This window comes from Caballeronia sp. A2-2 (assembly GCF_057612605.2).
The window spans coordinates 1,936,764-1,992,619 of the sequence record NZ_CM172587.1 but is presented as its reverse complement, the minus strand read 5'-3'; the positions used below and the strand labels follow the sequence as shown (position 1 = coordinate 1,992,619).

The window sequence follows — 55,856 nt, the reverse complement described above, 5'->3', positions numbered from 1 at the left end:
TGTCCCGCATGCGCGCATTCGTCAGCGCCGAGGTGCGCGCGGCAATGAGCGAACCCAGCGTGATATCCAGCTTTTCGTTCTCGATCGCGCTCAGCAGCGCCACACGATCGACCTGCGCGATATCCAGCCCCAACTGATAGTCGAGTTCGTCGCGGTCGAGCACGAACTGGTCGAACAGCATCGTCATCGTGATCTGATTCGGATTGGCGATCAGCACATAGCGCGGCATGCGCGAATCTTCCAGACGGCCGATCCAGCCGAGCGCATCGAGCCGCGCAATCAGCCGCGTGGACGTTTCCAGATCGCAGCGCGCCATCTTCGAGAGTTCGAGCGCGGTATAGCCTGGGCGGCCGAGTTCGCGCGATTCCACCAGACGCGCGAGGATTTCGAGCGCGTCGAGCAAGTCGCTGCCCGCGAACGCACGCCGATGAAATTGCCCGATGCGGATGGCCGGCAGCGCGGAGGTGACCATCGCACCGACGAGCGCGATCATCCAGCAGAGATAGACCCACAGGAGGAACACCGGCAGCGCCGCGAACGCGCCGTAGACCGCTGTGTACGTAGGGATGCGCCGCACGTAATAACCGAAACCGCGCTTGCCGAGTTCGAACGCGACCGCCGCGATGAAACCGCCGATCACGGCATCGCGCCATTCGACCTTGCAATTCGGCATGTAGACGTAAATGATCGAAAAGCCGAACACGGTAATGGGCAACGACACGCCGGTCAGCAACCATTCGACGACCGGCGGCAACAGGTTGTGCGAACCCGCGAACGCGACCGAATGCGCGAAGACATACGACGAGATCGAGAGACTGAAGCCGAACAAAGTCGGCCCGAGCGTGATGATCGCCCAGTAGACGAGCACGCGCTGCGCGAGCGGACGCGCCTTGCGCACGCGCCAGATCACGTTGAACGCGGACTCGACGGTGATCATGGTCATCACCGCCGTGACGAACAGGATGATTAGGCCGACCGTCGTCAAGCCCTTCGCCTTTGATGCAAACTCGTTGAGGTATTTGAAAATCTGGTCGTTGATCTGCGGCGGCATGAGGTGCGCCGCGAGAAAGTCCTGCAACGACGACTGAAACGAGCCGAAGATCGGAAACGCCGTGAACAGCGCGAACGCGACGGTCGCGAGCGGCACGATGGACAGCACGCTCGTGAAGGTGAGACTGCCCGCCACCTGCGCCACGCGGTCCTCGCCGAAACGCTGTCCGACGAAACCGGCAAGCCGCCTGATGGCCGCGAGATCGATGGAAATGTGCTGCAAAACGATTCTCCTTCCTGGCCGTTTCCCCTTCGCGCAACGTTCGCGCCGCGCCGGAAAATCGGCTCGAAACCTATAATAGCCGTTCACTCAAAGAGCCTATGAACGACATCCTCGTGCTTTACTACAGCCGCCACGGCGCGACCCGCGAACTCGCACTGGCGATTGCTCAGGGCATCGACAGCGTGGCCGGCATGCAGGCGCGCGTGCGCACCGTGCCGCCCGTGTCCACCGTTTGCGAAGCCACTCAGCCCGATATTCCCGCCGACGGCCCGCCCTACTGCGAGCTGCGTGACCTCGAAGAATGCGTGGGCCTCGCGCTCGGCTCGCCCACGCGCTTCGGGAACATGGCGGCATCGCTCAAATACTTTCTCGACGGCACCACGCCGCAATGGCTGTCCGGCGCGCTCGTGGGCAAGCCCGCGTGCGTGTTCACCTCGACCGGCAGCCTGCACGGCGGACAGGAAAGCACCCTCCTTTCGATGATGCTTCCGCTGCTCCATCACGGCATGCTGATCCTCGGCATTCCGTACACCGAATCGCTGCTGACCAGCACGCAAAGCGGCGGCACGCCGTACGGCGCGTCCCATCACGCACGCACTGGCGACGCGACGCGCCACGGCATCAGCGCGGATGAAAAGGCGCTCGCCATCGCGCAGGGCGCGCGGCTCGCACGGACCGCGCTCGATCTCGTGCGCGGCGCGCAAGCTGCATGACCGTTCAGCGCAATTCCTTGCTGGCGCACGGCGCGTTTGTCAGCCTCGTTGCGCTGATCGCGCTGACGCTGCTTTGGGAGCTTTGGCTCGCGCCGCTGCGTCCCGGTGCGTGGGCGCTGGCGTTGAAGGCGCTGCCGCTCGCCTGCGCGCTGCCCGGCGTCGCGCGCCGCAGTCTCTATACGCTGCAATGGGCGTCCATGCTGGTGCTGCTTTACTTCGCGGAAGGTATCGTGCGCGGCATGACGGATGCGGGTTTGTCCGCTCGTCTTGCCTGGCTCGAAACGCTTCTTGCGCTTGTGTTCTTCGTTTGCGCGCTAGGTTATGTCGCGCCGTTCAAGCGCGCAGCCCGTGCGAAAAAAAGCTGAAGCGTTCGCTTTTCCGGCGCTTCGTTCGCGCCATTGCCAAAGCTTTGTATCACGATCCCGCCCATTCCGCGCGCGCCTATGCCATTCGGACGAGGTTCGCATAACGCCTTCCTGCGCGATACTTCCGACTGTGCCCGATATCTCTTCATCGCCTGAACGCTCATGACTGCATCTCAAGCCTTCGTCGACGCCTGCATCGAACTGCTCGGCGTGACGCACGTTCTCATCGAAGCACACGACACCGAACCGTATCTCGTCGACTGGCGCGGACGCTATCGCGGTCAGGCGTGCGCGGTGCTTTTGCCTGCCGATACGCAGCAAGTGGCGGGCATCGTGCGGCTGGCGCGTGAGCACCGCATCGCCATCGTGCCGCAGGGTGGCAATACCGGGCTCGCGGGCGGCGCGACGCCGGATGCGAGCGGCATGCAAGCGGTCATCGGCTTGAAACGGCTCAATCGCATCCGCGAAATCGATCCACACAACAACACGATCACCGTTGAAGCAGGTGTCGTGCTCGCCGAGATTCAGGCGCGCGCCGAAGCGCAAGCGCGTCTGTTTCCCTTGAGCCTCGCCGCCGAAGGAAGCTGCACGATCGGCGGTAATCTCTCGACCAATGCGGGCGGCACGGGCGTCTTGCGTTACGGCAATACGCGCGAACTGTGTCTCGGCCTCGAAGTGGTCACGCCGCAAGGTGAAATCTGGGACGGCCTGCGTGGACTGCGCAAGGACAATACCGGCTACGATCTGCGCGATCTGTTCATCGGCGCGGAGGGGACGCTTGGCATCATCACCGCTGCCGTGATGAAGCTGCATCCCGCGCCCGTGGCGAAAGTGACCGCGCTTGCGGCGCTTGCTTCGCCGCATGCCGCGCTCGATTTTCTCGCGATGACGCAGCATCACGCCGGCCCGCTTCTGACCGGCTTCGAACTGATGTCCGATTTCTGCCTGCGGCTCGTCAACCGGCACTTCCCGCAACTGCGCTATCCCTTCGGCGAGCCGCATGGTCAGACCGTGCTGCTCGAACTCTCCGACAGCGAGAGCGAAGAACACGCCCGCACGCTCTTCGAACGGCTGATGGAACAGGCGATCGAACGCGGCGTGGTGGAAGATGCGGTGGTCGCCGAAAGCCTCGCGCAATCGCAGGCGTTCTGGAATCTGCGCGAGCATATCCCGCTGGCGCAGGCGGAGGAAGGGTTGAACATCAAACATGACATTGCGGTGCCGATTTCGAGCATCGGACGCTTCATCGACGAAACCGATGCGATCATCGCGCGCGCGGTGCCGGGCGTGCGCATGGTCACCTTCGGGCATCTCGGCGATGGCAACTTGCACTACAACGTGCAGGCGCCCGAAGGTATCGACGCGAAGGAATTCCTGCGTGAACACCAGAAGCGGATCAACACGCTTGTCTATGAGCAAGTGCATGCGCATCGTGGCAGCATCAGCGCGGAACATGGTCTCGGACAACTGAAGATCGACGAAGCCATGCGCTACAAATCGCCTGTCGAAGTGCGCCTCATGCAGACCATCAAGGCCGCGCTCGATCCCGACAATTTGATGAATCCCGGCAAGCTGGTGCGCTTCAGGGAGTCCACATGAAAATCCGTGTGCTGTCCGACCTTCATCTGGAGTGCGACGAACCGCTCGCCATTCCGTATGCAGAAGCCGATCTCGTCGTGCTGGCGGGCGATATCCACAACCACGCGGAAGGCGCGCGCTGGGCGGCGGAGAATTTCGATTCCGATGTGCCGATCGTCTACGTGCCCGGCAATCACGAGTATTACGATGCCGAATTCGGCGCGATGGAAGCCGCCATGCACGACGCCGCGCGCAGCGTGGGCAACGTGCATTTCCTGAACAACAGCGCGCTGGTGGACCGGCGCGGCCAATGGCGCGTGCTTGGCACCACGCTGTGGACGGACTTTGCGCTGTTCGGCGGGAATGCGGCGCAACTCGATACCGCGAAGCAGGCGTGCATGAAAGTCATGCTCGATTATCGCGGGCTGATTCAGCTTTCATGGCCCGAGCCAGATGGTGAACCGCGCGCTTTCATGCCCGACGATTCACTCGCGTTGCACATTCAATCGCGCGCGTGGCTGGAAAGCGAACTCGCGAAGCCGTTTGCGGGCAAGACGATTGTCGTCACGCATCATGCGCCGCTGCGGGAGAGTCTTGCGCCGCGTTACGCGCAGGATTTGGCATCGGCGGGATTCGTCAATGATTTGCCGGAGTTGGCGCGCGAGCCGGTTGCGTTGTGGATTCATGGGCACACGCATACCTCGTTCGATTACGTTTCGAACGGCGCGCGCGTGGTGTGCAACCCGCGCGGCTACTTCGACAAGCGCACTAACCAGTGGGAAAATCCGGACTTCGCGTGGGATAAGGTAGTTGAAATCTGAAGTTCTGAAGCACGGCGAACTTTGCGGAGGAATGCCCATGTGCGGCCGAATCAGCCAGTACCGACTGCCGATCCATTACGCGCAGCGTGTGCATCTGAAGAATCCATTCGTGCTGGTGGATGCCGCCGACCGGCGCCCTGGCTATAACCTCTCGCCCGGCACGCATCCGCTGGCGGTTTATCCGGATGAGACCATCCGCGCGGTGCATTGGGGATATTGCCCGCCGTGGGCCATTCAGAAGAAGCTGCCGCAGACCATCAACGCGCGCGTCGAGACCGCATCGACGAGTGCGTATTTTCGGAATCTCTGGAAAAAAGCGCGCATTCTCGTGCCCGCGGACGGCTGGTTCGAATGGCGCATCGAACCGCGTCCCGGTGACCCGGGCGGGAAGCCCTTCAAGCAGCCCTACTACATTCAGCGCGCCGATGGCGAGCCGATGTTCCTCGCCGCCCTCACCAGCATCATGCGCGAGGAAGACGCGGCGATTCCCGGCGCGGGCTTCGTCATCGTGACATCGAAGGCGGATGAAGGGCTGGTCGATGTCCACGACCGCCGCCCGCTCGTGTTTTCACCTGCGGCCGCGCGGCGTTGGCTCGATCCGGAAACGTCGATGGAAGACCTCGCGCGCCTCGCATCGAGCGACGGCGTGCCGGCTTCGCATTTCGTCTGGCATCGCGTATCCACGGATGTGAATCGCGCGACGAACGACGAGCCACGGCTCATCGAGCCGCTGGAAACGTCGCTTTGAGAACCCAACCAGCGCTTAATCGCGCGGACGGCGCTCGTCGATACGAATCGGCACGAGGCGCGTTTTTGCATTGCGCTCGTTGCGCTCACGCAAGGTTCTGAACAAGTCGCGCGATGCCGGAATGGTGATCAAGACCAGAAGTGCGGCGAGAGCGGGTAAAAGAGGCGTGCCCATGAGAAATCCCGGTAATGCTGCGATTGAACGTATCCAGACACTAACAAGCTAAGACCGATTTGGAAGTAAGCAAGTGTTGCGCCGCACCTTTTTTCGTTACGAGTGTCATCCAGCGTGCGGCGGACCACATTCACGCCTGCTCGCTTCGACGCTTTTAGCTCGCCACGAACTCTTTGAGGGATTCGGCATCGGCGGCGAGGGTTTGCGGCATCGTCTCACGTAGAAATTCAATCCACGTACGTATTTTGGCGTCCAGATATTGGCGCGATGGATACAGCGCGTAGACGTTGAGCTCCTGCATCGTGTGTTGCGGCAGCACGCGTACGAGCGAGCCATCGCGCAGCGCGGGGAGCGCGGACGATGTCGGCAGCACGCCAATTCCCATGTTCTCGCGGATGGCGGCAACCATCGCGTCGGCGACATTCACGGTGAAAATGGATTGCCCGAGGCTCGCGGTTTCCTCGCCGTTGGGGCCATTGAAAATCCAGCGGTCGGGCGGACCGACCGGCGTCATCAATTGTAGGCAGGTGTGGCGCACGAGATCGGACAAAACGTGCGGCGCGCCATGCTGTTCGATATACGCCGGCGATGCGCACGCGATGCTGTAAATCACGCCAAGCCGCGCGGACACCAGCCCCGAATCCGGCAGATCGGACGCGAGCACGATCGACACGTCATAACCCTCGTCGAGCAAATCGGGCACGCGCTGCGCCAGCGTCAAATCCACCTGCACCGAAGGATGCCGCTGCTGATAGCGCGAAATCATCGGTACGACGTAATGCTGGCCGAAGCTCGTCATCGAATGCACCTTGAGCTTGCCAGCGGGACGCGCGTGGGCATCACCCGCTTCGGCTTCGGCCTGATCGACATAAGCCAGAATCTGCTCGCAGCGCTGCAGATAACGCTCGCCCGCTTCCGTCAGCGCGATGCGTCGCGTCGTGCGGTTCAGCAAGCGCGCCCGCAAATGCGCTTCGAGGTCCGACACCGCGCGCGAGGCGTACGCCGTCGTCGTATTCAGATGATGCGCCGCCGCCGTGAAGCTGCCCGCCTCGACGACGCGCATGAAGACGCGCATGTTTTGGAGCGTATCCATGATGGCTTGGGGGACATTAGTTCGATGACGCGATTGTTACACGCATCGTAAGGACCATTATCACAATCTCCGTAAGAATGCTTTGCACTCTTACCGGTTATTCGACAATACCCGCAAAAATATAATCCATTCATAAAATCTAATTCGGTTTTGGGGGTGAATGGTGTCGAGCACTGGGTCCAGAAGGGTTTTCGTCACGGCGTTTCTTGCGGCAATGTTGACAATCGCCGGTTGCGCGAGCACCGGCAAGATCGCGCCGCAGGATTCGATGAAAGACGCGTCCACGCTCGATGCAGGCAGCGCCATCCGCGCCGCGAACGCCGACGCCGCGTGGCCCGACGAAGACTGGTGGCGCGCTTACCGCGACCCGCAACTGGATGCCTGGATCGCGCGCGCCACGAAAGACAATCCGACGCTCGCGATGGCCGCAGCCCGCGTGCGCGAAGCGAACGAAGATGCGCGCGTCGCGCATTCGGCGCTATTGCCGCACGTCGACGCCGACATGGCCATGACGCGCCACAACTGGCCGAACAACGATTTCTACGGTCCCGGCCCCTACGCCGATACCACGACGTGGGACAACACCGCCGCCCTTTCGCTCTCCTACAACCTCGATCTCTTTGGCCGCGATGCGCATTCGACCGAACGCGCTTTGGATGTGGCCCACATGCGCGCCGCCGATGCCCGCGCCGCGCAAGTCGATCTGGAAACGAACATCGTGCGGGCGTATATCGGCTTGTCGCAGTCGTACGCGCTGCTCGATATCGCGCAGCAGACCTACGATCAGCAACGGCATATCGCGGATCTGGCGCGTCGGCGCCTGGGCGGCGGGCTCGGCACGCAACTCGAACTGAGTCAGGCCGAAGCGCCCTTGCCCGAGTACGAACGTCAGATCGATATTCAGAAGGAAGAAATCGCGCTCGCACGCAATCAGTTGGCCGCACTCGCGGGCGATGGTCCCGGCGCGGGCGAATCCCTCACGCGTCCGGCGCTTTCGCTCGCGACGCCGCTGCCCTTGCCGTCCGCGCTGCCGGCCGAACTGGTCGGGCATCGGCCGGATATCGTTGCCGCGCGCTGGATGGTGGCGGCGCAGGCGCGTGGCATCGACGTGGCGAAGGCGGGGTTCTATCCGAACATCAATCTGGCGGCTTCGCTCACGCAGGCTTTCGCGGGCGGCGCGCTGCTGAGTTTTCTGACGAGCAAGGCATCCGGCTATTCCTTCGGTCCGGCGATTTCGCTGCCGATCTTCGAAGGCGGACGCCTGCGCGCGGAACTGGGCGCGGCATCCGCTCAATACGATGAAGCCGTCGATCACTACAACGCGACGTTGGTCGGCGCGTTGAAGGACATCTCCGATCAGGTCGTGCGCGTGCATTCGCTCGATACGCAAATGGATGCTTCCGCCCGTTCGGTCGCCGCCGCGCGTAAAAGCTACGACCTCGCCAACGAAGGCTACCGGCGCGGTCTCACCGATTATCTGAACGTGCTGGTCGCGCAGGCGCAACTGCTGCGCGCGCAGGATGGCGAAGCGCGCGTGCGGGCTCAACGGCTCGCGTCGTACGCGACGTTGACGGCGGCGCTGGGCGGCGGCATCGACGAACCGGCGAATGGACCGCAGGACGCGACGCTTGCGCCATCGAAGCATATCGGGCCGTTCAGCCGTCTGAACGACACGCACGAGCAGGTGCAGTGATGTCGACAACCGCTTCCATCTTCGACAAACCCGCAGAAGCCCTCGCCGACTGGGCGCGCACCGATGGCCTCGCGTGGGTCTACATCTTCAAGGCGGTGATCGCCGTGCTGCTCGCGCTGTGGATCGCCATGCGGCTCGACATGCAGCAGCCGCGCACCGCGATGACCACCGTCTTCATCGTGATGCAGCCGCAAAGCGGCATGGTGCTCGCCAAGAGCTTCTACCGGTTTTGCGGCACGGTGGTTGGATTGGTGGTGATGCTCGTGTTCATCGCGCTGTTCGCGCAGGAGCCGGTGCTGTTTTTGAGCGCGACGGCGCTGTGGGTCGGCATTTGCACGGCGGGCGCGGCGCGCAATCGCAACTTCCGTTCGTATGGCTTCGTGCTGGCGGGCTACACGGCGGCGCTGATCGGGATTCCGGCGGCGCAGCATCCCGAAGCGGCGTATATCTCGGCGCTCACACGCGTGGGCGAAGTGTCGCTCGGCATCGTGTGTGCGGGGTTCGTCAGCGCGCTCGTGTTTCCGCAGCACGCGGGCGAGCAGATTCGCACCACGGTGCGCCGCCGTTTCAGCGATTTCGTCGATTACGTGTGCCGCACGCTGTCGGGCACGCTCGAACGCGCGCAAATCGAGAAGACGAATCTGCGCTTCGTGGCGGATATCGTCGGCTTCGAGGCCGCGCGCAGTGTCGCCGTGTTCGAGACGCCTGAAGCCCGCATGCGCGGCGGGCGGCTCGCGCGGCTCAACAGCGAATTCATGAGCGCGTCGACGCGCTTTCACGCGCTGCATCAGTTGATGAACCGGCTGCGCGCGAATGCTTCGACGGCGACCATCGCCGCGCTGGAACCGTTCTTTCATGAAGTGCCGCCGCTGCTGCTCAACGATGGCGAGCCGGTGCGCAATGCCGCCGAAGCTGCGCACGCCGCCGCGCGTTTGCGTGACTACAAGGCTGAGTTGCCGCGTCGCGTGCATGAACAACGTGCCCTTTTGCTCAAAGCCAATTCCGCATTCGACCCGCTCGAATTCGATACGGCATCCGAACTGCTCTTTCGTTTCGTCGATGACATGCTGGCCTACGCCGACACCTATGCCTCGCTCGCGGCGCCGTCGCACGAGCGCGAACACTGGGTCGCGCGCTATGTGCCGAAGACCAATCCGATCGCGACTGGCGTGGCCGGCGTGCGCGGCGCGATCGTCATGTTCGTGCTGTCCGCGTTCTGGATCTACAGCGCGTGGCCGAGCGGCGGCACGCTGGTGCTCAACGCCGCCGCCGTGTGCGCGCTGGCTTCGTCCTCACCGCGCCCGACGCTCATGGCCATGCAGATGGCCTGCGGCACCTTGCTCGCCGCCTTCGCCGGCATGCTCGTCGTGTTCGGCGTGTTTCCGCATATCGAAGGATTCGTGCTGATGGCCGCCGCCCTCACGCCCGCGATGATGCTCGGCGCGTTCCTCAGCACACGGCGCGCGGTGGCGGGCATAGGCGTCGGCTATCTGATTTTCTTCTCGTTTCTCGCGGGCCCGGACAACCTCGTTCACTACGATCCGACCGGCTACATGAACGATGCCATCGCGCTCGTCGGGTCGATGGTCGTCGTCGCCATCGCCTTCGCCGTGCTGCTGCCGACCGATGCGCCGTGGCTGCGTCGCCTGCTGCTGGCGGACTTGCGGCGCGAAGTGGTGCAGGCGCGGCGCGGACGTCTTGCGCGCGTCAAGACGCACATGGAAAGCCGCACGCGCGATTTGCTTTCGCAGATCAACGCGCTCGTCGCCGACAAGCCCGAGTTGCAACGCGAGGCGCTGCAATGGTTGTTTGCCGTGCTCGAATTCGGCAATGCGACGATCGATTTGCGCGTCGAGATCGAAGCGCTGGAGAAGTCGGTGCGCCATTCGGTCGATTTGACGCTTGATGCCGTCGCGCGGCTGTTCGATCGCCCGGACGCGAAGCGTTTCGACGCGGCGCTGGTTGCGGTCGAGCGCGCCATCGTGGACATGCAAACGCTCGATGCGGCGCGTGTGCAACGCATCGTGAGTCATCTGCATTTCATTCGCACGGCGCTGATCGATCCCGAATCGCCGTTCGCCGCCATCGCCGACGATCAACCGCAAGGAGCGCCCCATGCCGCGTGATATTTCGATCTTCGAGGCCTATGTGCCGGCCATTCTGCTGCTGTTCGTGCTGGGCGGCATGGCGAGCTGGATCATCGATCGCGTGATCGCGCTGACGGGGTTGTATCGCGTCGTGTGGCATCCGTCGTTGTTTCGTGCGTGTCTGCTCGTGTGCGTGTGTTGCGCGCTGGGGCTGGCGGTTTATCGCTGAATTCTTTTGTAGAGAGTCGTCATCATGTTGCTTCGAAAACTGCTCGGCATCGTTCTGACGATGGCCATTTTCGCGGCGGCGCTCATCGCCGGCCGCTTGCTGTGGGTGCATTACATGGATGCGCCGTGGACGCGCGATGGCCGCGTGCGCGCCGATGTCGTCAATGTCGCGCCGGATGTGTCGGGCGCGGTCGTGCAGATGCCACTGCACGATAACCAGTTCGTGAAGAAAGGCGAATTGCTGATGGAGATCGATCCTTCGCACTATCAGATCGCCGTCGAGCAGGCCGAGGCGAACGTCGCCGCGCGCGCCGCCGAACTGCGCATGCGACGCGCCGATGCTTCGCGCCGTGCCGATTTGGACAGCATGGTCGTATCGAAGGAACAACGCGACAACGCCACGCAGACCGCCGCGACCGCCGCCGCGCAATTGCAGCAGGCGCAGGCCGCGCTCGATGCCGCGAAACTCAATCTCGAACGCACGAAGGTTTTTTCGCCGGTCGATGGGTACGTGACGAATTTGAACGTGTATCGCGGCGACTATGCGACTTCGGGCGCGGCGAAACTCGCCATCGTCGATAGTCATTCGTTCTGGGTGTATGGGTATTTTGAAGAGACGAAACTGCCGCATGTGCGTGTCGGTGATCGCGCGCAGATTCGGCTGATGAGCGGCGGTGAGTTGAAGGGGCACGTCGAGAGTATTTCGCGGGGGATCTATGACCGTGATAATCCCGAAAGCCGTGAATTGCTGGCGGATGTGAACCCGACGTTCAATTGGGTGCGGTTGGCGCAGCGCGTGCCGGTAAGGGTGAGGATCGATGAGGTGCCGGAGGGGGTGTTGTTGTCGGCGGGGACGACGGCGACGGTGGTGATTGCGGCGTCGATGTAAACATCGCTCAAATCCTTAAATTAGGGATTTATATCCTTATATTGAGGATTTACACGTTAATCCTTAAAATAGGGATGATCATCCCCATATCGAGGATTTTGCATGAGCGTCGCCGACTTTCTCTTCACCCCGGGGTTACAGCGCGTGCTAGGTGCTACCTTGCTTCACCCGGACCGAAGCTTCGCGCTCGAGGAGTTGCTTCGACTCGCTGACAGCGGGCGTGGGAGCGCTCAGAAACAGATTGATCGCCTGGTCGAAGCCGGCGTGCTTCGGGAAGATGAACGGCGAGGCCGGCAGCGGAGCATCCGCGCCAACACCGGCTTCGTGCTTTATCCAGAACTGCTGAGCATTGCGCGCAAGTCATTCGGCGTGGTCGAGCCGTTGAGAGAAGCGCTGACGCCCTTTGCCAACCAAATCGAGACAGCGTTCGTCTTTGGTTCCGTGGCCAAGGGCACCGATGGCGAGCGAAGTGACATCGATCTGATCATCATCGGGAGTGCTCCGCTTCTCGAACTATCGGAGGCCCTTCACATTGCCGAACAAGGGCTGATGCGGCCCGTGAATTTCTCGCTGTACGAGCCTGCTGAATGGCTTGCCTTGATAGAATCCGATCCGGTCATGGCCCAGATCGCTCAGGGCCCCAGTCTCAGGATACTGTGATGCAACGCCCGGTCGAATACGAGAACCTCATCAAGACGAGAGCCTTCGAAGCGGTGGCACCGACACCCGGTGCGATTGAAGGATTCCTGCGCAACGCAACCGATTACAAGGCCACGGCCGACGAGTTGAGTGCCGCGCGGCATCTGCAGATATTTACGTTGGCCTACGAAGGATATTTCCAGTTGGTTCAGGCTGTGCTGGAGTTCTACGAAGTCCGAACCAAGGATGCTGGCCGCAACATGGCCATTCAGCGCGTGTCGACGTCGCTGGGCGTGAATGCGCAGGAATTCGCCTTCATCACGAAGGCACATGAGCGGCGCAACGGGACCTCTTACGTTTCACCGTTTCCGCCGGTTTCGAAGGCCGAGGCGGCCGCCATGTTGAGCATTCTGACGAAGTATTTGCCGGTGGCGCATGCGTTGATACGTTCGGCATAAGGTAATGTGTATTAGCCGAGATTTGACCTATCGGACAGTGTCAGGTGATGTGTTGCGTTTTTCGGCTGAAGCCTCATTTTTCGGGGTGATTCAATGCTCGGGTTTGAGCTGTTGGAATACTGGCTTGCGGGTGCTGCTGTCTTTTTGTCGTGCAAGGGGCTTCTGTTGTTGGGCTTTTATTGCAGTAGCCGCCTCCCCGGCGGGGGGGTAACTTTCTTTGCTGCTGCAAAGAAAGTCACCAAAGAAAGCAGCTTTTTACACCATGCACGATGGCTGGAGAGTGTGGTCTGGATTAACGATGCAGTGGCCGCAATAGGACTTGCCACGCATAACGAGCCGCTTAGGCAACCTCGCGATTACGCGCGCGAAGTCTCAACGCTTAGTGGACCGCATTCATTCCTTCGGCCATGCGCTTCGCGCGCCGAGAACTTTAGAACGGAATCCCGCAGTCTATAAGCGCCCAGCCACCCCAGGCTTCTCCGCAAGATTGCTATTCGGTCCTACCTTGGTTAGTGCTCCGACTAAAAGGTGACTTGCGTGGGTGTGTGCGCTTTGCCCAGAAGTACTTACCAAGGTAGGGCCGAATAACGACATAACGGTGACGTGTGAGGTGGCTGGACGCTGATACGCTGCGGGATTCCGTTCTTAGGTTCTCGGCGCGCGCAGCGCATGGCCGAAACAATGAATGCGGGCCACTAAGCCAAAGGATTCGAGCTCGAAATCGCCAGGTTGCCTAAGCGACACGTGATGCGTGGAAAGTCCTATTGCGGCCACTGCATCGTTAATCCAGACCAACCCTCTCCAGCCATCGTGCATGGTGTAAAAAGCTGCTTTCTTTGGTGACTTTCTTTGCAGCAGCAAAGAAAGTTACCCCCCCGCCGGGGAGGCGGCTACTGAATAAACAGCACAAACAACAGCAGCCCCTTGCACGAAAGAGGCCCCCGTCATAACGCGTGCGTTACTTCACTCCCACCTTCACATCAAAATACTTCGCCGCCATCCGATCAATAGACCCATCATCCTTCAACTCTTTGAGCGCACGATTCAACGCATCCCGCAAAGCCCGATCATTCTTGCGCACACCAAACCCCACACCCGCGCCAAGCAATTTTTCATCGCTAACCGCCGGCCCGGCAAACGCAAACCCCGCACCCTGCGGCAACTTCAGAAAACCCTTCGACGCCGCCTCGCCATCCTGAAACGCAGCATCCAGCCGGCCCGAGGCGAGATCGGCATACACCTGATCCTGCGCCTGATACGACTGCACATCGATGCCCGCCGGCGCCCACTTCGCCTTCGCGTAGGTTTCCTGAATCGACCCCTGCAACACGCCCACGCGCTTGCCCTTCAAACCCTCCACCGTCGGCAACACCGCACTGCCTTTCTTCGCGATGAGCTGATTCGGAATGCTATAAATAGGATCGGTGAATTCGATCACCGCGCGGCGCTTGTCCGTGATGCTCATGTCCGAATCAATCGCATCGAACTTGCGCGCCTGCAAGGCGGGAATCAGGCCGTCGAACGCGTTCTCGACCCACACGCACTTGACCTTCAGCTTTGCGCAAACCGCATTGCCGATATCGATATCGAACCCGACCAGTTGCCCTTGAGGCGTCTTCGATTCGAACGGCGCATAGGACGCCTCGACGCCGAAGCGCAACTCCTTCGTGATATCGGCGGCGTGCGCGACGCCTGCCATGAGACTCGTGCCCAGTACAGCGTATGCCGTCAGCGTGCGAACGGCGCAATGCAACTTCATCAACTCCTCTCTCCTTCGATACGGTCGTGACTTTTTGTCCGATGCGCTTCGTTCAACTCGTTCGACGCATCGGCATGCCGGGCCGCGATTGTATCGCGAGGGAGAAAACCGTCAGACGAGCGAGGCGAGCGTCGCGTCCGTGGTATCGACGACCATCAGGCCAGCGCGCAAACCCGGCTTCACACGCGGATTCGGAAACACGATGCGCTCCTCGTCGTGCGACACGCGATAGCGATACTCGCCGTCATGCGCGAGTTCGGTGCCAACGGGAAACGCGGTGAAGTTCGGCACATCGCTCGCGACGTTCAGCACGAAGCGCTCGCTCTGCTTGTCGATCTGCGCGACCACGGTGAACACACGCAACGGCGCGTGATCCTCCACCGCCGCTGTTTCGCCCGCGATCAGCCGACGCAGCGCCGCATCCGCTGCCGCGAAGCGAGACAGATCGTTCTGACCGAAAGGCCGCACCTTGCCGAGTTCCAGCGTGCACGACAACGCGCCCGCGTGTTGCGCCGTGAAGTGCACGAAGGTATGGCTCTTCTCCTTGTGCAGCAGCACGGCCTGCAATTGCGCATCGCGGAGCCAGTCGAACATGGCGCGGGCCAGCGGCGCGCCGGTGTGCGGCAACAGCGCGAACTGCTCGAAGACCGAGCCGCGTATCGCCGTGTGCATGTCGATGTGCCATTTCGGCTGGGTGTCGTTATCGAAGAACGCCAGAGCGGCGGCTTCGAGTTCGAGCGCGCGCGGCGCTTCGTGGCTTGCGCTCAACGTGGCGTGACGGCCGCTGAACAGGCGGTTGAGGTCGTCATCGACATAGCGTGTGGATGCGCGCATCGCGGCGGGATTGCCGAGGATCACGAGCATGCGCGCGGCGAGCGGCGCGCGCCCGTGCGCGATATCCGCGACCAGCCGCGAAAGCATTTCAATCGGCGCGGTTTCATCGCCATGAATGCCCGCCGATGCCAGCACGCTCGCGCACGGCGAATTCTGCGGTTCCAGCAACAACACGCCTTCGCTCTGCCACGTCCAGCGCACGCCCGACGGCGCGATGCCGCTTTCAACCGAGGGCCGCGCACCCGCAAGCGAGAACGCCAGAAAGTCCTCAAGCAAGCCCGATTCAGCGTTGGAAGTCATAGACGGAGCCGAGTTTCAAAAGCGTGGTCAGTTCATCGAGCGCCGTGCGTGATTCGTTCAGCAGCGACGGATCGGCCAGATCGTCGCTTGCCAGACGGTCGCGGTAATGGCGGTCGATCCAACCATCGAGTTGAGAAAACAACGCGTCGTTCATCCAGACCTGCGCGTTGACCGCTGCGCGCTCGGCTTCGTTCAGCACCACGCGCAAACGCAGACAAGCCGGACCGCCGCCATTCTTCATGCTCTCGCGAAGATCGAAAACCAGCACTTCGTCGATAGGCGTGGTCCGCCCTTCGAGGGAATCCAGATACGCCGCCACGCGCGCATTCTCGCGGCATTCCTGCGGCACGACGAGCACTTGCTTGCCGTCCGCGCGCGACAACAACTGACTGTTGAACAGATACGACGACACTGCATCTTCCACGCTGACTTCGCGTTCGGGCACTTCGAGCGCGCTGAAAACCGCACCGTGCGCGCGCAGCTTCGCGCTCAGTTCGTCGTAGACCTTTTGCTGATCGACGAACGCGCGTTGATGACAGAACAGCGTCGTGCGATTGCCGACCGCAATCACATCGTTATGAAACACGCCTGCATCGATCACATCGGGGGATTGCTGCGCGAACACCACGGCATCGTCGGAAAGCTCGTGAAGACGCGCCACGGCGCGGCTCGCTTCGAGCGTCTGCCGCGCGGGAAAGCGCTGCGGCTGCGGACCTTTGCCGTATTCGCTGCGTCCGTAGACAAAGAACTCGACGCCCTTCTCGCCATATTCGCCCGCGAAACGCGTGTGATTGGCCGCGCCTTCATCGCCGAGCGCGGGCGTGCCGGGCAGCGCGTGATGAATCTGAAAGCGCGCTTCATCCGCGAAAATCGCGCCGAGCGTGCGGCGCGTTTCACCATGCTCGATCGCGCGATGCAGCTTCGCCGCGAGATTGGCCGGCGTGAAATGCACACGCCCATCGCGCGTATCGGCGGACGGGCTGACGGTCGCGGCGTTCGCGGTCCACATCGCCGAGGCGGAACTCGCCGCCGCCAGCAGTTCGGGCGCTTCGCGCGCGGCGCGGGCGATTACGTCGATATCGCGTCCGCTGAAGCCGACCGCCCGCAACAGGCGAATGGAAGGACGCTCCAGCGGCGGCAACACGCCTTGCTGAAAGCCCATGTCGGCCAGCCGCTTCATCTTGCGCAAGCCCTGTTTCGCGGCCGCTTTCGGGTTCGCGACCGACTTCTCGTTGTTGCGCGAGGCCACGTTGCCGAACGAGAGTCCCGCGTAGTTGTGCGTCGGGCCGACCAGCCCGTCGAAATTTGCTTCGGATGCCTGCATGTCGTGTCCCATGCTCAGAAAGTGAGGCCCGGCGAAACGCTCGCGGGCATCTGCAATTGCGCGCTTTCGACGGATGCCATCGCGTACGAGCAGTAATCGGCTGCGTAATACGCGCTCGGCCGCTGATTGCCCGAGCGCCCGATGCCACCGAACGGCGCCGCCGACGACGCCCCGTTCGTCGGCCGGTTCCAGTTGACGATGCCCGCGCGAATGGTGCGCTGGAAGTGCGTCCATGTCGCTTCGTCGTCGGCGAGGAGGCCGGCGGAGAGGCCGTACGCGGTGTCGTTGGCGCGCTCGATGGCGTCGTCTAACGTGTTGTAGCGCGTGACTTGCAGCAGCGGGCCGAAATGTTCCTCGTCGGGCACGTCGAGCGCGTCGGTGATGTCGAGGATCGCGGGCGTGACGTAGCCTAGGGTAGGCGCGCGCTGCGTCATTTCGAGCAAAGACCGCGCGCCGGAATCGATCAGGCGCGATTGTGCATCGACGAGACGCTTCGCCGCGCGTGACGAAATCACCGCGCCCATGAAAGGCTGCGGTTCCTCATCGAACGCGCCTGTGCGGATGTTCGCGCTCACTTCGGTCAGGCGTTGCAGGAAGCGCTGACCGAAGGCATCGCCGGGAACGAGCAGACGCCGCGCACACGTGCAACGCTGTCCCGCCGAGAGAAACGCGGATTGAATCGTGTGATGCACGGCGGCGTCGATATCTTCGACCTGCGCCACGACCAGCGGATTGTTCCCGCCCATTTCCAGCGCCAGCACGATCTCGGGCCGTCCGCCGAATTGCTTGTGCAGCAGCGTTCCGGTGTCCGAACTACCCGTGAAAAACAACCCATCGATCTGCCGATGATTCGCCAGCGCGATGCCCGCATCCTTCTCGCCCTGCACGAGATTGAGCACGCCCGCAGGCAGCCCCGCTTCGATCCACAGCGCGACGGTCGCCGCCGCCACGCCCGGCGCGAGTTCCGAAGGCTTGAACACGACCGCATTGCCCGCGATCAGCGCCGGCACGATATGCCCGTTCGGCAGATGCCCCGGAAAGTTGTACGGCCCGAACACCGCCACCACGCCGTGCGGACGATGCCGCAGCACCGCGATGCCATCGGCCATCGGCGCGCGCTTTTCTCCGGTGCGTTCGTGATACGCCTGCACGGAAATATCGACCTTCGCGGCCATCGATGCCACTTCGGTGCGGGCTTCCCACAGCGGCTTGCCGGTTTCGCGGCCGATTGCGTGAGCGAGCGATTCCTTGTTCTCGTTGAGCAACGCGGCGAAGCGTTTGGCCACGGCGACGCGCTCATCGAAAGGCGTCGCGGACCATGCGGCGAAGGCACGGCGCGCGGCGAGCACGGCGCGGTTCACATCATCGGCGGATGCGCTCTTGCCTTGCCACACGATTTCATCCGTGCCCGGATTGCGCGACGCGAACGCCGCGCCCGCGCCTTCCTGCCATTCGCCGCCGATATACAGTTGGTTCGAAGAAGTCATGTCGTCTCTCATCCGTTGGTGCGCGGCGCCGATGTCAACACGCGCACTTCGTCGCCCTCTTTCACATGCAGCGCAGCGGCTTCTTCCGCCGTGAGCAGGAACGTGCCGTCGTCCACCGCGCCGGTGGTTGCGCCGCAGCGGAAGTCTTCGAGCAGCGTGTTCGATACGAGGCTCTTGAAATCGCTTGCCGCGCGCTCGCCGATCTTCACGCGCGCCAGCACGCTCTCGCGTACCGTGCGCAAATCGGCGATGTGGCATTCGAGCACCGGACCGGCATCGAAGATATCGACGTGGTTTTCATAGCGCAGACCCTCGGCTTCGAGCATCTTGCGCGCAGGCGCGGTATCGCGATGCGTGCGGCCCACGGCATCGCGTGCGGCATCGGGCAAAAGATCGAGATACACCGGATAACGCGGCATGAGTTCGGCGACGAAGGACTTCTTGCCGTGCGAACTCAGATAATCCGCCTCGTTGAAATCGATCTGATAAAAATGCGAGCCGACCGCGTTCCAGAACGGCGACTCGCCTTCGTCATCGAAATGGCCGCGCAATTCCGCGCACAAACGCTGCGGAAAGCGCTCCCGAAACTGCGCGATGAACATGAAGCGCGAACGCGACAGCAAGCCGCCCACGCCCGCCGTGCGATAACGCGGGCTCAGGAACAGCGAACACACTTCCGCGTAACCGGTCAGATCGTGCGAGATATTGAGCAGCGACATGCGCGTCCACACGCCCATGTCCTGACTCGCATGCACCGCCGTCGAGACGCGATAGTTATAGAACGGCTGCTCAAGACCCACTTCCGTTTCGATGCCGCACACGCCCGCGACATCGCCGCTCGCGGTGTCTTCCATGACGAAGAAATAGCCCGCTTCGAACGCGGCGGCGGAACCGGCGAGCGTGCGGCGCACCCGCTCCACGCGATTGGCGAGCGCGGCGCGGTCCGGTTTGAACGTGGTGAGCCCGGGCCCGGTTTCCTGAGCGAGTGCGACGAGCGCATCGACATCGCCCGGTTGCGTGCAGCGCACGACGATCATTGCAGTTCTCCCGATGCCTGATGCAACGGCACGCAGCGCACCGTGTCCTTTTCCTGAATGCCCAGGGCATCGCGGGCGGCGGCATCGAGCGAAGCGCCTTGCGCGCGCGTCGCGGCCAGCTTCGTCACGATGCAACGGAACGCGTGCGCCCCGCCCGCCGCGACGAGATACGACGCGCCGTCATCGACCGCGCCGTCCTGCACCGCGCGCAGTTCGCCGGAACCGGCCGATGCGCTTCGATCGACATCGATGGTGAGCACCGGGCCTGCATCGAAAATATCGACGTAACGGTCCGGCTCGAAACCTTCTTCGAGATGAATTTCGTAGGCGAGCAGCGTGCTCTTGTTCGGTTCGCCGAGCACGCGTTGCGCTTCGCCCGGCAACAGCGGCACGTAGAGCGGATAACTCGGCATGACTTCCGCGATAAAGGTGCGGCTGCGTCCGCCCGAGGCCATTTCGACTTGTTCGAAATCGCGGCCGAAGAACTTGCGGCCCACGGCTTCCCAGAACGGCGAGATGCCGGATTCATCGGTGACGCCGAGCATCAGCGAAAACACTTCGTCGGAGAAGCGCTTGCGGTTCGCGGCGATGTACAACATGCGCGCGCGCGACAGCAGATGCGCCGCCGCTTCGCCCGGCCGCGTGCGCAGCGAAGGATCGATATAAAAGCCAGTCAGACGGCTCTTGCCCGTGAGTTCGTGCGACATGGTGAGCGCGTGAATGCGGCGGTTCACCTTGAGTTCGCGCGATGCGTGGATCAACGCATCGTTGCGAAACGCGTAGAACGGTTCCGAATACCCCGCCGACGCCACGATGCTCGATGTGCCGAGCAATGTGCCGCTCGCCGAATCTTCGAGCACGAACAGATAGAACTCCTCGCCGGGAAAATCCACTTCGGCGCGGAACGAATCCTCGGAAAGCGCGACGCGCGTGGTCAGCGCCTGACGGTCGCGCGGCAGCGAATGCAGCACGGGGTTCGCTGCGCGCGCCATGCGTTCGAGTTCGTCGAGGTCGGAAAGTCTCGCGGGGCGGACGAAGAGCATCGTCGCGTTCCGCTCAGCGTGCGGCAGCGGTTGCGCCCGCCACCGCTTCGACAGCCTTCTCGATGCGCGCGAAACCTTCGTCGAGATCGGCCATCGGCATGACGAGCGACGGCGCGAAACGCAGCACGTTCGGCCCCGCGATCAACATGATCACGCCGTTCGCCGCCGCCGCGTTGAGCACATCTTTCGCGCGGTCCTTGTAGGCATCGTTCAGTTCCGCGCCAATCAGCAGACCGCGTCCGCGAATCTCGCTGAACACGCCAAAGCGTTCGTTGATGCGCGCCAGATGCGCCTTGATCGCCTCGCTGCGCGCGTTCACGCCTTCGAGCACCTTCGGGTCGCTGATCAGTTCGACGACCTTCTCCGCGATCGCCGCGCCCAGCGGATTGCCGCCGTAAGTCGTGCCATGCACGCCCACCTTGAAGTGCGCGGCGAGCGCTTCGGTCGTGAGCATCACGCCGATGGGAAAGCCGTTGCCCAGCGCCTTCGCGCTCGTGAGAATGTCGGGCGTCACGCCGTATTGCATATACGCGTAGAAGGTGCCGGTGCGGCCCACGCCGGTTTGCACTTCATCGAGGATGAGCAGCGCGTCGTGTTTGTCGCAGGCTTCGCGCAAGCCTTTGAGGAACGCGGGATCGGCGGGAATCACGCCGCCTTCGCCCTGCACCGGCTCGACGATCACCGCGCAGGTTTGCGGACCGATGGCATCGAGCGCGGCAGGCAGGTCGTTGTACGGCAGATGACGAATGCCCTGCGGCTGCGGGCCGAAGCCTTCCGCGTACTTCGGCTGGCCGCCCACGCTAACGGTAAAGAACGTGCGGCCATGAAAGGACTGCGTGAACGACAGAATCTCGATCTTGTCCGGCCCATGACGGTCGATAGCCACACGCCGCGAGAGCTTGAGCGCGGCTTCGTTGGCTTCCGCGCCGGAATTGGCGAAGAACGCGCGATCCGCGAACGTAAGGTCGGTCAGGCGTTTCGCGAGGCGCAACACCGGCTCGTTCGTGTAGCCGTTGCCGATGTGCCAGAGCTTCTCGCCCTGTTCGTGCAAGACCTTGAGCAGTTCGGGATGCGCATGCCCCAGCGCCGTCACCGCAATGCCGCCCGCGAAGTCCACGTAATCCCGGCCTTCGGTGTCCCATACGCGCGAGCCGCGTCCACGGTCGGGCACGAAACTCGCCGGCGAGAATACCGGCACCATCACTTCGTCGAACGTCGCGCGATTCACCTCGATGCCGCTCATGAGCCACTCCTCGTCTGGTATTGCAGTGAGTTCGATATTAGGCAATCGTGCGCGTTCCGTCTTGCGCGCGTGCGACATGGAGCGTGGGAATTCTTGCGGATTCGGCGCGCGCGTGCTCAGGCGCTGCCCGCGCGCTGCTGTTCGATCCAGTTGCGCCGTTCCTCGCGCGGCGTCACGCCGAAGCGCTCGCGGTACGCATTGGAGAAATGCGCCGCCGATGAAAACCCGCACGCGAGGCTAATCTGCACGACGGACTGGCTCGTGCGCTGCAACTGACTGCGCGCTTCGAGAAGACGGAGATTGAGGTAATACTTCGATGGCATGGCATCGAGATGCTGGCGGAACAGGCGTTCCAGTTGCCGCCGCGAAATGCCGACGAGGCTGGCGATTTCATCGGTCGCGAGCGGTTCTTCGAGATTCGCCGCCATGAGTTGCAGCGCGTCGTTCAGGCGCGGATGGCGTTCCTCCTGCGCGGCGACGAACGGCATGCGTTGACGTTCCGTTTGCGTGCGCAAAACGCCGAGACCGAGCGCATCCGCGATGCGTTCTGCAAGCTCCTGTCCGTGCTCGCGGCCGATCATCGCCAGCATGAAGTCGATGGTGGCTTGGCCGCCCGAGCATGTCGCGCGGTCGCGGTCGATTTCGAAAATCTGCTGGCTGGCGATGATGTCATCGAACTGCGTCGCGAGCTGAGCGTATGCGTCCTGATTCACCGAAACGCGGTAATGCGCGAGTGCGCCCGCAAGCGCGAGCCACCCGACACCGTGATGCACGCCCGACACGAGCGGCGTGCGCGCGGCGACGTGCGCGAGCATCTTAATGAAGCGCCGCTGATCCGCGAACGGCTGATGTCGCTCCGATAAAACGATCAGCCAGTCGCACGCGATGTTGTCATCGAACGCCTGATGTGCGGGCAAGTGCGCGCCGCCCGAAAGCGGCACGGCGCGGCCATCGGGCGACATCACGCGGCACTCGTAGAGCAGACGTCCGTCGATCTCGTTGGCAAGCGCGAGCGTGTCAACGATCGCGCCGATTCCGCTCATCGAAACGGGCGCAAGCGCGACGATCGCAACCGTTCGCGTCACGTTATTTCAGGCTGCCCGACAGGAATTGCCGCAGACGTTCGCTTTTCGGCACGCTCAACACGTCGGCGGGCTTGCCTTCTTCTTCCGTGCGCCCCTGATGCAGAAACATGACGTGATTCGACACGTTGCGCGCGAAGCTCATTTCGTGCGTGACGACGATCATCGTGCGGCCTTCCTCGGCCAGACGCTGCATGACCTTGAGCACTTCGCCGACGAGTTCGGGATCGAGCGCGGACGTAGGTTCGTCGAACAGCATGACATCGGGATGCATGGCGAGCGCGCGCGCAATAGCCACGCGCTGCTGCATGCCGCCCGACAGATGCGACGGATACTGCTTCTCCACGCGCGGCGGCAAACCCACTTTCTCCAGATATTCGCGCGCGCGTTCCTCGGCTTCTTTCTTAGATAAGCCGAGCACGTGAATGGGCGCTTCCATCACGTTCTCGATGGCCGTCATGTGCGACCACAGGTTGAAGTGCTGGAAAACCATCGCGAGCTTGGTGCGCACGCGCTGCAACTGCTTGTGATCCGCGACTTCGAGATTGCCCGCCTTGTCGGCTTTCGTGCGCACGGCCTCGCCATCCACGACGATGCGCCCCGCGTTCGGCCGCTCCAGAAAGTTGATGCAGCGCAGGAACGTGCTCTTGCCCGAGCCGCTCGCGCCGATGATGCTGATGACATCGCCCGCCTTCGCGGACAACGAAACGCCCTTGAGCACTTCGTTGTCGCCGTAGCGCTTGTGGATGTCCTCGGCGACGAGCTTGGTCGCAGTGTCTTTGGCGGTAGGCTCCAACGCGTGTCTCCTTGATTCGGTCTTGGCGGATTGGCGTGAATTCTACTCGCTCGTGGAAGACTGCCCGAACGTGTATGTCCGGGCAGCGAGCGTGTTTCAGTCCTTGGCAGCGGCGCGCGCAAGTTGCGACACCTGGCCGTTCAGCACGGCGACATCGACGCTTTCTTGCAGCAACGGCAGATAGCGCTCCGCAAAGGCCGGATCGCGCGCTTCGGCATCGAACATGGCGATGACCGCGCGTGCATGCGCGATGCGTGCGTCGGCGGTGGCATCGGGATCGTCGAGCACGTCATCGAGCGTGGCGATGAGCGTCGAGAGCGGCGAAAGCCAGCGGTAGTCCGAACCATTGATGACGATCTGCAAAAATTCGCCGGGCGATGCCGGTCCGAACTCGGCCTCGTGCCGCGCCCGCAGATGCGCCAGCACGCCGCGATGAAGCGCGAGCAGCGGATGGCGTACATCGCGCAGAAAAGTGGTGGCTCCTTGGTCGTTCATGATGTCGCTCCGCGTTGGAAACAAGCACGTCAGATGCGGACGTTCGTCGCAAAATCAACTGCGCCGCATCTTGCCCGCGTGCTTCCCCGCATAACGGATGAAGTCCGACGCCGTGAGCGGCGGCGAGAACAGCCAGCCTTGCCCGAAGCGTGCGCCGCGCGCGTGCAGATACGCCGCCTGCTCCTCGCGCTCGATGCCTTCCGCGATCACCTGCACATCGAGCGTTTCCGCCATCTCGATGATGTGCGACGCCACGCTGCTGGACGCCGCATCCTGCCCGATGGTATCGACGAAAGACTTGTCGATCTTGAGCCCGTCCACGCGGAAGTTCTGCAGATGCGACAGGCTCGAATAGCCGGTGCCGAAGTCGTCGAGATAGACCGCGTGGCCCGCCTGACGGAACGCGCTGATGACGTCCTTGGCGGCGTCGGCATCGAGGAAACTGCGCTCGGTCGCTTCGATCCGGATTTGCGGCGCGCGCACGCCTTGTTGCGCGATGGCCGGACCGAGCACATCGAAGAAACGGCGCGTGGTGAGATCGGACGCGGACAGATTGACCGAGACGTAATAGTCCTCGTAGCGGCGCAAAAACTCGCCCAGTTCGAGCAGCACGGTGTCGAGCACCTGATCGGTGATCGCCTGAATCAGCCCGCCATGTTCGGCAAGCGGTATGAAATGATCCGGCCGCACAATGCGGTCGTGATGCTTCCAGCGCACCAGCGCCTCGGCGCCGACGCAGCAGCGCGTGTGCAGATCGACGATCGGCTGATACGCGACGATGAACTGATGCCGCCGCACCGCGTCGCTTAGTTGCCCGCGTGGCGACAGCCGCCGCACGATAAACACCGCCGCCCAGCCCGCGCACGCCAGCCCCGCCGCCATGCCGCCGAGCAGCCAGCCCCACGGCAGCGTCGTGAGATGGTCGCGCCAGGTCTGATGCGGCGCGCTCACGACCACGGCCAGCGGCATCGATACCGAACGGCGCACGGCGTACGCGGAACAATCGAGACCATGCGGATTCGCGCGATACACGGCGAGCACGGCGGCGGCGCTCGTCGCGGGCGTGCGCGCGATCACGCGGCTCGCTTCCGTGTTGATGACCGCCAGACCGCTGACCGGCTCGGCGAGTTCGTCGCGTCCGTCCAGATATTGCGACGGGTCCGCGGCGATGTAGAAACCGTCGCGGCCCATCACCAGCGCGCCCTCGCCGCCGGGCAGATGCGCTACGCCATACCAGGCCACGACGCCATCGCGCGAGCGCCAGTCGGGCGGCGGCATCCGCACTTCGTCGAGCGAATCGGCCGTCACGGCGCCGAGCAGCGAGGAACATTGCCAGTGGCCGTCGCGGTCGTAGGCGCCGGCATCGCGTACTTGTGCATGATGCAGCGCGATGCGTCGCAACGCCTTCAGATACGACGCCGAGCACGGCAGCGCGTCCACCTTGCCGACTTCCCCGAGCGCGCCTGAAAGCCGGCGCGTCACGTCTTCGGCGTGCAAAAGCGCGGCTTCCGCGAGCGTGTTCAGACGCGCGGCTTCTTCATGAAATTGCATGCGCCGCGCCAGCAGATAGCCGATCGAAACCGGAGCGAGCGCCGCAACCAGCACGATGACGATCAGAAGCGCGGCCAGCGCCCCACGTTGGAAGTTGTTCATTGCGTGTTATGGTCCGCGCCGCCGGCGGTAAAGATGCCGCGTGCGTGCGCGTTTTTTTGTCCCGACTCGTTGCGACCCCCGCCGCCATGCATCCGCGCGCGCGCCATCGAAGCGGGTTCGACGCGTCCGTGCACGGTGCCGGACAAACGACTTAGTGTAGGGGGCGGCGATTGCCCGATTCAATGTTTCTTTGCTTTATAACTCTCGTCTTTGGTGGGTTGCCGAACGGCCCGTTCGTTCTTTTTTTGTCTGAAGGTGGCGTGAGAAAATCGGCCTTATCGTTTTGCTCCCGGACTAATCCCATGATTTGCGAGCAGTCTGCCGTTCCGCTCGTGCGCGAAGCCGCGCCGGGCGATTTCGATGCCATCGCGCGCATCTATGCGCATTACGTGCTCAACGCGCTCGCCACGTTCGAGGAAACGCCGCCTTCCGTCGATGAGATGCGCGCGCGGCATGCGGGCATCGTTGGCGCGGGGCTGCCGTATCTCGTCGCGGAGATAGCAGGCGAGGTGGTGGGATATGCGTATGCGTCGGCTTATCGCGCGCGTTCGGCGTATCGGCATACGATTGAAGACTCGGTGTATGTCGCCGATGGGCAAGGCGGACGCGGCATCGGTCTCGCGCTGCTCACAACGCTCATCGACCGATGCGAGCGCGGACCGTGGCGGCAGATGATCGCGGTGATCGGCAACAGCGGCAACGCGGGGTCGATCGCGCTGCATGCGCGGTTGGGCTTTGAACACGTCGGCGTGCTGCGCGAAGTCGGCTTCAAGCATGACCGATGGGTCGATACCGTGCTGATGCAACGCGCGCTCGGTGCTTCGGCCGGGTGAACCGGCGCTCAGGCTAACATTCGCTTCTTGCTTCCTGCTTTCTGCCACACCCCGAGCCTTGCCCACCTATACCCTCGCCTCCTCCGTCAGCGCGGAAATCGATATCCGCAAGAGCCGCTTCATCGCGTGGGCCATTCCTGTGGCCGACCGCGATGCCGCCATGCGTGAACTTGATCGCCTACGCGGCGAGCATGCGAGTGCCACGCACGTCTGCTGGGCGCTGCTCGCAGGCGGCCAGTCGGGCATGTCGGATGACGGCGAGCCATCGGGCACGGCGGGGCGGCCGATTCTCGAAGTGCTGCGGCATCACGAAGTCGATGGCGTGCTCGCGGCCGTCGTGCGCTATTACGGCGGCATCAAGCTGGGCGCGGGCGGACTCGTGCGCGCTTACACCGATGCCATCGCCAGCGCCATGCAGCTCGCCGAGCGGATCGAGCGCATCGAGCGCGGGGAGATCGGCATCGAAATGGACTATGCGGATGAAGCGCGCGTGCGCCGCTGGATCGAACAGAACGATGCCGAACTGACCGATGCCGCGTACGGCATGACGGTGCGCTTCGTCGTGCGCATGCCGTCGGCGCGCCGTCAGGATGCAATGGCCGAATTGCGCGATCTCACGAATGGCCGCGCCACGGTCGAGATACGCGAATGAGCGAATCCTTCGCGATGAGCATCGAACCGGCCGGCTTTCTCGTGGCCGTGCGCGATGGCGAGACGTTGCTCGAAGCGGCATTGCGTGCGGGCATCACGCTGCCGAGTTCGTGCCGCAACGGGACGTGTCGCGCGTGTCTGTGCCGCGCGGTGGAAGGTGCGGTGAGCTATCGCGTCGAATGGCCGGGTTTGAGCGCCGAAGAAAAAGCCGACGGATGGATTCTGCCGTGCGTGGCGCTGGCGCAATCCGACATCACGATCGAGCAGCCCGCCGCGCACGAAACGCCGCCGCCTTCGAGACCCGCGCGCGGCTTCTGATCTCTCCCTGCCGTCGACAAGGGTATTCGAGGATTGTCGTCTCGATTCAACGACCTACGATTAGCTTCCCGGCCACGCGCGAGCCGGTTTCCCACGTAAAGGGTGCAGTCCTGCTCTCAAAAAGTGTACAATTGCGCTTTGTCCCAATTTCTGGCAGGGCCAGATCAACCGAGATTTCAATGACTAAAGTACTGTTGAAAGAGAACGAGCCTTTCGACGTCGCCATGCGTCGTTTTCGTCGTACCGTCGAACGCACGGGCCTGATCCAAGAACTCAAGTCGCGTATGTCGTATGAGAAGCCGACCACCGAGCGCAAGCGCAAGAAAGCTGCTGCTGTCGCTCGTCTGCGCAAGCAGATCCGCCGCGCGCAATTGCCGAAGAAATTCTATTGATCGATCGGGGCGCTCTGCCCTGAACGGTTTGCGGTAGCGCTGGCTTCCCAGTGAGCCGGATCGGATGGCGGTGTCGTGCATGAGTAGCGCGACGGTTCGCAAACGTCTGGTTCGGTGACGACTGGCAAGAATGCACAAAGCCTGCATGAGTGAATGCTCATGCAGGCTTTTCGTGCTTCTGGGGCCTGTCATTAACAAGCGTGGCTTTTGGTCTGACTCAGCGAAAGCGTCGCCGCCAATGCAAAAAGCCCGGCATGAGCCGGGCTTTTTGTTTTGAATCTTGGTTGCGGGGGTAGGATTTGAACCTACGACCTTCGGGTTATGAGCCCGACGAGCTGCCAGACTGCTCCACCCCGCGTCTGAAGAATTAAATTATAGACCGGACTGATTCGCCGCGTCAACCATCGTTTTCATTACGATGCAGAAACGGGCTGCAAGCGACGTTCTGCCGTCTGCGCCGAGCTTGCCGCCCGCTCCTGCGCTTGCTGATGATGCGCCCGCGACAGCCTGCCCAGCAGCGGCAGCAACGCGATCGCAACCGCCGCCCCGCCCGCTGCCAGCCAGCCAAGCCCGAAGAACAGATGCGTGTACAACGGCAGCGATTGCATCGGATCGAGCGTGCCGGACGGCATGCGCGCGAAGTTCGCCACCACGCTGCCCAGATATTGCGAAACGCCCGTCGCGACGAAGTACGCACCCATCATGAAGCCGCTCATGCGGGCCGGCACGTAGCGCGCGATCATCGCGAGGCCAAGACCGGACACGAGCAATTCGCCGAGCGAATAAAGACCGTAGCCCGCCACCATGAACCACGACGACACACGTCCGTCCACCGCGTAACGCCCGGACAAGCCGAACACGAAGAAGCCGATTGCGACGACGACGAAACCCGTCGCGTACTTCGCGGCAACCGGCACGTCGCGTCCGCGGCGCGCGAGACGCGTGTAGAACATCGCCAGCAGCGGACTCAGCAGCATGATCCAGATCGGATTGAGCGCCTGAAACTGCGCGGCGCTCCATTTGAACAAATCGACGTTTGCAATCGAGAACACCGGATCGACGTTGCGCAGCGCGAACAGCGTGAGCGAGGTGGACATCTGCTGATAGAACACGAAGAACAGGATGACCTGCATCGTGAGGATGAGCGCGGCCACGAGACCCGCGCGTTCGCTGCGGTCGCACGTCCTGAGCATGTAGCCGAAGATCGCGAGAATCGCGACGCCTGCCGCATACACACAGGCCACCGCCACCGTCTTGTGCTGAAGGATAAATACCGTCGATGCCGCCAGCGCCGCGCCGCCCGCGATCACCGCGAGCAGGCGCTTCACGTGCATCGGCTGGTCGTCCGGCGCGGAGCCGATGTGCGCAAGCGTGCGACGCATCAGCGCGAAGTTGATGAGACCGACCAGCATGCCGCCGCAGCACACCGCGAACGCCGCATGCCAGCCCCAGTGATCCTTGATCCACGGTGTCGCGAGCATCGAAAAGGTCGAACCGATGTTCACGGCCATGTAGTAGATCGTGAACGCGCTGTCGATGCGCGCGTCGTCGCCTTCGTAGATGCGTCGCACGAGGTTCGCCGCGTTCGACTTGAACAGGCCGTTGCCGACCACGATCACGCCGAGCGATGCATATAGAAAGCCGAGCGTATCGAACGGCAAGGCCAGCATGAAATAGCCGAGCGCCAGCACGAGCGCGCCAATCGTCATGGTGCGGCGCGCGCCGAGCACCTTGTCGCCGATCCAGCCGCCGATCGACGGCGCGGAGAATACGAGCGCGGTGAAAGCGCCCCAGGTGAGATTGGCGTGATCGTCGGCGAAACCGATTTTATCGACCATGAAAAGCACGAGCAGCGCGGCCATGCCGTAATAACCGAAACGCTCCCACATTTCGATCAGGAAAATCGTGGTGAAAGAGCGCGTCTGTGACGTGCCGGACGTAGAGGTGTTCATCGGGGAAATCCTTCAACAACGAAAGGCAATAGGCAGCGTTTGAACGTGCCGGATCTGGAAACCGCAATGCGCGTCGCGCATGGTGAATACCGGGGTCTGTCGGCTTCTTCCGAAAGAAGCCAGCGAACTAAAAACAGTGATTATCGCAAATCAGCGTACGCCGGTCGGCATTAGCGGTCGTAACGTTGCGTTGCGCTTGTGAATCTTGCCTTCGAGGCATGCATCGTCGGGAATACAGCGGAAGAGCGCGCGGCCATCGGCCACGGCAAATGCAGAGTGTTGAGCTTTCATTGGTGTTCCGGTTTCGCGTGACTGCCGCGCGGATAGCGCGGCGTGACCTGGCGTATTCGTGCGTGCAAGAGGATCGCTAATGCGCGCATCGGTGGATCGGAACGAATCGCAGGCTTGAATGCAATTCGCGCGCCGTGCATTTTGTTGATATTTGTGTTGGCAGTCACCTCGGGATTGCCCCTATCTCTATAACATGCGTTTATTCAACATCAATAGAACCAAGGAATAATCGGCTTGCAAGGCGAAATAATCGCACCGGGATAGATTTCTGTTCCGAAATAACGGCGCGCCAGCGCTTCCATGCGTACGGTTTTAAAATCGGGCTCTTGCCGATCACCAAAGGAAGTTCGATCCCATGTCTGAGAAAACCGTCGCTGTTCTCACCGGTCATACGCGCGGAATCGGCGCGGCCATCGCCGAGGCGCTGCTTTCGCACGATATCGACGTGCTCGCAGTCTCACGCCGGCGCAATCCGGACCTTGCCGCGCGGCACGCGGGCCAGCTTCGCGAAATCGAACTGGATCTGGCGGATCTGTCCGCGCTCGGTCAGTGGATCGGTGGCGAAACACTGCGCGGATTCGTGGCAGATGCGCGGCGCGTGCTGCTGGTGAATAACGCGGGCGTGCTCGAACCGGTCGGCAGTCTCGCGGATCAGGACGCCGCCGCCGTCGCGCGTGCGGTCAGCGTCAACGTGGCCGCGCCGCTGATGTTGTCCGCTGGTTTCACCGCGCAGACCGCCGGGGCGGCGGACCGGCGCATCGTCCATGTGTCGAGCGGCGCGGCGCGCAACGCCTATCCCGGCTGGAGCGTGTACTGCGCGACGAAGGCCGCGCTCGATCACCATGCACGCGCGGTCGCCCTGGATGGCGTCGCGGGGCTGCGCATCTGCAGCGTCGCGCCGGGCGTGGTGGATACCGACATGCAGGCGGAAATTCGCGCCATCGGGCTGGAACGTTTTCCTTTGCGCGAACGATTCGATGCCCTCAAGCGCGAGGGCCAGCTCGCGACGCCGGAAGATTCGGCGCGCAAGCTCGTCGATTATCTGCTGGGCGATTCGTTCGGCGAGAAACCCACCGCCGACGTGCGGGAGTTCGCTGCGAGCTGATCGAGCACACGCCGGGACAATTCATCGGCGTGTGCGTTGCGTTGACGCGGCACCCAGCGCAACCGAACATCGCCGATCGCGTCGATGAGCGCGCGGGCGCGTGCCGCGTGATGCGTCAGCGAGCGAATGCCCGCTTTCCCGGACGCGAGCATGTCGTCGATCACGACGCGGCTGTCGCCTTGAATCGACACCTTGCGCGCGCCTTCGCGCAGCGCGGTTTCCAGAAGCGCGATCAGCGCGAGATATTCCGCCGCGCTGCTGTCCCCGCGCCCCGCCGTCGCGCTGATCTCGAAGCACGCGCCGCACGGGCTCCTGAGCCAGCCGCCGATGCCGATCCGCCCGGGATTCGGCAAAGCGGAGCCGTCGAAGCCTCCGCGCCATAGATCGGCGGCGTGTTCCTCCTGATCCTTGACGGGACGGCTTGCGCGTTTTTCCTGCCGTTCAGATCGCGCCTTTTCCGCTTTCGCCTGCGTGTCACGCCGCGTCTGCACCAGTTCGCGCAAGGACCGTTCGCCCGCCGCCTTCGCGAGAATCGTGCGCAACGCTTCGTGCTCCGAAAGCCCCGCGCCCTTGACGAGCCGGCGGCTCGACACGCGTTCGTTCTTGTAGGCGACGGCCAGCAATTCCTCGTAATCGAACATGGACGACCAGGCGAATTCAGCGAACTGCGAGCTTATCAGACGCCCGCGGCGAGACTGCGCCGGCGAACATGGGAACGTCCGTTGCTGCGACATCCATGAGCGCAACACTCACTTCGACACAAGGGCAAGGAGCCGATCATGAATCAGGCGATGGAGACAACAGGCGGCGCGAAGATCATCGGCAAGGGTGCGGCGACGGCGGCAGGTCCCGGTCCCGACGTGATGGCCGCCAGCACGCTGGACGGCGATTCCGTGTTGAGCAGCGACGGACACGATGTCGGTTCGCTCAAGGAAATCATGCTGGATGTGGCAAGCGGCCGGATTGCCTATGCCGTGCTGTCGAGCGGCGGGTTTCTTGGCATGGGCGACAAGTTGCTGGCGGTGCCGTGGAGCGCGCTGACGCTCGATACCGACAACCGGTGCTTTCGCCTCGCGGCGAGCGCGGAACAGGTCCGCAACGCGCCGGGCTTCGACAAGGACGCGTGGCCGTCGATGGCGGACCGCGTCTGGGCGAGCACGGTGCATCAGCACTACGGACGCGAGCCGTATTGGTCCGACCACACTAAGGACGTGAGCACCACCGGCGCGATTCCGCCGGAAGGCGTGGACGCGCCCGAAGCGGGCGGCGTCAAGCTCTGAAACAGACGTGGCGCGCCAAAGCCCGCAACGCCCGTCAGCGAGCCTCAGTCCATGCGTCGCTGGCCGGCGTGCACGTCGACGTTCTCGGACTCGCCCATGAGCGCTTTGAGCACGTCGCCGGCGAAGTCTTCAATGGCAAAGTGCCACTCGATCGAGCCGACCGGGAAGTCTTCGGGGTTGCACTTGCCCTGCGCCCGGCGGATCGCGCCGACGGACAGGCTCAGCGCACGAGCGTGCTGAAAATGCGGATCCTGGGGATCGCTCGATTCGAAAAACGGTAGTTGATCTTTATCCATGACACTCTGATGTCGGCGGGCAATCGATGAAATGACTATCGGCACGCGCCGATAAAACTTTAGGGCCCAGCCGCCGCGAGGACGAAAAAAAATGCCTCACAGCCTGCGAGACTGAAAGCGCGCCAAACACACGCGCCCACACCACAACCATGCAGCCCTATCGAAATCTCGCCGGAAACTCCGGCGTTGCGGCATTCGAAGTGTTCCCCGACGGGATCGAAATCCAATTCGTCAGTGGAACTACTTATTTGTATGATGTTCATGCCTCGGGGCGTGAACACATCGAGAAGATGAAACGGCTTGCCCTTACTGGGCGCGGCCTTAGCAGCTACATTGCGCGGAACGCTGTGCGGTACGCCGGAAAAGCCACCTAACCGGCGAAAAACGCCATTTTAAACGATTCTTCGCACGCCTTCCCGATCACTTCGTTTGCAGGGGGAATCATCGGCCCGAAGGCAGATGCGGAACACACTCGTTGCAAGTAGCGTTGAGCTGGTGTAACTGCCGCTGCAGCTTGTTCATCTGCACTTGCGAGGACATCCTGCGCCCTTCAAGTTGCGTGAGTTCCTTGCGAATCTCCTGTTGTCTGAGCGCAACTTCCTGGTCGCGAGAATTGCCCATTTGCAGATCGACGCGCACGCGTTCCACCTGCGCTTCCGACTCCGCGATGGAGCGCACGAACTGATCGTTCTGCGCCTCCAGGACCGCGCGTCGCATTTCAGCCTCGGCTAAACGAATGGCTTGCTCGACGAAATGGCGGAAGGCGAGTTCGGCGGCATCTGCGTCGGACGCTTTCAGCACGCGCCACACGGCTTCCTCGTGATAGAGCACGGCATAGAAGGTCAGCTCGCGCGGATGGAACAGCAGCGTGGCCGAATAGGCAAAACTGTTGAATGTTCGGAACGTGGCGAGCGTCGATTGTTGAAGCAGCCATTCGACTTCGGAGATGGCCGCAGCCTGCAGCGGATACGCGCCCGGCTGCGCGGCGGATGGCAGAACGGCACGTAAAGGCGTGACGCGCGTGGCAGGCGATGGGGATGGCGCGGGAGCCGTCGGCACGTCTTCGGCATCGACGTTATGTGCGTCTTCGTGGGGTGCCCGGGCGGGCGCGAACCGAGCCGGCGTGTTCGCCTTCTGGCGCAGAAGGAAAGATGGCGCATTGTCGAGCACGTTGCCCTTTTTGTTCAGCAGGCCCTTCACGATGACTCCCCCATTGAACTTCTGCCCGCCACCGCCACTGTTGCACGACTTACGCATGCGCTAAAACAAAACAGACTTCCGGCCCGGCGTCGTTAAATCGTTCGTAGTAGTTTCGTTCAAGCCGACCGCATTAAGAACGCATTAGCCGACAAATTCTACGGATGAATTCAGTATAGCCGAGCAAATCCGGGTTTCAAATCCAGCGCTGAAAGCCGCGCTTAACCGGATTAAATATCCCGCGTCATTTCTGCAAGCGCAATATGCAAAAAAATAAAAAAATGGCGCGAAAAAAATCGCGCCATTTGAAAATCCGCATTCGCCCATCAAGGCCGGTGACTGTGGATCACGCGTGCCGGTAGATCGCCTGAGTGCCGCTGATCCGCATTTGCGCCAGACGGGCTGAACGCGCCTTGGACATCAGCGCGACCATGCGCATGATGCGAATGCCCTGAATGCCGCACCCGTGACCGGGCGTGGGCGACACCAGCGACTCCAGCGTTCTCATGCGGGAATACAGTTCGATGAGCGAGCCGCTCGACGCGATGGACGGCATCTCAGTCAAGGCGAAGGAAGCCAGGCCGGCAACCTTGGCTTCGGCCATGCGCTCGGCCACCGGAGTTTGAGCAGCGGAACCGGCGACGCCCGGCGCTTCGAAGTGCGAGTGGCCGTCGTTTCGATCCCGAAAATACTCGTACACCGATTCGAGCAGATTGACCGGTGTCTGTTCGACTCTGCGAGCCGTGGCGGCGCACTGATGCAGCTTCCAGTTCTCGCGCTCGCTGACCGTGGCGATCAGATCGGCGATGCGCAGGCGCAGTTCGGCCTCCCGGCGCGCCATCATGGCGCGAAGCATCGCGGCTTCTTCGCTGGTTTCGTCCGGGAGCTTTTCGCTCCAGGCCTGCAATTCGTTCAATGTGATCGACATGAAACACGCTCCACTGCGTTGGCCCGACAGAAACGGAAACGGCGCGGCTGGTTTTTTCGGGCTGACATTGTAGTAAGTTCCGCGCGACTGGGGATCAACTTTATTTATCGTAGTTCGTTCACGCAATCAGCATGGGACGAATGAAGCGCCATGCAATGCGCTGCCGGGCCTGCACGTCACGCATGCGCCGCGTTTTATCGAGCAAATCGAAAAACTGAAAATATTTGTTGCAGACCCATGTCGCCCGTTCCCGCCGCGTTCGTCCGGCTCACCGATTTCATCCCGCGATAAAACTAGCCTGCCACGTTTCGCATATTCATAAACCGTATATACTGTTTTCTCCACAGAGAAAGGAGCGAGCGCATGAGCACACCGGAAATCGAGCCGTCCACGAAGAAGGCCTTCAACTTTCCGAAGGGCGCGGCAAAGAAATCGGCAGCAAAGAAATCTGCGGGCAAGGAAGCGGCGCAAGCCGTGACGTCAAAGAAAGCGGCGGCGCAACCGTCGAAGGCCGTCGAAAAAAAGGCAGCGGCGAAAAGCGCAGAGAAGCCCGTGACGCGCGCCGTCAAAAAGGCGATCGAGCAGGAGGCCCAGACAGCCGCCGCTCAGCCGGAGACGAAAGTCAGGCGCGCGAAAAAGGAACCGAGCAAGAGGGACGCAAGTAAAAAGGACGCAAGCAAAAAAGAAACGATCAAGAAAGAGAAAGTCGTGCGCGATAGCTTCACGATGCCCAAGTCCGACTACGCGAAGATCGCCTCGCTCAAGCAGAAGTGTCTGGACGGCGGACTGCGCGTGAAGAAAAGCGAGTTGTTGCGCGCGGCCCTCGCCATGCTGGATGCCGCGCCGGACAAGCGCATTGTCGAGGCGGTCGCGGCGCTCGAAGCGGTCAAGACCGGGCGGCCGTCGAAAAGCTGACGGTCCCTTCAGAACACGTTTCTGAACACCCAGTAGAGGCACGCTGCCAGTGCGATCGACACCGGCAGCGTGAGCACCCAGGCCAGCACGAGGCTGCGCACCGTGCTCCATTGCAGGCCCGAGCCGTTGGCCGCCATCGTTCCGGCGACCCCCGACGACAACACATGCGTCGTCGAGACCGGCAGACCGTAGGCATCGGCGGCGCCGATGGTGAGCATCGCCACGAGTTCGGCGGACGCGCCCTGCCCGTACGTGAGATGCTGCTTGCCGATCTTCTCGCCCACCGTCACCACGATGCGCTTCCAGCCGACCATCGTGCCGAGTCCGAGCGCGATCGCCACGGCCACTTTCACCCACGTCGGAATGAACTTGGTCGCACGATCCAGCTTTTGCCGATAGTTGTCGATCACCGCCTTGTCGTTCGCAGCAAAAGCCGGCTGATTCGCCTTTTCCATCAGACGAATTGCTTCGGACACCAAATACATGTTGTTGCGCACGTTGTCGACATCGTTCTGCGGCACGGCCGCGAGCGATCCCGACTGGCCGACTTGATCGGCGATCGTTTCGGTCAGCTGGCGCACCGCCGGCACCGTCGCCGTCGACATCTGACGCGTGCGAACGAAAGATTGCACATCCTCGCGTGCGTTGACCGAACGCGGCGCATCGCCGGCATATTTCGCGAACACGGCCGACGCTTCATGCGCGATCGCGACGAACGTCTGCGTCTCGGCGGGACTCACTGCCTTGTTCAATGCGTAAGCGGTCGGCACCGTGCCGATCAGAATCAGCATGATGAGGCCCATGCCCTTCTGTCCATCGTTGGAGCCGTGCGCGAACGACACGCCGGTGCACGTGAGAATGAGCAGCGCGCGAATCCAGAACGGCGGCGGACGGTTGTTTTTCGGCTCCTTGTAAAGCGCGGGCACGCGAACCAGCGCCTTGAGGATGAGCAGCAACAGCCCCGCGCAGAGAAAGCCGACGATCGGCGAAAACAGCAGCGACTTGCCCACGCCCATCGCTTGCGACCAGTCGACGCCGCTGGTGCCGGAAGGCCCGCGCATCAGTTGATTCATGAGTCCCACGCCGATGATCGAGCCGATCAGCGTATGCGAACTCGACGACGGTAAGCCGAAGTACCACGTCGCCAGATTCCAGATGATCGCCGCGATGAGCAGCGCGAAGACCATCGCGAAACCCGCGCCGCTGCCGACTTGCAGAATGAGTTCCACCGGCAGCAATTGCAGGATGCCGAACGCCACCGCGCCGCTCGACACCAGCACGCCCAGGAAATTCCACGCACCCGACCAGACCACCGCGATATTCGGCGTCAGCGAATGCGTGTAGATGACGGTGGCGACGGCGTTGGCGGTGTCGTGAAAGCCGTTCACGAACTCGAAACCAAGCGCGATTAGCAACGCGACGCCGAGCAGGACATACGCAAGCGAGGAATTTTGTCGAACTGATTCGAGGTCCGAAGCAAGATGAATCGCCACGTAACCCACGCCGACGAGCAGAACGAGCAGGAAAAAAGCGAGGCTGGTACGGCGCGTGCGTTCGCTTGTGGCGGACTGCTGGGGAAAGGCGATATCAGGCATGATCGACTCGCTCGTTTACCGTGGCGGACCAAGGATACGTGCGCGTGAGGCACGTTTATGTGAATCTTTCGTGTCAAATTTTTCGTTGTGCAACGCGGAATTCGCGCAACGCCAGATGCAGCGAGCGTGACAAATTCTTCATGCGAAATTCTCGCTCTTGTCATGACGCTGACACCGGGCAAGCCTACCTTGGCGAGAGCCATGCCGATCAAACGAAACGCGCACCTCCTACACTAAAAAAAGAACGAAAGGTCGTGCGACATAAGTGCATACCGAGACGATGACACTGAACTTCGATCCCGCCGTCCGCAGCGCGTTACGCGTTCCTGCTTTCGCCGTTCCGTCCTCCGTCACGCGACACGATACTCAGACATCCTCTCTGCGCGATGAACCCGTGGCCGATGCCTTCGTCGTCCTGACTACTCCACTCGCAAGCGACGCCCTGCATCAGGCGGAACAAATGGCCGAGCATGGCGACGCGCGCGCGCTCGACCGGCTGCGCATCACGCTCGAAAGACTGCGCGCGCTTTGGTGGGCCTTCGAGCCTTTGCTCGACGAGAAGGAAGCGCGCATCGTGCGCAAGCGTTTCAAACGGCTGGCGCAGATCGCCGGCGCGCCGCACGAACTCGACGCCGCGTGCGATCTGCTCACGCGTGCGCGCAAGAACGGATCGCACGTTGGCGCCGTGGTGCGCACGCTGAAGCAGGAGCGCCAGGAAGCGTCCGCCGTGAGTTGCGTGACGATCCGCAAGGCCGATGTCCACGCACTGCTGCGCCGGGCGCTCGCCGATGCACGCCGCCGCCTGGAAGCGCGCGCCGATGAATGCACGCTCGCGGAATTCGCCCGCGCGCGCATCCTGCTCGCCGACGAAACGCTGTGCAAAAAAGAACAGCGCGCCGCCCGGATGAAGCACATGGACGCGAAAACGCTGCGCGGCATCGACGAAGCGGCAAGCAAGCTGCACTGTCTGCTCGAACTTTTCGCGCCGGTGCTCGAACGCGGTCACCGGGACATCATCGCGCATCTCAGCGATGCTCAGGCCGCCATCGGACATCTGCACGACGTGCTGGCAAGCGCCGACTTCGTGCGTCGTGTCGCGCCCACGCTCGATGACAAACACGCGGTCGATCAGGCGGTTCGCTGGCTCGACAAGGAGCGCCGCGGCAAATCGCGCGTGGCGCTCGAACGTCTGCGCGCCGTTCCGCATATCGCCTGAACGTCACCTCCGACGATCCTCAGTACTACACACTCCCTGCCTTCCGAGCCCTTCTTCGTGCGGGTTTCGCCCGCCGGGTCGCGCGCGCATCCTGAACCGATGGCGCCGAACCTGAACGGCGCCTTCCTCAAGCCGCCATCGAGTCGGGAGATCGTCATGTACTTCGGCACCCTCGTTACGCACGTGCATCGCGAGCAGGACACGGACAACTGGAAACGCGACATCGACACAGCGAGCGCGCCCACGCCCGGCCGCTGGCGCGCATTTCGGCAAGCATTCAGAAAGGCGTTGCACGGCGCAATTCGACCTTTCGGCTCACGCCGAATGTAAAGTAACATCGCGGCGACCTCGAATAGGAAAAATCCGACTGAATTTGGAGCGACGACCCGATTAAATGCAGGCCTCATTCATATCAGAGGCTCACCATCATGAAGGACCTGCAAATCTCCGTCGATGCCAACGGTTCCGCCACGCTGTCCCATACCATGCCGATCAGCGAGCACTGCGGCAACCGCGCGCGTTTGTTGTCGTCGCTCGTGAATATCGTGGCCGCGCCCGGCGGCTTCGAGCAATTCTGCTCATACCCGGAATCCATGCGCCGGGACATTCTGAGCCTCATGCATTCCATCGCGCAGGAGCAAATGCCGCTGCTCGCCGCACTCGAAGACCACACGGCGAAGGCGGCTTACGAACGCGGCGCGCAGGCCACGCGCGAATTCCTGATCCAGGAACAAGCCGCCAATTCGGCCGTTCATTACGATGCGGACAATCAAGAGCAGCCGGTGATGATCGCTCAGTGAGCGTATCGAGTCTCGCGCGGCCGCGTGTGCTTCACGCGGCATCCCAATCCCCTTATCTTTAAAGTCATGCGGGCTCGTTCATTTCTTCACGCTTTGCTTTCCGTCGCGTTGTTCGGGGGCGCTGGCGTCGCCCACGCCGCTTATTCCGAGCAATGGATGACCGGTGCGGACATCGCGCGCGAACAGGCGCACGCGCATAAAGACGTTCACGTACAGCCGTCCGCCAAGCCGGCGGTTAAACATGCCGTCAAGAGCGCGCCGATCGCGAAGACCGACGACGATCCCATCGCGGCGTTCGCGCGCCCATCGAAGACGAAGGTTCGTTGAACGCCAGACCTACGCGAGCCGTCATCGGAACAAGATCGCGACTATTCCGATTCCCATCTCCTTCGCGCGTCGATTATTCTCGCGCTCGTCGTAGGCGAAGGGATGCACGACGGCCTCACCCTGCCATGTGTCCGCTTTCGTCGGGCATTATCAGAGGCGTGGTCCTCGCGATGCATACCCTCTCCTGCGGCGCCTGCTTCGAATCGATCACGCAATACCCGAACACGCAATACCTGAGTCCGCAATACAAAAGCCCGCGAACCGGAATATCTCCGATTCGCGGGCTTTTTCTTTTCCGCGGCGCTTTCGCGCTTCGAACGTCGAACGTCGACTTACGAGAGCAGGTCGGACGGCAGCTTGCCGCCGTTTGCCGCCAACGCTTGCATAAGCTGCTTGTGCAACCAGATGTTCATGGAGGCGGAATCGTTCATGTCACCGCTGTACTTGAGCTCGGTCGCGAGCTGCTTGCGATGGTCGAGGCTGCTGTCCACGCCGAGCAACTTCATCATGTCGACGATCGACACGCGCCAGTTGAGCGTCTGGCTGTTTTCGCTCGCAAGCTGATCCATGACCGCGCCGACATCGACATCGGACAGCGCAGCAGGCGCTGCGGGCGCGTCCGCGGCCGCCGCGGCGGCCGGTGCCGGCGTGGGATCGGCGGCCACTGCGGGCGCCGTTTCTTCGGGCTTGGCCTTGTGGAAAATCTTTGCAACGATGTCACCGAAAATGCTCATGTTGAACCCCTTGTCCAGATGAAAAAGCGAACCTTGATACGCGTGAATGCCGCGAACCGAGGACTCTCCAGCATAGCGCGGGATGCGTGGGTAACCCGTGCTTTCGAACCGATTTGCGAGGTACTTTGACGCAATTTTGCATTGAGTCCATGACACGTCTTCGTTCGCTGAGGAGACGCTGCTCGTCAGCAGAACTTTTGATTTTAAATTTGCATGACCAATTCATCGCCTTTGTACTAAACTTCAGTTGAAATCTAACTGCATGGTCGATGAGGCTTATATGAAAGTTCCGTCTAAGTTCACCTCAAGTTTCTTTGTCGTCGTGGGCGTGCTGTGGGCCTTGGCTCACCCTGCGCGACGGCTCAGGCGAAGCTACTGGAGCGAAAACAAGGTGAGCGGCTGAAGCGCTTTAACACCTGTCCGCGCTCTCAAAGAAACGGTACGTAATTCTTTCCTTCTCGCCGCTCGCTTCCGGTAATTGAAGCACGTCAGGTCTTTCGCATGACAATGTGTGTCCGCTTAGATAATACGGATTCCGAACTTCATCGAACCAAATGAAAAGCGTCTCCCAAGGAGACGCTTTAATTTGAGCCGGGACAAGACTACGCCGCCAGTTCCTTGTGCCGGTTGGCTTCGCAGTAGTCGGCCAGTCCGCCGATGGTCGCGGCTATATCCTTGTTGATGGCCGGCCCGTGCATCGGGAAGATCCATTCGATGTCGTACTTCTGAATCTTCTTCAGCGCCGACAGGAGATAGTCGAGCGACGGCAAATAACCCGCCTTCTCGATCGACGTGATGATGTTGTCCAGCGTCCCGCCCGTGGCGTCCACCGGCCCGTAACTCATGAAGATATCCGACGAAAACAGTGCCTTGAGGCGCGGCACGTAGATCACGAGCGAGTCCCACTGATGCACGTGTTTGACGTGGATCGGCACGATCTCCTCACCGTTGATGGTGATCGGCGTCTCGTCCTTCAAGATCTTGCTCTTGACCGAAAAGATGTCGGATAACGCGTGCGCGCAAATAGGATGCGCATACGCGACGATGCCCGGGCTGTGCGTCTGAAAGTCCGGCAACGCGCCCATTTCGTCGGACTCGAAATGCGGCACGACAAGGCTGGTTACCTTCGCGATATCGATTCCGGCCGATTCGAGATTGCTCTTGAGCTGAGGGAAGTCCGCACGCATGCCGGCCGCGATGCACATCACACTACCCGAAGGCGAGCGAATGAGAAATTGCGAGAAAGCCAGATGGATTTTCTCGACGTACATCGTGTTCCGGTAGACATCCCCAAGGAAATTATCGATTCGCGCAGCGCTCATCGGACGGCCTCTTTGGTCTGCTGAAACTGGCGAAGCGCGATCTTGCCGCGATTGCCGAATTTTTCCAGGTACGTTTGCACGTAGCTTTCCTCATGGTACAGAAAAGCGATGTCCGTCGGAACCATGTTCCGGATGGCCAGCAACGGAACGGGCGTTTGCAGCGGACGGAAACTTGAGCTCCACAGCCCCGGTTCCTCGCAATCCTTGAAGAACTGGCCGAGCATCATGTGACGTTCGACGAAATTGCGCTTCCACTTCTTCTGCACTTCCAGCACCGCGTGATCGGGCCGCTCGATCTTCACCGGCATGATGATGCGGCAACTATAAAGATTCGCATGCGCGGTGCCTTCGAATTCTTCCATGTGCCGTCCGATATCCTGCTCGAACGACTCGAGATCTTCCGAATGGTTTCTATAAAACTCGATCGAATTGCGGGTGAGCGCCGAGCGCGCAAACGGGCACACGTCGCCATCGCGCCCGAGGTCCGGGTGCGGCGCGCAAAGAAAGTCTCGTATCCAGACCACGATCTGCGCAAAGGCTGGATCTCTGGATGCTTCCTCTAGAGACAGATGTTCTGACATTGACGGCTTGCCTACCATATCAGCCTCGTCCTTGATGCATATAGTTCGGTAAGTGAAAAGCCTCCGCGCCGAAGCGCCTGCAGACGCGCGAACGTCGCGGCACTTTCACTTTCACGCAGGTTTTCGACACGCCGCCACGTCGGCCACCCGGAGTGTCGCGGGTGAACCGGGCGCGGCGGGCGCACGCTCTCGTTTTTTGTCAGTGACTTACTTCATCTGTCTGATGAGCTGCCCCCACTCATGATCGTAATGGCCGGGTGAAATCTTCATGAGACCGCCACCCGGCGTGAAGGTCAGTTCCCCGAAGTAGATTTTTTCGTCGAGCACGTACAGATCGACGCGGACATAACCGAGCCCTTCAGCCAGACGCATGGCCACATCGACGACTTCTTTCCAGTTGGGCAATTGCGGCGCCGGCTGCGGGCTGCACGGATAATGGCCCAACTCGATATCCAGACGCCGCCATTGCGGGTCGTAGAAATCGTGACGCGGCGCGCCGAAGCGATCCGTGATGACGCCCGTGAAGACGATCGGACCGTTCGCATCGCGCCCGAAGATATTGAGCTTGAAATCCGGCGGGACCGTGTCCGTGGCGGGATCGATCAGCAACTGCTCGAAGTACACGCGCCGCTCGATCGGCTCATAGTGCTTTTCGCGCGTGGCGCGATAGAAGTCCGTGCCGAGCCACTTGTTCGTCAACCGTTCGAGTTCTTCGAACGACGTGTCGGCCTTGTTCCGCACGACCTTCACGAAGCCGCAGCCGTGATTGGCTTTCATCACGAAAGCCTTGGGCAACGATTCGAACACTTCGCGCGTGAAAATTTCCGGCGCCGCGATCAGCGGAATCAAGTGTTCTTCGCCGATCTTGGCGCGCACGTAGTCGCGCACCAGCAACTTGTCGGTCAGATCCGTCCAGCGCGGGTCCGGATGCAGGCAGCGATGCAAAATGATTTCGTTGAATGTCGTCGGCACCGTCAAGTTGGGCAGGCGTCCGACATTGCGAAGATGCAAGAGGCGCAAAAGGAGTTCGTCGGGCAGCACCTTTCTTGCATTGAGAAAAAAGTGGGATCGGATAGCTTTGCCGATTGCCTGATAAGCGTTCGGCCTGGCGGCGCGCGCCGGGCGCGTGCCGTCCACCGGCTGCGTCATGCGCCTTTTCCGTTCACCCGAGAGTCGCGCCTGCGTCGACTCGTTTTGGCCGCTCGTTCCCACCGGGCTAGTCATTCACGTCCTCCTTGGATACTTCCGATCCGCGCCACGTTTCACCGGACTCAGAGCAATGTGCAATAAAAGAGAAAAGCTTGAATTCGAGGCGAACCCGCACGCCGGCGCCGTTGCGGCGACACACTGCGGTCCATGCATTCGAGACAGGAATACAACGATATTCGCGGTAACGTAGTCTGTACTTCTTTCGCCGGCGCGGTACCGGCCTCCGGTGCCGGCCGCTCGCTACCTCAAGGGAAACAGACTCGACGAGACGCTAAAACGAGGGCTGATCGAACTTGGGGCGCCGCCCGGCATGTCCTGGCCCACGCATACGTTGGTCAATCAGCGCGACTAACAAGATGCCCGATTTCGTCATCGAGCACTATGAAGGTGCTTCTGTCCCGACTGACTATACATCAACCACTAAGAATAAGAACAAGCCAAAAATTTCTGATTTCCTTTCGGACTTGACATAGCGGATTGAGTGAATTGCGGTCAGCATTTCATGTGCCCGGCTCATTCCTGAGTGCGATCTTACCGATATGAAAGATCCGCATGCGCGTGCACCGTATTCAGGAAAAAAATATCGCTCAATGATTAGACCAATCGGCACGCCCGGCAGAAAAGCTTTACCGTTGTTACTTTGAATTTACAATTGGTTTGAATTACACAACTCAATCAAAGCATTCAGGCATTAACGCGCCGTATTGGGTAAGTGAGGAATTATTTTCTTAGTCGCTTTGAATTTTTTTTCGTGACACGACACCGGTTTTTGCTTTAGAGGCTTTGCGCTCATGGCACCTGACGAAGCGATGCCGAGTACGTCATCATGCCAATGCACACGTCCGCGAGATACTCGGCATCGCGCGGTAGTCTGATCGAATTCTGTTCCAACAGCCAGTCACGCAGCACGCCGCCGAGAAAGGCGTGCACGACGCTCGATGCCCGCTCCGTGTTTAGATCGACCGGCAACTGCCCTTTCTCGATTGCGTTGCGCAAGCCGAGTTCGAGCTGCCGCCTGCCGTTGCGCGCCGCATCGCGCTGACGTTTGAGCACGATATCCATATCGCGCGTGTGCTCGCATTTGGTGAACAGCACTTCGAAAACATGACGACTGTGCGGTTCGAGCACCGCAGCGCCGAGGCAATACACCAATAATTCGCGGATGCGGCCCAGCGGATCAGGCTCCGTTGCATCGATGGCGGCGGCGACGAGCGTTTCCATCGGCAATATCACGCGGCTCGTGACGGCCACGAGCAGATCGCCCTTGTTGCGAAAATGCCCATACACCGCGCCACGCGTGAACCCGGCGCGCGTCGCCACCTCGCCGAGCGTCGTGCGCGAGACACCGCATTCCGCGAACACTCGTTCGGCTGCGTCGAGAATCTGATCGCGTGTCTCGAGCGCCTGCTGACGGGTTTTCTTCATGGCGCATGTCACGCGGGTTTGCTTTCGCCGCCTGCTTCGTGAGCGGGCGGATCGCCCTCGCCGCCGCCATCGTGATGCGGCATCTTCTTCGATACTTCATCGAGCTTGTCGCCGAGCAGCCGCCGCACGACCACATAGAACACGGGAATCAGCAAGAGTCCAAGGAAGGTCGCGAACAACATGCCGCCGATGACGCCCGTGCCGATTTCATGACGCGACGCCGCGCCCGCACCCGACGAGATCACGAGCGGAAACACGCCGAGGATGAACGCCATCGACGTCATCAGGATCGGGCGCAGCCGCAGACGTGCGGCGGACATCACGGCATCGCGCAAGGTCTGGCCGTTCTGCTGCCCTTCCACGGCGAACTCGACGATCAGAATGGCGTTCTTCGCCGCGAGACCGATCACCGTGACCAAGCCGATCTTGAAGTAAATATCGTTCGGAACACTGAAGGTCAGACAGAACGCCAGCATGCCGAGCATGCCGAGCGGCACGACCAATAGCACGGCGACCGGAATCGACCAGCTTTCGTAAAGCGCCGCGAGACACAGAAAGACCACGACGATGGACAGCGCCATCAACACGGTCGCCGACGAACCGGACAACAACTCCTGATACGACTGCCCGGTCCAGTCAGCCGCGAACCCGGTCGGCAACTGATGATTCACGATGTCGTTGAGCGTGTCGATGGCCTGACCGGTCGAATAACCGGGCGCGGAGTTGCCGACGATCTCGATTGCGGAATAGCCGTTATAGCGCGGCAGCACGGTCGGCCCGAAAGCCCACTTCGCATTCACCACGCTTGCGAGCGGCACCATGTTGTAAGGCGCAATCGATGTATTCGCGGGCGACGGATCGACGGGCGCGACGAACCCGTTCGAGCCTACCGCACTGTTCGCATTGCTCTTGCTCGCCGATGAATTCGCCGCGAACAACGCCGGCGTATAGAGATGCTGAAACGAATCCAGTCCCATGCGATACGGTGCATCCGCTTGAATGTACACGCGCTTCACGCGGCCGCCATACGTGAACTGGTCGATATAGAACGGCGCGAGTTCCATCTCCAGCGTCTGGTACACGTCGGTCAACGAGAGGCCCATTGCCTGCGCCTGCGTGCGATCCACCGCGATATCCAGTTGCGGCGCATACGGCAGCGAATTAGGTCGGATGCCGAACAAAACCGGACTCTTCGATGCACTCCCCAGCAACGTACGCTGCGCCTCACCGAGTTGCGCGCGCGATTGCCCCGCACGCGCCTGCAAGTACATATCGATGCCGCCGAACTGACTCAGACCGCGAATGGTCGGCAAGTTCACCGCGAAAATCTGCGCATCGGGAATGGACGACAGAATGCGGTTCATCTGCGGGATGAGTTGCATGGCGGTGGCGGAGCGTTTATCCCAGTCGCTCAGCTTGATGAACGACATGCCCACGTTCTCGCTCGTGCCCACGAAGCTGAAGCCTTCCGGCTGAAAGATACCCACGATATCCTTGCCCACCGGACTATGCGCGAGCTTGTCGCGCAGTTCCCCCATCACGTGATTGGTCTGTTGCAGCGTGGAACCGGATGGCAGATTCACGAGCGCCAGCGCGAAACCCTGGTCTTCATCGGGCACGAAACTCGTCGGCAGCTTCGTGTAGAGAAAGCCCGTCAGCACCACGAGCACGACAAAGATCACCATCCAGCGCGGCGCATGCGTGATCGCCTTGCCCGCGTGACTCAGATAATGTTTCGTTGTCCAGTCGAATGTGCGATCGAACCAGCGATAGAACGCGTTCTTCTTCACCTGATGCTCGGGCTTGAGAATCGCAGCACATAAAGAAGGCGTGAAAGACATGGCAAGGAACGCGGAGAAGCCCATCGATACCGCGATGGTCAGCGCGAACTGCGCGTAGATGATGCCGGTCGCGCCCGGCTGCAACGCGGACGGCACGAACACCGCAGACAGCACCACAGTGATCGCAATGATGGCGCCCGTGATCTGCTTCATCGCCTTGCGCGTGGCGGCGCGCGGTTCGGCGTGCTCCTCGCTCATGATCCGCTCGACGTTCTCGATGACGACGATCGCATCATCCACCACGATACCGATTGCCAGCACCATGCCGAACAGCGTCAACTGATTGAGCGTGTAATGCAGCGCCGACAATCCGATGAACGTGCCGAGCAACGCGACCGGAATCACCAGCGTCGGAATGATGGTCGCGCGCAAGTTCTGAAGGAACACGAGCATCACGAAGAACACCAGCACGATGGCCTCCACCAGCGTGCGTATCACGTCCGTGATCGATGCGGTAATGAACGGCGTGGTGTCATACGGAATGCTCCAGCTCACGCCCTCGGGCAGATCGCGCGCGAGCGTGCCCATCGCGGCCTTCACGGCCTTGGCGACCGTCAGCGCGTTCGCGCCGGGCAACAGAAACACCGCGAGACCGCCCGCAGGCTTGCCGTTATACACCGGCGCCTGTCCATAAGTTTGCGATCCGAACGATATTCGCGCGACATCGCTCAGCTTGACCGTCGTGCCATTGCTGTTCGACAACACGATGATGTCGCGAAACTGCTTGAGCGAAGAAAACAGGCTATCGCCTGTAACGGTCGCGGTGAAGACTTGCCCCTTGACCGCCGGGTCCGCGCCAAGCGAACCGGCCGCAAACTGAGCGTTCTGTCCGCTTACCGCATTGAGCACCTGCGTGGTCGAAAGCCCGTAACTTTGCAGCTTGTCTGGGTCGAGCCAGATACGCACGGCATATTCGGAGCCGAGCAGCGTCGTATTGCCCACGCCCGTCACGCGGCCGATCACCGGTTGAATCTGCGAGGCGAGAATATCGGAGAGACGGCCTGCATCGATCGCGGGATTGTCGGATTGCAGCGCGATGAACAACAAAATGTCCGGGCTCGACTTCGCCACGATCACACCCTGCGTCGTCACCTGCGATGGCAACAGCGGTTGCGCCAACGTCACCTTGTTCTGCACCTGCACCTGCGCGATATCCGGATTCGTGCCCGTCGCGAACGTGAGGATGATCTGCGTCTGACCGTTGGATGAAGATGTCGAACTGAAATACAGCAGATTGTCGATGCCGGTCAGTTGTTGCTCGATCACCTGCGTGACGGTGGATTCCATCGTCTGCGCGCTCGCGCCCGGATATTGCGCGGTCACCGTCACCTGCGGCGGCGCGATGTCCGGATACGAATCGATACCCATCGTGCGAACGGAAAGGATGCCGAACAATGAGATGAGGATCGCGATGACCCACGCGAAGATCGGACGGTCGATAAAGAAACTCGGCATGAGCGGTCCCCTACTTCGCCGCGCCGGCCGAAGCCGGCGATGCCGATGAAGCCGCTGAAGCCACCGCAGGCGCGGAAGCTGGTGGTTCCCACGCGACCGTCTTCACCTGCGCACCTTCACGCGCCGCCTGCACACCGTTCACGACGATCTGATCGCCGTCGTTCAGCCCTTTCGTCACGATCCAGTAATTTCCGTAGTTATCCTCTGATTCAACCGGCTTGCGCACGACTTTGTTATCGGCTCCTACGGCGAGCAAAAAACCGCCTGTGGTGTCGCGTTGCAAGGCTTGCTGCGGGACCAGAAAGATATCGTTGAGACGGCCGAAATCCACCGTCAACGTCACATACATGCCCGGCAACAGACGCCGGTTCGGATTGGCCACCAGCGCGCGCAGATTGACCGCGCCCGTGGAAGCATTCACCGTCACGTCGGAGAAATCGAGCGTGCCCTGACTGCCGTAAGTCGCGCCGTTGGGCAACGAGAGATGCATCGTCGTCTGATTTTGCTGTGCAAGCTGAATAGAGCCGCCGCCTTGCGCCTGTTGCTGCAAGGTCGCGAGATCGGCCGAGCTAATGGTGAAATTCACGTACATCGGATCGATCTGCTGAATGGTCGTGAGCAGCGTGCCGTTGCCGCCCGCGTCGGACGTGCTGCTGCCGACCACCGCGCCCGCCGTCACCTGTTGTTGCCCGGCGATGCCGCTGATCGGCGCGGTCACACGCGTGTAGTTGAGCGATACGCGCGCGGATGCCACCGTCGCTTCATCGGCCTTGATCTTGGCGGCGGCGCTGCGTTCGGCGGCATCCGAGTTATCGACCGTTTGTTGCGACACGGACCCGACCGGCAGCAGCTTGCGATTGCGCAACGCCGTCACGTGATCGTTGATGTAGGTCGCGCGATCCTCCGCGAGAATCGCAAGATCGTTGTCGAGTTGCGCGCGATAAAACGCCGGATCGATCTCGAACAACAATTGCCCCGCGCGCACCGGCGAGCCTTCGACGTAATCGCGCTTGAGCAGCACGCCCGAGACGCGCGCCGTCACGTTCGCGCTGTAGTAAGGCGAAAGCCGGCCGACGAAGTGGCGTTCGAGCGGCACCGACTGCATCTGCACCTTCGTGGTCGCGACTTGCGGCGGCGGCGGGGGTGGCGCGCTCTTCGAGCAGGCGGCAAGCACGCACAGACACAGGTACGACAGCGACACGCGCTGAGGACGTGACTTCATATGGACTCCGTTCTTGCTTGAGGCCGGTGCGCGCGTGCTGCGTTCGTCTTTCCTCCCGACAATTGCGCGCGACAGGTCGTGTTGAACAGCGTGCTTCGATCAGTCGGTGATATTGGTCGCCTGCTGGGCCGTGCTTTCCGATGCAGCCGCGGGCGGTGCTGCGCCATCGGCTTCGGTGCGCTGCCAGCCGCCGCCCAGATTCTTCACGAGCAGCACATGGCTTTGCGCCAGAAGCGCCTGTGTATCGCGCAAACTCTCTTGTGCCTGAATAAGCGTGATGCGCTGTGTCAGCACGCTTTGCTGGCTCGCCGCGCCCGCGCTGAACTGCGCCTGCTGGCTATCGAACAGGCGCGTGTTGCTGTCGAGCACCTTCGCGAAGGATTCTTCCTGTGCGCGGAGGTGGTTCATCGACGATAAGCTGTCCTCCACGCTCTGGAACGCGGTCAGTACCGTGTTGCGATAGAAGGCCACTTGTTCGTCGTAATTCGCGCGCGCTTCGTTCATGGCGGCCGTGCGTGCGCCGCCGTCGAAGACGGTCTGCGCGAGATCGGGGCCGAGCGTCCAGAAGCGGTTCGGCACCGTGAACAAATGCGCGAGCGTGGCGCCGCCGAAGCCGCCTTCCGCCGACAGCGAGAGCGTGGGGAAGAAAGCCGCCTTCGCCACGCCGATGCCCGCATTCGCCGCCGCTGCCGTGCGCTCGGCGCTCACCACGTCATAGCGCCGTTCGAGCAATTCCGATGGCAATGCATTCGGTACAGCCGGCGCGATGAAGCGATAATCCGCATCCGCCGCGATATTCAACTGCGCGGGCGGCACGCCGATCAACACGGCAATCGCGTGCTCGTCCTGTTCGCGTCGCGTTTCCGTGCTCTGCAAATCCGCGACGATCGTTTCCAGTTCCTGCTGCACAAACAGCACGTCATCGTTCGATGCATTGCCTTCCTTGAACGCGGTCTGCGTCATCGCGAGAATGCGGCCGTAAGCGTCCTCCTGTTCCTTCAGCGCTTCGATGTCGTAATCCGCTTGCCGCAATTCGAAGTAATCGGTCGCCACGCTGGCTGCAATCGAGATGCGCTCGCCCGCCAGTTCGGCATCCGATGCCTGCGCGTTCGCCTTCGCTTCCTCGACCTCGCGACGCACCTTGCCCCACAAGTCGAGTTCCCAACTCACCGACCCGAGCGCGATCACGCTATTGCCCGCGCCACCCACGGCCGACGATGAAACACCCGACGTGCGCCCGCCGCCCAACGCCGCGAGATTGCCGCCCGCGCGCCCGCCGGACAGCCCCGCCGTCACGACCGGAAACAGGCCCGCACGATTGGCCTCGACGGTTGCGAGCGCAATGCGATACGCCGCCTCCGCCGCCGCGATGGACTGGTTCGCCTTCAATGCCTGATCGACGAGACCATTGAGCTTGTCGTCGTCGTACATGCGCCACCATGTGCTGTCGATGGCGGCCTGCGGGTTCACGTCGGCGCGCTGCCAGTCCGTGCCTTCCCGAAAGCCTTGCGGCACCTGCGCGTCGGGCCGCTTGTAGTCCGGACCCACCATGCACCCCGCCAGCGACGTCACTGCGGCAAGCATCACGATGGTCCGCGAAGCTGTCTTCATGCGTTTCCCCTGTCCAGTGGAACGGGCAGTCCGATCAAACGTGTTTTTCGTATGACTAACTATTTTGAAAGCGATGACGGCCTGTTGAAAGCATCGTCGTTATCTTGCTGCGCATCCTTCGAGAAAAATTCTGACCGCCTGCTTCGCAATCAGCCTGCGCCGCGCGATGCCGGGACGCGGCGCACCTACCAGCAGCATGCGCGCACGCACGCCGCCCAGCACCAGATGCACGAACTGCTCGGTGGCGAGTTCGACATCATCGAACCGGAGTGTGCCGCGTTCCGCCGCTTCGCGCAGAAACCGTTCGAGCGGCTCCATGCCGGCGAGTCTTCCATGCTTGTCGTACAGCGCCGCCGAGAGCGCCGGAAAGCGGCGCGCTTCGACCAGCAGCACCCAGTAAAGCTGCGTCATGTCCTCGCGCGTGCCGACATCGAGCAGATGCAGCGCCGCGCGTTCGAGCACTTCGGCGGGTTCGCCGCCGTCTATCACGATCCGGCGGAAATCGTTGAGCCAGTCCTGCCGCGCCATGTCGAGCACCGCGCTGAACAAGCGCTCCTTGCTGCCGAAATGACCGTATAGCGTTTTTTTCGCCACGCCTGCGTCGCGCGCGATATCGTCCAGCGTGGTTTCGCGAAAGCCCACTGTCAGAAAGCGTTCCTTCGCATGCTCGATGACCGCACGCATGCGCGCCTCCGACTCGCATAGCGTCAGACGTCCACCCGGCCCGGACTTGCGTTCTGGATTCATGACATCCGACGACGAGCCGCGCGGAAACTCCACGGGCGCGTTTCCGTTCAGGCAAAAAGGGACGACAGCGGGAAATCAGTGGAAGTACTATATGCCGCGAATCAATGCGCAAGTAAATAGCTATTTTTGATCGGGCGATCTGATTTTTTCGATGACAAACGAATGGCTTACAAATACCCAAGGAATCCTTAACACATACCTTTGCGTTGGCTTCTAAATTCGGTCTGCGCTTTTGAATCCCGCAAGCAGGCGCGTCACGCGCTGGACGACATCGCTCCAGCTTTCGTGCCGGCGTTGCCTGCACAGCAGCATGTTTCCCGGATACCACGGCGAATCGCTGCGGCCCTGCATCCAGCGCCAGTCGAGATCGCGCGAGGGCAACAACACCCAGCACGGCTTGCCCATCGATGCCGCCAGGTGCGCGACGGACGTATCCACGCAGATCACCAGAGCGAGTTGCGCGATGATGGCCGCTGTGTCCGCGAGATCCGTGATCGATGAGCCGAGATGCAGGATTGGGCGGTCGTGCATCACCTCGTCTTCGCCCTGCCCTTTCTGCAGGCTCACGAAACTTACGCCGTCAACGGACCAGGGCGGCGCAAGCGTATCGAGCGACGGCAACGAGCGGAATGCGTCGTTATGATGTTGCGCGTTGCCTTTCCATGCGAGCCCGACCTTGAACGTGCCGGGCAACGCGTCGAGCGGTTCGCTCCATTGCTCGATGAGCCTCGCATCGGCACGCACGCGCAAAGGCCTGGGAATCGAATCGGCCGTGGTGTTGAAATGAAGCGGCGCGCTCAGGAGACTCGTCCAGCAATCGTATCGATGTGAACCGGTCTGCGCGGTTTCGTGATCGAGCACGGAATCGATGCCATCGGCATTGGCTAACAAGCGGTGCAACGCGCTCACGCACGCCACCGTCACGTACCGCGCGCCAGCCGCCCTCAGCAACGGCACATAGCGCGCGAACTGAATCATGTCGCCGAGGCCGTCTTCCTGCCACACGAGCACGGATTTGCCTGCAAGCGGTTCGCCTTGCCATTGCGCGCATCGAAGGCGTGCGCGCGACTGTGCATGCACGAAGCGCGGATGATCGTAACGTGCTTCGTGAAGCGCGAAACCTTCATCGAAGCGGCCTTCGCTCAATAGCAACGTGGCGAGCGCGAAGCGTGCATCGTGATAATCGGGCTGCAAGGCAATGGCTTGACGATAGGCCGATTCAGCTTCATCGATCCGTTGCTGCTGACGCATCAGACTGCCGAAGTTGTAGTGCGCTTCCGCGAGATTCGGCTTGAGCGTGAGCGCAATCCGCACATGCGATTCCGCTTCCGCGAGACGGTCCAATACTTCCAGCACGTTGCCGAGATTGTTGTGCGCTTCGGCGGCATCGGGCAATAAACGCAATACATGCTGATATTCCTGCTCCGCTTCTGCATAGCGTTGCAGACGAAACAGCACCCATGCGAGTTGAAAGCGCATTTGCGCCGCATCCGGGCGCAGTTGGAGCGCACGCCGGAAATGCGGCTCGGCTTCCGGCAAGCGACCGAGGCCCTTGAGCATGATCGCGAGATTGCTATGTGCATCGACGTGATCGGGCGCGAGCGCGATTGCATCGTTCCAGAAGGCCTCGGCCTCTTGCGTGCGGCCCAGCCCGAGTAAGCTGATCGCGGCGATATCCAACGCCAGCACGCGGTCTGAGTGCGTGGCGCCGGGTTCTTTTAACAGCGGTTGCAGCAGCGCGAGCGCTTCGTCGAAGCGTCCGCGCTGCCGGAACGAATGTGCCTGAAGCACGACTGCATTCGGCGCGTCTGCTGCCATGTCACGTAAGACCAAAGAAATGACTCGATGGTCCTACCTTATCGCGGACAACGCGTGCGCCATGCCGCGATCATCGCCCGTTGTGCCCTGTTAATCGGCGAATCACGGTCAAATCGAACGGACGTTCACCATCACGGTCACATCTATTTCCACGAGCATCTCAGGATCGACAAGCCCCGAAACCAGCACGAACGTGCTTGCCGGAAAGCGCCCCGCTTCGAAATGCTTGCCACGTTCCGCGTGAATCGCAGGCAACCATTCGCGCGATGTCGAGAATGTCACGATCTTCACGATATGTTCGAGCGTGGCTCCGAGCGCATGCACGGCGGTTTCGATATTGCGCCATATCTGCGCCATTTGCGCTTCGATATCGCCCGCACCGACGAGTTGCCCTGCTTCGTCCCATGCAACCTGTCCCGTCAGAAACACGGGCGTGCCTTCGCGCACGATGCCATGTGTGTAATAGCTCTGCGTCTTGAGCCCTTCGGGATTGACGTATCGCGCGCTCATGCGTGGACTCCGCGCGCATCCAGCGCATTCGTTTTGAGGCCGCTCGCCGCGAGCGAATCGACCACGCTCGTACCGATGATGCGCAGATCGTCGATGAAGTCCGGCACGATCACGGTGATGCCATCGAGGTCCGCGCCCTTCACGATATGCGCGAGCTTGCGGCCGATCGTTTCCGGCGATCCGACGATGGCCGCCGGCGTCAGCGATTGCGCCGCGTTGCCCTGCGCGATGAAGCGCTTGGCCATCGTGTTCTGCGCGAGGCTCTTGTCGCCGGAGTATTCGCGCGTCTGATTGTCGAGTGCTTCGGTGTCCACGCCCGAATTGAAATAGTCGACACGCTCTTGCGCGATTGCATCGGTTTCACCCGGCACGATGGTGAACAGCCCATAGGTCTTGAAGTCGTGCTTGCCGACTTCGGCGGCCAATTCTTTCGCACGTCTACCGGTCTTGATGAAATCCTCCTTGTCGCTGCCGAGCAGAAAGCTCGCCGTGCAATTGCGAATGGTAAAGCGAAAGCCCGTATCCGAACCGCCCGCGCAGATGATCGGCGGCATCGCTGAAGGCTTGGGATTCGACATGCAATCTTCCAGCGTGAAATGCTCGCCCTTGTGGTTCACGCGGTCTTCGGTCCACAAGCGTTTCAGCACCGTGAGCCATTCCTCGGCGAACGCGTAGCGTCCCGCGTGATCGAGATCGCGCCACAGGCCCATTTGCCCCTGATCGTAGGGGTTCGATCCCGCGACGATATTCAGCCCGAAGCGTCCTTTCGATATTTGATCGATCACCGCCGCCATCTTCGCGACCACGGCGGGATGAAACACCATCGTATGCACCGTGCCCCATACCTGAATGCGCGTGGTGGCTTCGGCGAGCGCGGACATCGTCGATAAGGATTCCAACGTAATGTCCCAGTGCTGGCTCGGGCCGCCGTAGCCGCGCCATTTCGCCATGCTCAGCGCGAAGTCGAAGCCCAGTTCTTCCGCGAGCAATGCAACGGCCTTGTTGTAGTCGTAAGTCGCCGGTAATTGCGGGCTGGTCGTTGATGTGATCCACCCGCCATTGCCGACCGGGAGAAACACGCCGAGTTCGACGCTGCTGCGTTCCTTGCTATTCATATTCATGATGTTCCCTTCTTTCGATTCATTCATGCAGCGCGTTGCCCCGCAAGCGCCTTGCGTGACTCTTCGTGCAAGGCATCCAACAATTGTTCGTCGAGCCGCCCGAATTCCGTCGATGCCGTCATTGCGAGCGTGCGCGGACGCGGCAGATCGATCTTCAGATCGAGCCGTACACGCGTGGGCCGCGCGCCGAGCACGACCACGCGGTCCGACAAGAAAATCGCCTCGTGGATGTCGTGCGTGATCATCACTGCGGTCCACGCGTGTTCGGACCACACGCCCTGCAGCCAGTTCTGCATCTCGATGCGCGTGAGTGAATCGAGCGCGCCGAAGGGCTCGTCGAGCAACAGAATCT

Annotated in this window: 55 protein-coding genes and 1 tRNA gene (2 of these 56 cut by a window edge); 22 read left to right on the top strand and 34 right to left on the bottom strand. The window is 61.6% G+C overall.

The annotated features are described in order from the left end of the window. A protein-coding gene (locus ACZCWR_RS09440) for a YihY family inner membrane protein (protein WP_487300510.1) crosses the window boundary here: on the bottom strand, positions 1-1,273 show its 5' portion. It extends 35 nt beyond the left edge of the window; the window shows 1,273 of its 1,308 coding nt (coding positions 1-1,273); its start codon is at positions 1,271-1,273; the stop codon falls past the left edge of the window. A 98-nt stretch (positions 1,274-1,371) separates the two neighbouring features. On the opposite strand from ACZCWR_RS09440, the gene wrbA reads away from it, so the two are divergent. The 5 genes from wrbA (at position 1,372) to ACZCWR_RS09415 (ending at position 5,498) form a co-directional block, all read left to right on the top strand. Continuing rightward, positions 1,372-1,986 (top strand): NAD(P)H:quinone oxidoreductase, encoded by a 615-nt coding sequence (wrbA, locus tag ACZCWR_RS09435; RefSeq protein WP_487300509.1) that lies wholly within the window; start codon positions 1,372-1,374, stop codon positions 1,984-1,986. Then, positions 1,983-2,351, top strand: a complete 369-nt coding sequence (locus ACZCWR_RS09430) for a DUF2069 domain-containing protein (RefSeq protein WP_487300508.1) — start codon at positions 1,983-1,985, stop codon at positions 2,349-2,351. Before wrbA ends, ACZCWR_RS09430 begins: the two co-directional genes overlap by 4 nt. Positions 2,352-2,513: 162 nt before the next feature. Next, positions 2,514-3,950, top strand: coding sequence for an FAD-binding oxidoreductase (locus ACZCWR_RS09425; RefSeq protein WP_487300507.1), 1,437 nt, complete (start codon positions 2,514-2,516; stop codon positions 3,948-3,950). Next, a complete protein-coding gene (locus ACZCWR_RS09420; RefSeq protein WP_487300506.1) occupies positions 3,947-4,750 on the top strand; it encodes a metallophosphoesterase in 804 nt (267 codons plus the stop codon). The genes ACZCWR_RS09425 and ACZCWR_RS09420 overlap by 4 nt, the downstream gene beginning before the upstream one ends. Positions 4,751-4,787: 37 nt before the next feature. After that, on the top strand, positions 4,788-5,498 hold the full coding sequence (locus tag ACZCWR_RS09415) for an SOS response-associated peptidase (RefSeq protein WP_487300505.1): 711 nt from the start codon (positions 4,788-4,790) through the stop codon (positions 5,496-5,498). A gap of 15 nt (positions 5,499-5,513) precedes the next feature. Here the strand turns inward: ACZCWR_RS09415 and ACZCWR_RS09410 are convergent, their stop codons facing one another. Both ACZCWR_RS09410 and ACZCWR_RS09405 read right to left on the bottom strand, forming a co-directional pair. Further along, on the bottom strand, positions 5,514-5,672 hold the full coding sequence (locus ACZCWR_RS09410) for a hypothetical protein (RefSeq protein ID WP_487300504.1): 159 nt from the start codon (positions 5,670-5,672) through the stop codon (positions 5,514-5,516). 154 nt (positions 5,673-5,826) lie between these two features. Next, positions 5,827-6,765, bottom strand: a complete 939-nt coding sequence (locus ACZCWR_RS09405; protein ID WP_487300503.1) for a LysR family transcriptional regulator — start codon at positions 6,763-6,765, stop codon at positions 5,827-5,829. Between the two features lie 214 nt (positions 6,766-6,979). Between ACZCWR_RS09405 and ACZCWR_RS09400 the strand changes: the two genes are divergently transcribed. The 6 genes from ACZCWR_RS09400 to ACZCWR_RS09375 all read left to right on the top strand — a co-directional run bounded on the left by ACZCWR_RS09400 (position 6,980) and on the right by ACZCWR_RS09375 (position 12,759). Then, positions 6,980-8,458 carry an efflux transporter outer membrane subunit gene (locus ACZCWR_RS09400; protein ID WP_487300502.1) on the top strand — a complete coding sequence of 493 codons (1,479 nt, stop codon included), beginning with the start codon at positions 6,980-6,982 and terminating at the stop codon, positions 8,456-8,458. Then, complete coding sequence (locus ACZCWR_RS09395; RefSeq protein ID WP_487300501.1) at positions 8,458-10,584, top strand: FUSC family protein; 2,127 nt, start codon at positions 8,458-8,460, stop codon at positions 10,582-10,584. Before ACZCWR_RS09400 ends, ACZCWR_RS09395 begins: the two co-directional genes overlap by 1 nt. Continuing rightward, a complete protein-coding gene (locus ACZCWR_RS09390; protein WP_487300500.1) occupies positions 10,574-10,774 on the top strand; it encodes a DUF1656 domain-containing protein in 201 nt (66 codons plus the stop codon). The genes ACZCWR_RS09395 and ACZCWR_RS09390 overlap by 11 nt, the downstream gene beginning before the upstream one ends. Before the next feature lie 24 nt (positions 10,775-10,798). Next, the gene (locus ACZCWR_RS09385) at positions 10,799-11,662 is read left to right on the top strand and encodes an efflux RND transporter periplasmic adaptor subunit (RefSeq protein WP_487300499.1); all 864 of its coding nucleotides are present in this window, start codon (positions 10,799-10,801) and stop codon (positions 11,660-11,662) included. 102 nt (positions 11,663-11,764) lie between these two features. Next, the gene (locus tag ACZCWR_RS09380) at positions 11,765-12,322 is read left to right on the top strand and encodes a nucleotidyltransferase domain-containing protein (protein WP_487300498.1); all 558 of its coding nucleotides are present in this window, start codon (positions 11,765-11,767) and stop codon (positions 12,320-12,322) included. Continuing rightward, a complete protein-coding gene (locus ACZCWR_RS09375; protein ID WP_487300497.1) occupies positions 12,322-12,759 on the top strand; it encodes a hypothetical protein in 438 nt (145 codons plus the stop codon). The genes ACZCWR_RS09380 and ACZCWR_RS09375 overlap by 1 nt, the downstream gene beginning before the upstream one ends. A 958-nt stretch (positions 12,760-13,717) precedes the next feature. Here the strand turns inward: ACZCWR_RS09375 and ACZCWR_RS09370 are convergent. The 11 genes from ACZCWR_RS09370 to ACZCWR_RS09320 form a co-directional block, all read right to left on the bottom strand. Beyond that, complete coding sequence (locus tag ACZCWR_RS09370; RefSeq protein WP_487300496.1) at positions 13,718-14,518, bottom strand: ABC transporter substrate-binding protein; 801 nt, start codon at positions 14,516-14,518, stop codon at positions 13,718-13,720. A 111-nt stretch (positions 14,519-14,629) separates the two neighbouring features. Then, a complete protein-coding gene (astE, locus tag ACZCWR_RS09365) occupies positions 14,630-15,652 on the bottom strand; it encodes a succinylglutamate desuccinylase (protein ID WP_487300495.1) in 1,023 nt (340 codons plus the stop codon). Further along, on the bottom strand, positions 15,636-16,976 hold the full coding sequence (gene astB, locus ACZCWR_RS09360; RefSeq protein ID WP_487300494.1) for an N-succinylarginine dihydrolase: 1,341 nt from the start codon (positions 16,974-16,976) through the stop codon (positions 15,636-15,638). Before astB ends, astE begins: the two co-directional genes overlap by 17 nt. A gap of 14 nt (positions 16,977-16,990) precedes the next feature. Continuing rightward, positions 16,991-18,463 carry a succinylglutamate-semialdehyde dehydrogenase gene (astD, locus tag ACZCWR_RS09355; protein WP_487300493.1) on the bottom strand — a complete coding sequence of 491 codons (1,473 nt, stop codon included), beginning with the start codon at positions 18,461-18,463 and terminating at the stop codon, positions 16,991-16,993. An 8-nt stretch (positions 18,464-18,471) separates the two neighbouring features. Further along, positions 18,472-19,500, bottom strand: coding sequence for an arginine N-succinyltransferase (gene astA, locus ACZCWR_RS09350; protein WP_487300492.1), 1,029 nt, complete (start codon positions 19,498-19,500; stop codon positions 18,472-18,474). Continuing rightward, positions 19,497-20,543, bottom strand: a complete 1,047-nt coding sequence (aruF, locus tag ACZCWR_RS09345; protein WP_487300491.1) for an arginine/ornithine succinyltransferase subunit alpha — start codon at positions 20,541-20,543, stop codon at positions 19,497-19,499. Before aruF ends, astA begins: the two co-directional genes overlap by 4 nt. A gap of 13 nt (positions 20,544-20,556) precedes the next feature. Next, positions 20,557-21,786, bottom strand: coding sequence for an aspartate aminotransferase family protein (locus ACZCWR_RS09340; protein WP_487300490.1), 1,230 nt, complete (start codon positions 21,784-21,786; stop codon positions 20,557-20,559). 116 nt (positions 21,787-21,902) lie between these two features. Next, a complete protein-coding gene (locus ACZCWR_RS09335; RefSeq protein WP_487303293.1) occupies positions 21,903-22,829 on the bottom strand; it encodes a GlxA family transcriptional regulator in 927 nt (308 codons plus the stop codon). Positions 22,830-22,872: 43 nt separating this feature from the next. Continuing rightward, on the bottom strand, positions 22,873-23,664 hold the full coding sequence (locus tag ACZCWR_RS09330) for an ABC transporter ATP-binding protein (protein ID WP_487300489.1): 792 nt from the start codon (positions 23,662-23,664) through the stop codon (positions 22,873-22,875). 96 nt (positions 23,665-23,760) lie between these two features. Next, positions 23,761-24,159: a hypothetical protein gene (locus ACZCWR_RS09325; RefSeq protein WP_487300488.1), complete on the bottom strand. Its 399-nt coding sequence runs from the start codon at positions 24,157-24,159 to the stop codon at positions 23,761-23,763. A 54-nt stretch (positions 24,160-24,213) separates the two neighbouring features. After that, positions 24,214-25,812 (bottom strand): EAL domain-containing protein, encoded by a 1,599-nt coding sequence (locus ACZCWR_RS09320; RefSeq protein ID WP_487300487.1) that lies wholly within the window; start codon positions 25,810-25,812, stop codon positions 24,214-24,216. A gap of 302 nt (positions 25,813-26,114) precedes the next feature. Here ACZCWR_RS09320 and ACZCWR_RS09315 point away from each other — a divergent pair, with 302 nt between their 5' ends. The 4 genes from ACZCWR_RS09315 (at position 26,115) to rpsU (ending at position 28,006) form a co-directional block, all read left to right on the top strand. Beyond that, positions 26,115-26,645, top strand: coding sequence for an N-acetyltransferase family protein (locus tag ACZCWR_RS09315; protein WP_487300486.1), 531 nt, complete (start codon positions 26,115-26,117; stop codon positions 26,643-26,645). Between the two features lie 58 nt (positions 26,646-26,703). Continuing rightward, positions 26,704-27,297, top strand: coding sequence for an IMPACT family protein (locus tag ACZCWR_RS09310; RefSeq protein ID WP_487300485.1), 594 nt, complete (start codon positions 26,704-26,706; stop codon positions 27,295-27,297). A 14-nt stretch (positions 27,298-27,311) separates the two neighbouring features. Continuing rightward, complete coding sequence (locus ACZCWR_RS09305) at positions 27,312-27,614, top strand: 2Fe-2S iron-sulfur cluster-binding protein (protein ID WP_487303292.1); 303 nt, start codon at positions 27,312-27,314, stop codon at positions 27,612-27,614. A 179-nt stretch (positions 27,615-27,793) separates the two neighbouring features. Next, positions 27,794-28,006, top strand: coding sequence for a 30S ribosomal protein S21 (rpsU, locus tag ACZCWR_RS09300; protein ID WP_487300484.1), 213 nt, complete (start codon positions 27,794-27,796; stop codon positions 28,004-28,006). 281 nt (positions 28,007-28,287) lie between these two features. Here the strand turns inward: rpsU and ACZCWR_RS09295 are convergent. Together ACZCWR_RS09295 and ACZCWR_RS09290 are read right to left on the bottom strand one after the other, a co-directional pair. Continuing rightward, a tRNA-Met gene (locus ACZCWR_RS09295) sits at positions 28,288-28,364 on the bottom strand. 55 nt (positions 28,365-28,419) lie between these two features. Next, the gene (locus tag ACZCWR_RS09290) at positions 28,420-29,958 is read right to left on the bottom strand and encodes a peptide MFS transporter (protein ID WP_487300483.1); all 1,539 of its coding nucleotides are present in this window, start codon (positions 29,956-29,958) and stop codon (positions 28,420-28,422) included. Between the two features lie 646 nt (positions 29,959-30,604). Between ACZCWR_RS09290 and ACZCWR_RS09285 the strand changes: the two genes are divergently transcribed. Further along, positions 30,605-31,354, top strand: a complete 750-nt coding sequence (locus ACZCWR_RS09285; protein ID WP_487300482.1) for an SDR family oxidoreductase — start codon at positions 30,605-30,607, stop codon at positions 31,352-31,354. On the opposite strand, the gene ACZCWR_RS09280 is transcribed toward ACZCWR_RS09285, so the two are convergent. After that, positions 31,288-31,995, bottom strand: a complete 708-nt coding sequence (locus ACZCWR_RS09280) for a ribonuclease HI family protein (RefSeq protein ID WP_487300481.1) — start codon at positions 31,993-31,995, stop codon at positions 31,288-31,290. The genes ACZCWR_RS09285 and ACZCWR_RS09280 overlap by 67 nt on opposite strands. Before the next feature lie 138 nt (positions 31,996-32,133). Between ACZCWR_RS09280 and ACZCWR_RS09275 the strand changes: the two genes are divergently transcribed. Then, positions 32,134-32,634, top strand: coding sequence for a PRC-barrel domain-containing protein (locus tag ACZCWR_RS09275; protein WP_487300480.1), 501 nt, complete (start codon positions 32,134-32,136; stop codon positions 32,632-32,634). A 44-nt stretch (positions 32,635-32,678) separates the two neighbouring features. Here the strand turns inward: ACZCWR_RS09275 and ACZCWR_RS09270 are convergent, their stop codons facing one another. The 3 genes from ACZCWR_RS09270 to ACZCWR_RS09260 all read right to left on the bottom strand — a co-directional run bounded on the left by ACZCWR_RS09270 (position 32,679) and on the right by ACZCWR_RS09260 (position 35,055). After that, positions 32,679-32,930 carry a hypothetical protein gene (locus tag ACZCWR_RS09270; RefSeq protein WP_487300479.1) on the bottom strand — a complete coding sequence of 84 codons (252 nt, stop codon included), beginning with the start codon at positions 32,928-32,930 and terminating at the stop codon, positions 32,679-32,681. 441 nt (positions 32,931-33,371) lie between these two features. After that, on the bottom strand, positions 33,372-34,130 hold the full coding sequence (locus ACZCWR_RS09265; protein WP_487300478.1) for a DUF2968 domain-containing protein: 759 nt from the start codon (positions 34,128-34,130) through the stop codon (positions 33,372-33,374). Between the two features lie 343 nt (positions 34,131-34,473). Then, the gene (locus ACZCWR_RS09260) at positions 34,474-35,055 is read right to left on the bottom strand and encodes a hypothetical protein (RefSeq protein WP_487300477.1); all 582 of its coding nucleotides are present in this window, start codon (positions 35,053-35,055) and stop codon (positions 34,474-34,476) included. Positions 35,056-35,418: 363 nt separating this feature from the next. Here ACZCWR_RS09260 and ACZCWR_RS09255 point away from each other — a divergent pair, with 363 nt between their 5' ends. Then, complete coding sequence (locus tag ACZCWR_RS09255; RefSeq protein WP_487300476.1) at positions 35,419-35,970, top strand: hypothetical protein; 552 nt, start codon at positions 35,419-35,421, stop codon at positions 35,968-35,970. 8 nt (positions 35,971-35,978) lie between these two features. Here ACZCWR_RS09255 and ACZCWR_RS09250 read toward each other — a convergent pair whose 3' ends face one another. Next, positions 35,979-37,565, bottom strand: coding sequence for an inorganic phosphate transporter (locus tag ACZCWR_RS09250; RefSeq protein WP_487300475.1), 1,587 nt, complete (start codon positions 37,563-37,565; stop codon positions 35,979-35,981). A gap of 280 nt (positions 37,566-37,845) precedes the next feature. On the opposite strand from ACZCWR_RS09250, the gene ACZCWR_RS09245 reads away from it, so the two are divergent. From ACZCWR_RS09245 to ACZCWR_RS09230, 4 genes are all read left to right on the top strand, one after another. After that, entirely contained in the window at positions 37,846-38,781 is a 936-nt protein-coding gene (locus tag ACZCWR_RS09245; RefSeq protein ID WP_487300474.1) for a CHAD domain-containing protein, read from the top strand. Positions 38,782-38,838: 57 nt separating this feature from the next. Next, positions 38,839-39,111 carry a hypothetical protein gene (locus ACZCWR_RS09240; protein ID WP_487300473.1) on the top strand — a complete coding sequence of 91 codons (273 nt, stop codon included), beginning with the start codon at positions 38,839-38,841 and terminating at the stop codon, positions 39,109-39,111. 98 nt (positions 39,112-39,209) lie between these two features. After that, a complete protein-coding gene (locus ACZCWR_RS09235) occupies positions 39,210-39,581 on the top strand; it encodes a hypothetical protein (RefSeq protein ID WP_487300472.1) in 372 nt (123 codons plus the stop codon). A 156-nt stretch (positions 39,582-39,737) separates the two neighbouring features. Then, a complete protein-coding gene (locus ACZCWR_RS09230) occupies positions 39,738-39,908 on the top strand; it encodes a hypothetical protein (RefSeq protein WP_487300471.1) in 171 nt (56 codons plus the stop codon). A 332-nt stretch (positions 39,909-40,240) separates the two neighbouring features. Here the strand turns inward: ACZCWR_RS09230 and ACZCWR_RS09225 are convergent, their stop codons facing one another. The 13 genes from ACZCWR_RS09225 to ACZCWR_RS09165 form a co-directional block, all read right to left on the bottom strand. After that, positions 40,241-40,642 (bottom strand): DUF3597 domain-containing protein, encoded by a 402-nt coding sequence (locus ACZCWR_RS09225; protein WP_487300470.1) that lies wholly within the window; start codon positions 40,640-40,642, stop codon positions 40,241-40,243. Positions 40,643-41,244: 602 nt separating this feature from the next. Continuing rightward, positions 41,245-41,964, bottom strand: a complete 720-nt coding sequence (locus tag ACZCWR_RS09220) for an oxygen-binding di-iron domain-containing protein (protein ID WP_487300469.1) — start codon at positions 41,962-41,964, stop codon at positions 41,245-41,247. Next, a complete protein-coding gene (locus ACZCWR_RS09215; protein WP_487300468.1) occupies positions 41,961-42,545 on the bottom strand; it encodes a DUF6875 domain-containing protein in 585 nt (194 codons plus the stop codon). The genes ACZCWR_RS09220 and ACZCWR_RS09215 overlap by 4 nt, the downstream gene beginning before the upstream one ends. A gap of 207 nt (positions 42,546-42,752) precedes the next feature. Continuing rightward, on the bottom strand, positions 42,753-43,694 hold the full coding sequence (locus ACZCWR_RS09210; RefSeq protein WP_487300467.1) for an ATP-grasp fold amidoligase family protein: 942 nt from the start codon (positions 43,692-43,694) through the stop codon (positions 42,753-42,755). A gap of 849 nt (positions 43,695-44,543) precedes the next feature. Beyond that, positions 44,544-45,179, bottom strand: coding sequence for a TetR family transcriptional regulator (locus tag ACZCWR_RS09205; protein WP_487300466.1), 636 nt, complete (start codon positions 45,177-45,179; stop codon positions 44,544-44,546). Between the two features lie 8 nt (positions 45,180-45,187). Continuing rightward, positions 45,188-48,475, bottom strand: a complete 3,288-nt coding sequence (locus tag ACZCWR_RS09200) for an efflux RND transporter permease subunit (RefSeq protein WP_487300465.1) — start codon at positions 48,473-48,475, stop codon at positions 45,188-45,190. A gap of 10 nt (positions 48,476-48,485) precedes the next feature. After that, positions 48,486-49,697, bottom strand: coding sequence for an efflux RND transporter periplasmic adaptor subunit (locus ACZCWR_RS09195; RefSeq protein WP_487300464.1), 1,212 nt, complete (start codon positions 49,695-49,697; stop codon positions 48,486-48,488). 99 nt (positions 49,698-49,796) lie between these two features. After that, complete coding sequence (locus ACZCWR_RS09190; RefSeq protein WP_487300463.1) at positions 49,797-51,308, bottom strand: efflux transporter outer membrane subunit; 1,512 nt, start codon at positions 51,306-51,308, stop codon at positions 49,797-49,799. 99 nt (positions 51,309-51,407) lie between these two features. Next, complete coding sequence (locus ACZCWR_RS09185; protein ID WP_487300462.1) at positions 51,408-52,088, bottom strand: TetR/AcrR family transcriptional regulator; 681 nt, start codon at positions 52,086-52,088, stop codon at positions 51,408-51,410. A gap of 180 nt (positions 52,089-52,268) precedes the next feature. Then, complete coding sequence (locus ACZCWR_RS09180; RefSeq protein ID WP_487300461.1) at positions 52,269-53,873, bottom strand: tetratricopeptide repeat protein; 1,605 nt, start codon at positions 53,871-53,873, stop codon at positions 52,269-52,271. A 108-nt stretch (positions 53,874-53,981) separates the two neighbouring features. Continuing rightward, positions 53,982-54,383 carry a RidA family protein gene (locus tag ACZCWR_RS09175; RefSeq protein WP_487300460.1) on the bottom strand — a complete coding sequence of 134 codons (402 nt, stop codon included), beginning with the start codon at positions 54,381-54,383 and terminating at the stop codon, positions 53,982-53,984. Continuing rightward, positions 54,380-55,504 (bottom strand): LLM class flavin-dependent oxidoreductase, encoded by a 1,125-nt coding sequence (locus ACZCWR_RS09170; RefSeq protein ID WP_487300459.1) that lies wholly within the window; start codon positions 55,502-55,504, stop codon positions 54,380-54,382. The genes ACZCWR_RS09175 and ACZCWR_RS09170 overlap by 4 nt, the downstream gene beginning before the upstream one ends. 23 nt (positions 55,505-55,527) lie before the next feature. Beyond that, on the bottom strand, positions 55,528-55,856 hold the final stretch of the coding sequence (locus tag ACZCWR_RS09165; protein ID WP_487300458.1) for an ABC transporter ATP-binding protein. Its footprint extends 469 nt past the window's final position; the window shows 329 of its 798 coding nt (coding positions 470-798); its start codon lies off the right edge, out of view; it ends in the stop codon at positions 55,528-55,530.

Excerpts from the sequence above, each read along its gene's own strand:
- wrbA (WP_487300509.1), top strand. The coding sequence starts at position 1,372 with ATGAACGACATCCTCGTGCTTTACTACAGCCGCCACGGCGCGACCCGC.
- ACZCWR_RS09430 (WP_487300508.1), top strand. The coding sequence starts at position 1,983 with ATGACCGTTCAGCGCAATTCCTTGCTGGCGCACGGCGCGTTTGTCAGC.
- ACZCWR_RS09425 (WP_487300507.1), top strand. The coding sequence starts at position 2,514 with ATGACTGCATCTCAAGCCTTCGTCGACGCCTGCATCGAACTGCTCGGC.
- ACZCWR_RS09420 (WP_487300506.1), top strand. The coding sequence starts at position 3,947 with ATGAAAATCCGTGTGCTGTCCGACCTTCATCTGGAGTGCGACGAACCG.
- ACZCWR_RS09415 (WP_487300505.1), top strand. The coding sequence starts at position 4,788 with ATGTGCGGCCGAATCAGCCAGTACCGACTGCCGATCCATTACGCGCAG.
- ACZCWR_RS09410 (WP_487300504.1), bottom strand. The coding sequence starts at position 5,672 with ATGGGCACGCCTCTTTTACCCGCTCTCGCCGCACTTCTGGTCTTGATC.
- ACZCWR_RS09405 (WP_487300503.1), bottom strand. The coding sequence starts at position 6,765 with ATGGATACGCTCCAAAACATGCGCGTCTTCATGCGCGTCGTCGAGGCG.
- ACZCWR_RS09400 (WP_487300502.1), top strand. The coding sequence starts at position 6,980 with ATGTTGACAATCGCCGGTTGCGCGAGCACCGGCAAGATCGCGCCGCAG.
- ACZCWR_RS09395 (WP_487300501.1), top strand. The coding sequence starts at position 8,458 with ATGTCGACAACCGCTTCCATCTTCGACAAACCCGCAGAAGCCCTCGCC.
- ACZCWR_RS09390 (WP_487300500.1), top strand. The coding sequence starts at position 10,574 with ATGCCGCGTGATATTTCGATCTTCGAGGCCTATGTGCCGGCCATTCTG.
- ACZCWR_RS09385 (WP_487300499.1), top strand. The coding sequence starts at position 10,799 with ATGTTGCTTCGAAAACTGCTCGGCATCGTTCTGACGATGGCCATTTTC.
- ACZCWR_RS09380 (WP_487300498.1), top strand. The coding sequence starts at position 11,765 with ATGAGCGTCGCCGACTTTCTCTTCACCCCGGGGTTACAGCGCGTGCTA.
- ACZCWR_RS09375 (WP_487300497.1), top strand. The coding sequence starts at position 12,322 with ATGCAACGCCCGGTCGAATACGAGAACCTCATCAAGACGAGAGCCTTC.
- ACZCWR_RS09370 (WP_487300496.1), bottom strand. The coding sequence starts at position 14,518 with ATGAAGTTGCATTGCGCCGTTCGCACGCTGACGGCATACGCTGTACTG.
- astE (WP_487300495.1), bottom strand. The coding sequence starts at position 15,652 with ATGACTTCCAACGCTGAATCGGGCTTGCTTGAGGACTTTCTGGCGTTC.
- astB (WP_487300494.1), bottom strand. The coding sequence starts at position 16,976 with ATGCAGGCATCCGAAGCAAATTTCGACGGGCTGGTCGGCCCGACGCAC.
- astD (WP_487300493.1), bottom strand. The coding sequence starts at position 18,463 with ATGACTTCTTCGAACCAACTGTATATCGGCGGCGAATGGCAGGAAGGC.
- astA (WP_487300492.1), bottom strand. The coding sequence starts at position 19,500 with ATGATCGTCGTGCGCTGCACGCAACCGGGCGATGTCGATGCGCTCGTC.
- aruF (WP_487300491.1), bottom strand. The coding sequence starts at position 20,543 with ATGCTCTTCGTCCGCCCCGCGAGACTTTCCGACCTCGACGAACTCGAA.
- ACZCWR_RS09340 (WP_487300490.1), bottom strand. The coding sequence starts at position 21,786 with ATGAGCGGCATCGAGGTGAATCGCGCGACGTTCGACGAAGTGATGGTG.
- ACZCWR_RS09335 (WP_487303293.1), bottom strand. The coding sequence starts at position 22,829 with ATGAGCGGAATCGGCGCGATCGTTGACACGCTCGCGCTTGCCAACGAG.
- ACZCWR_RS09325 (WP_487300488.1), bottom strand. The coding sequence starts at position 24,159 with ATGAACGACCAAGGAGCCACCACTTTTCTGCGCGATGTACGCCATCCG.
- ACZCWR_RS09320 (WP_487300487.1), bottom strand. The coding sequence starts at position 25,812 with ATGAACAACTTCCAACGTGGGGCGCTGGCCGCGCTTCTGATCGTCATC.
- ACZCWR_RS09315 (WP_487300486.1), top strand. The coding sequence starts at position 26,115 with ATGATTTGCGAGCAGTCTGCCGTTCCGCTCGTGCGCGAAGCCGCGCCG.
- ACZCWR_RS09305 (WP_487303292.1), top strand. The coding sequence starts at position 27,312 with ATGAGCATCGAACCGGCCGGCTTTCTCGTGGCCGTGCGCGATGGCGAG.
- rpsU (WP_487300484.1), top strand. The coding sequence starts at position 27,794 with ATGACTAAAGTACTGTTGAAAGAGAACGAGCCTTTCGACGTCGCCATG.
- ACZCWR_RS09290 (WP_487300483.1), bottom strand. The coding sequence starts at position 29,958 with ATGAACACCTCTACGTCCGGCACGTCACAGACGCGCTCTTTCACCACG.
- ACZCWR_RS09285 (WP_487300482.1), top strand. The coding sequence starts at position 30,605 with ATGTCTGAGAAAACCGTCGCTGTTCTCACCGGTCATACGCGCGGAATC.
- ACZCWR_RS09280 (WP_487300481.1), bottom strand. The coding sequence starts at position 31,995 with ATGTTCGATTACGAGGAATTGCTGGCCGTCGCCTACAAGAACGAACGC.
- ACZCWR_RS09275 (WP_487300480.1), top strand. The coding sequence starts at position 32,134 with ATGAATCAGGCGATGGAGACAACAGGCGGCGCGAAGATCATCGGCAAG.
- ACZCWR_RS09270 (WP_487300479.1), bottom strand. The coding sequence starts at position 32,930 with ATGGATAAAGATCAACTACCGTTTTTCGAATCGAGCGATCCCCAGGAT.
- ACZCWR_RS09260 (WP_487300477.1), bottom strand. The coding sequence starts at position 35,055 with ATGTCGATCACATTGAACGAATTGCAGGCCTGGAGCGAAAAGCTCCCG.
- ACZCWR_RS09255 (WP_487300476.1), top strand. The coding sequence starts at position 35,419 with ATGAGCACACCGGAAATCGAGCCGTCCACGAAGAAGGCCTTCAACTTT.
- ACZCWR_RS09250 (WP_487300475.1), bottom strand. The coding sequence starts at position 37,565 with ATGCCTGATATCGCCTTTCCCCAGCAGTCCGCCACAAGCGAACGCACG.
- ACZCWR_RS09245 (WP_487300474.1), top strand. The coding sequence starts at position 37,846 with ATGACACTGAACTTCGATCCCGCCGTCCGCAGCGCGTTACGCGTTCCT.
- ACZCWR_RS09235 (WP_487300472.1), top strand. The coding sequence starts at position 39,210 with ATGAAGGACCTGCAAATCTCCGTCGATGCCAACGGTTCCGCCACGCTG.
- ACZCWR_RS09230 (WP_487300471.1), top strand. The coding sequence starts at position 39,738 with ATGACCGGTGCGGACATCGCGCGCGAACAGGCGCACGCGCATAAAGAC.
- ACZCWR_RS09225 (WP_487300470.1), bottom strand. The coding sequence starts at position 40,642 with ATGAGCATTTTCGGTGACATCGTTGCAAAGATTTTCCACAAGGCCAAG.
- ACZCWR_RS09220 (WP_487300469.1), bottom strand. The coding sequence starts at position 41,964 with ATGAGCGCTGCGCGAATCGATAATTTCCTTGGGGATGTCTACCGGAAC.
- ACZCWR_RS09215 (WP_487300468.1), bottom strand. The coding sequence starts at position 42,545 with ATGTCAGAACATCTGTCTCTAGAGGAAGCATCCAGAGATCCAGCCTTT.
- ACZCWR_RS09210 (WP_487300467.1), bottom strand. The coding sequence starts at position 43,694 with ATGACGCAGCCGGTGGACGGCACGCGCCCGGCGCGCGCCGCCAGGCCG.
- ACZCWR_RS09205 (WP_487300466.1), bottom strand. The coding sequence starts at position 45,179 with ATGAAGAAAACCCGTCAGCAGGCGCTCGAGACACGCGATCAGATTCTC.
- ACZCWR_RS09200 (WP_487300465.1), bottom strand. The coding sequence starts at position 48,475 with ATGCCGAGTTTCTTTATCGACCGTCCGATCTTCGCGTGGGTCATCGCG.
- ACZCWR_RS09195 (WP_487300464.1), bottom strand. The coding sequence starts at position 49,697 with ATGAAGTCACGTCCTCAGCGCGTGTCGCTGTCGTACCTGTGTCTGTGC.
- ACZCWR_RS09190 (WP_487300463.1), bottom strand. The coding sequence starts at position 51,308 with ATGAAGACAGCTTCGCGGACCATCGTGATGCTTGCCGCAGTGACGTCG.
- ACZCWR_RS09180 (WP_487300461.1), bottom strand. The coding sequence starts at position 53,873 with ATGGCAGCAGACGCGCCGAATGCAGTCGTGCTTCAGGCACATTCGTTC.
- ACZCWR_RS09175 (WP_487300460.1), bottom strand. The coding sequence starts at position 54,383 with ATGAGCGCGCGATACGTCAATCCCGAAGGGCTCAAGACGCAGAGCTAT.
- ACZCWR_RS09170 (WP_487300459.1), bottom strand. The coding sequence starts at position 55,504 with ATGAATATGAATAGCAAGGAACGCAGCAGCGTCGAACTCGGCGTGTTT.